Annotated in this window: 59 protein-coding genes and 2 riboswitches (1 of these 61 only partly in view); of the genes, 18 read left to right on the top strand and 41 right to left on the bottom strand. The window is 36.6% G+C overall.

The genetic code is table 11. The features are described 5' to 3' along the window. Positions 1–781: the 3' portion of a glycerol kinase GlpK gene (gene glpK / locus HMPREF3029_RS02155; protein ID WP_144265388.1), read on the top strand. The gene continues 713 nt to the left of window position 1, outside the view; the window shows 781 of its 1,494 coding nt (coding positions 714–1,494); its start codon lies off the left edge, out of view; it ends in the stop codon at positions 779–781. 39 nt (positions 782–820) lie between these two features. Here the strand turns inward: glpK and clpB are convergent, their stop codons facing one another. Then, positions 821–3,412: an ATP-dependent chaperone ClpB gene (gene clpB, locus HMPREF3029_RS02150; protein ID WP_070709476.1), complete on the bottom strand. Its 2,592-nt coding sequence runs from the start codon at positions 3,410–3,412 to the stop codon at positions 821–823. Between the two features lie 172 nt (positions 3,413–3,584). Between clpB and HMPREF3029_RS02145 the strand changes: the two genes are divergently transcribed. Next, positions 3,585–4,418 (top strand): undecaprenyl-diphosphate phosphatase, encoded by an 834-nt coding sequence (locus tag HMPREF3029_RS02145; RefSeq protein ID WP_070709473.1) that lies wholly within the window; start codon positions 3,585–3,587, stop codon positions 4,416–4,418. 493 nt (positions 4,419–4,911) lie between these two features. Here HMPREF3029_RS02145 and thiT read toward each other — a convergent pair whose 3' ends face one another. Then, a complete protein-coding gene (gene thiT, locus HMPREF3029_RS02140; protein ID WP_070457429.1) occupies positions 4,912–5,460 on the bottom strand; it encodes an energy-coupled thiamine transporter ThiT in 549 nt (182 codons plus the stop codon). Between the two features lie 29 nt (positions 5,461–5,489). Next, positions 5,490–5,577: riboswitch (TPP riboswitch) on the bottom strand. Between the two features lie 89 nt (positions 5,578–5,666). Then, on the bottom strand, positions 5,667–5,975 hold the full coding sequence (locus HMPREF3029_RS02135) for a metal-sulfur cluster assembly factor (protein WP_040929346.1): 309 nt from the start codon (positions 5,973–5,975) through the stop codon (positions 5,667–5,669). Positions 5,976–6,077: 102 nt separating this feature from the next. Between HMPREF3029_RS02135 and HMPREF3029_RS02130 the strand changes: the two genes are divergently transcribed. From HMPREF3029_RS02130 to HMPREF3029_RS02120, 3 genes are read left to right on the top strand one after another with little or no spacing between them, the layout of a single operon-like run. Further along, on the top strand, positions 6,078–6,908 hold the full coding sequence (locus HMPREF3029_RS02130) for a Cof-type HAD-IIB family hydrolase (RefSeq protein ID WP_070709472.1): 831 nt from the start codon (positions 6,078–6,080) through the stop codon (positions 6,906–6,908). A 1-nt stretch (position 6,909) separates the two neighbouring features. Further along, complete coding sequence (locus HMPREF3029_RS02125; RefSeq protein WP_070709470.1) at positions 6,910–7,752, top strand: DegV family protein; 843 nt, start codon at positions 6,910–6,912, stop codon at positions 7,750–7,752. A gap of 3 nt (positions 7,753–7,755) precedes the next feature. Further along, on the top strand, positions 7,756–9,081 hold the full coding sequence (locus tag HMPREF3029_RS02120; protein ID WP_070709468.1) for a CoA-disulfide reductase: 1,326 nt from the start codon (positions 7,756–7,758) through the stop codon (positions 9,079–9,081). Positions 9,082–9,097: 16 nt separating this feature from the next. Here HMPREF3029_RS02120 and HMPREF3029_RS02115 read toward each other — a convergent pair whose 3' ends face one another. From HMPREF3029_RS02115 to HMPREF3029_RS02055, 13 genes are all read right to left on the bottom strand, one after another. After that, positions 9,098–10,501 carry an alpha-amylase family glycosyl hydrolase gene (locus HMPREF3029_RS02115; protein ID WP_070709466.1) on the bottom strand — a complete coding sequence of 468 codons (1,404 nt, stop codon included), beginning with the start codon at positions 10,499–10,501 and terminating at the stop codon, positions 9,098–9,100. Positions 10,502–10,624: 123 nt separating this feature from the next. Further along, the gene (locus tag HMPREF3029_RS02110; RefSeq protein ID WP_068127794.1) at positions 10,625–11,005 is read right to left on the bottom strand and encodes a YisL family protein; all 381 of its coding nucleotides are present in this window, start codon (positions 11,003–11,005) and stop codon (positions 10,625–10,627) included. 12 nt (positions 11,006–11,017) lie between these two features. Next, positions 11,018–11,908, bottom strand: coding sequence for a fumarylacetoacetate hydrolase family protein (locus HMPREF3029_RS02105; RefSeq protein ID WP_068127791.1), 891 nt, complete (start codon positions 11,906–11,908; stop codon positions 11,018–11,020). A gap of 65 nt (positions 11,909–11,973) precedes the next feature. Continuing rightward, a complete protein-coding gene (locus HMPREF3029_RS02100; RefSeq protein ID WP_070709464.1) occupies positions 11,974–13,041 on the bottom strand; it encodes a DUF418 domain-containing protein in 1,068 nt (355 codons plus the stop codon). Beyond that, positions 13,016–16,564 (bottom strand): helicase-exonuclease AddAB subunit AddA, encoded by a 3,549-nt coding sequence (gene addA, locus HMPREF3029_RS02095; protein WP_070709462.1) that lies wholly within the window; start codon positions 16,562–16,564, stop codon positions 13,016–13,018. The genes HMPREF3029_RS02100 and addA overlap by 26 nt, the downstream gene beginning before the upstream one ends. Further along, positions 16,557–20,084 carry a PD-(D/E)XK nuclease family protein gene (locus HMPREF3029_RS02090; RefSeq protein ID WP_070709460.1) on the bottom strand — a complete coding sequence of 1,176 codons (3,528 nt, stop codon included), beginning with the start codon at positions 20,082–20,084 and terminating at the stop codon, positions 16,557–16,559. The genes addA and HMPREF3029_RS02090 overlap by 8 nt, the downstream gene beginning before the upstream one ends. Before the next feature lie 14 nt (positions 20,085–20,098). Beyond that, a complete protein-coding gene (gene lepB / locus HMPREF3029_RS02085; protein ID WP_070709458.1) occupies positions 20,099–20,632 on the bottom strand; it encodes a signal peptidase I in 534 nt (177 codons plus the stop codon). A gap of 10 nt (positions 20,633–20,642) precedes the next feature. Beyond that, complete coding sequence (locus HMPREF3029_RS02080) at positions 20,643–21,245, bottom strand: TVP38/TMEM64 family protein (RefSeq protein ID WP_068127778.1); 603 nt, start codon at positions 21,243–21,245, stop codon at positions 20,643–20,645. Positions 21,246–21,363: 118 nt separating this feature from the next. Further along, positions 21,364–22,557, bottom strand: coding sequence for an ornithine--oxo-acid transaminase (locus HMPREF3029_RS02075; RefSeq protein WP_070709456.1), 1,194 nt, complete (start codon positions 22,555–22,557; stop codon positions 21,364–21,366). Positions 22,558–22,589: 32 nt separating this feature from the next. Beyond that, the gene (gene pruA / locus HMPREF3029_RS02070) at positions 22,590–24,143 is read right to left on the bottom strand and encodes an L-glutamate gamma-semialdehyde dehydrogenase (RefSeq protein ID WP_371327357.1); all 1,554 of its coding nucleotides are present in this window, start codon (positions 24,141–24,143) and stop codon (positions 22,590–22,592) included. Between the two features lie 164 nt (positions 24,144–24,307). After that, complete coding sequence (gene ygs, locus HMPREF3029_RS02065; RefSeq protein WP_040929362.1) at positions 24,308–24,691, bottom strand: S1 domain-containing post-transcriptional regulator Ygs; 384 nt, start codon at positions 24,689–24,691, stop codon at positions 24,308–24,310. Between the two features lie 69 nt (positions 24,692–24,760). After that, positions 24,761–24,964 carry a hypothetical protein gene (locus tag HMPREF3029_RS02060; RefSeq protein ID WP_068127769.1) on the bottom strand — a complete coding sequence of 68 codons (204 nt, stop codon included), beginning with the start codon at positions 24,962–24,964 and terminating at the stop codon, positions 24,761–24,763. 88 nt (positions 24,965–25,052) lie between these two features. After that, the gene (locus tag HMPREF3029_RS02055; RefSeq protein ID WP_070623178.1) at positions 25,053–25,640 is read right to left on the bottom strand and encodes a peptidylprolyl isomerase; all 588 of its coding nucleotides are present in this window, start codon (positions 25,638–25,640) and stop codon (positions 25,053–25,055) included. A 155-nt stretch (positions 25,641–25,795) separates the two neighbouring features. Between HMPREF3029_RS02055 and HMPREF3029_RS02050 the strand changes: the two genes are divergently transcribed. Genes HMPREF3029_RS02050 through mnhG form a run of 7 tightly spaced genes read left to right on the top strand, consistent with a single transcriptional unit; the run spans position 25,796 to position 31,634 of the window. Beyond that, the gene (locus tag HMPREF3029_RS02050) at positions 25,796–28,189 is read left to right on the top strand and encodes a Na+/H+ antiporter subunit A (RefSeq protein WP_070623176.1); all 2,394 of its coding nucleotides are present in this window, start codon (positions 25,796–25,798) and stop codon (positions 28,187–28,189) included. After that, the gene (locus HMPREF3029_RS02045; RefSeq protein ID WP_070457402.1) at positions 28,173–28,640 is read left to right on the top strand and encodes a Na(+)/H(+) antiporter subunit B; all 468 of its coding nucleotides are present in this window, start codon (positions 28,173–28,175) and stop codon (positions 28,638–28,640) included. Before HMPREF3029_RS02050 ends, HMPREF3029_RS02045 begins: the two co-directional genes overlap by 17 nt. After that, positions 28,640–28,981, top strand: a complete 342-nt coding sequence (locus HMPREF3029_RS02040; RefSeq protein ID WP_070457400.1) for a Na(+)/H(+) antiporter subunit C — start codon at positions 28,640–28,642, stop codon at positions 28,979–28,981. The genes HMPREF3029_RS02045 and HMPREF3029_RS02040 overlap by 1 nt, the downstream gene beginning before the upstream one ends. After that, entirely contained in the window at positions 28,971–30,464 is a 1,494-nt protein-coding gene (locus tag HMPREF3029_RS02035; protein WP_068127758.1) for a Na+/H+ antiporter subunit D, read from the top strand. Before HMPREF3029_RS02040 ends, HMPREF3029_RS02035 begins: the two co-directional genes overlap by 11 nt. Next, positions 30,465–30,944: a Na+/H+ antiporter subunit E gene (locus HMPREF3029_RS02030; RefSeq protein ID WP_068127756.1), complete on the top strand. Its 480-nt coding sequence runs from the start codon at positions 30,465–30,467 to the stop codon at positions 30,942–30,944. Further along, entirely contained in the window at positions 30,941–31,240 is a 300-nt protein-coding gene (locus HMPREF3029_RS02025; RefSeq protein ID WP_070457398.1) for a Na(+)/H(+) antiporter subunit F1, read from the top strand. Before HMPREF3029_RS02030 ends, HMPREF3029_RS02025 begins: the two co-directional genes overlap by 4 nt. Beyond that, entirely contained in the window at positions 31,233–31,634 is a 402-nt protein-coding gene (gene mnhG, locus HMPREF3029_RS02020; protein WP_246827393.1) for a monovalent cation/H(+) antiporter subunit G, read from the top strand. The genes HMPREF3029_RS02025 and mnhG overlap by 8 nt, the downstream gene beginning before the upstream one ends. An 81-nt stretch (positions 31,635–31,715) precedes the next feature. Here the strand turns inward: mnhG and HMPREF3029_RS02015 are convergent, their stop codons facing one another. The 8 genes from HMPREF3029_RS02015 to HMPREF3029_RS01980 all read right to left on the bottom strand — a co-directional run bounded on the left by HMPREF3029_RS02015 (position 31,716) and on the right by HMPREF3029_RS01980 (position 36,528). Further along, positions 31,716–31,940 (bottom strand): hypothetical protein, encoded by a 225-nt coding sequence (locus tag HMPREF3029_RS02015; RefSeq protein ID WP_070709454.1) that lies wholly within the window; start codon positions 31,938–31,940, stop codon positions 31,716–31,718. Between the two features lie 131 nt (positions 31,941–32,071). Further along, positions 32,072–32,434, bottom strand: a complete 363-nt coding sequence (locus tag HMPREF3029_RS02010) for a hotdog fold thioesterase (RefSeq protein ID WP_070709452.1) — start codon at positions 32,432–32,434, stop codon at positions 32,072–32,074. Beyond that, entirely contained in the window at positions 32,427–33,893 is a 1,467-nt protein-coding gene (locus tag HMPREF3029_RS02005) for a leucyl aminopeptidase family protein (protein WP_070709450.1), read from the bottom strand. The genes HMPREF3029_RS02010 and HMPREF3029_RS02005 overlap by 8 nt, the downstream gene beginning before the upstream one ends. Before the next feature lie 10 nt (positions 33,894–33,903). Further along, positions 33,904–34,221, bottom strand: coding sequence for a YuiB family protein (locus tag HMPREF3029_RS02000; protein WP_052327367.1), 318 nt, complete (start codon positions 34,219–34,221; stop codon positions 33,904–33,906). A gap of 57 nt (positions 34,222–34,278) precedes the next feature. Beyond that, on the bottom strand, positions 34,279–35,490 hold the full coding sequence (locus HMPREF3029_RS01995) for an NAD(P)/FAD-dependent oxidoreductase (protein WP_068127739.1): 1,212 nt from the start codon (positions 35,488–35,490) through the stop codon (positions 34,279–34,281). Positions 35,491–35,586: 96 nt separating this feature from the next. Continuing rightward, a complete protein-coding gene (locus HMPREF3029_RS01990) occupies positions 35,587–35,946 on the bottom strand; it encodes a HesB/IscA family protein (RefSeq protein ID WP_068127736.1) in 360 nt (119 codons plus the stop codon). Positions 35,947–35,977: 31 nt separating this feature from the next. After that, positions 35,978–36,241 carry a DUF1450 domain-containing protein gene (locus HMPREF3029_RS01985; RefSeq protein WP_068127732.1) on the bottom strand — a complete coding sequence of 88 codons (264 nt, stop codon included), beginning with the start codon at positions 36,239–36,241 and terminating at the stop codon, positions 35,978–35,980. 44 nt (positions 36,242–36,285) lie between these two features. Then, on the bottom strand, positions 36,286–36,528 hold the full coding sequence (locus tag HMPREF3029_RS01980; protein ID WP_040929377.1) for a NifU family protein: 243 nt from the start codon (positions 36,526–36,528) through the stop codon (positions 36,286–36,288). Positions 36,529–36,626: 98 nt separating this feature from the next. On the opposite strand from HMPREF3029_RS01980, the gene HMPREF3029_RS01975 reads away from it, so the two are divergent. After that, on the top strand, positions 36,627–36,941 hold the full coding sequence (locus tag HMPREF3029_RS01975; protein ID WP_040929378.1) for a YuzD family protein: 315 nt from the start codon (positions 36,627–36,629) through the stop codon (positions 36,939–36,941). 603 nt (positions 36,942–37,544) lie between these two features. Here HMPREF3029_RS01975 and HMPREF3029_RS01970 read toward each other — a convergent pair. Genes HMPREF3029_RS01970 through HMPREF3029_RS01960 form a run of 3 tightly spaced genes read right to left on the bottom strand, consistent with a single transcriptional unit; the run spans position 37,545 to position 39,281 of the window. Beyond that, complete coding sequence (locus tag HMPREF3029_RS01970) at positions 37,545–38,087, bottom strand: biotin transporter BioY (RefSeq protein ID WP_068130770.1); 543 nt, start codon at positions 38,085–38,087, stop codon at positions 37,545–37,547. A 17-nt stretch (positions 38,088–38,104) separates the two neighbouring features. Continuing rightward, positions 38,105–38,860, bottom strand: a complete 756-nt coding sequence (locus HMPREF3029_RS01965) for a TIGR01457 family HAD-type hydrolase (protein WP_070709446.1) — start codon at positions 38,858–38,860, stop codon at positions 38,105–38,107. After that, positions 38,853–39,281: a type VII toxin-antitoxin system HepT family RNase toxin gene (locus HMPREF3029_RS01960; protein WP_070622467.1), complete on the bottom strand. Its 429-nt coding sequence runs from the start codon at positions 39,279–39,281 to the stop codon at positions 38,853–38,855. The genes HMPREF3029_RS01965 and HMPREF3029_RS01960 overlap by 8 nt, the downstream gene beginning before the upstream one ends. A 72-nt stretch (positions 39,282–39,353) precedes the next feature. Here HMPREF3029_RS01960 and HMPREF3029_RS01955 point away from each other — a divergent pair, with 72 nt between their 5' ends. Further along, positions 39,354–39,641, top strand: coding sequence for a DUF3055 domain-containing protein (locus HMPREF3029_RS01955; RefSeq protein ID WP_068130779.1), 288 nt, complete (start codon positions 39,354–39,356; stop codon positions 39,639–39,641). A gap of 15 nt (positions 39,642–39,656) precedes the next feature. On the opposite strand, the gene HMPREF3029_RS01950 is transcribed toward HMPREF3029_RS01955, so the two are convergent. From HMPREF3029_RS01950 to HMPREF3029_RS01925, 6 genes are all read right to left on the bottom strand, one after another. After that, positions 39,657–39,989, bottom strand: coding sequence for a YutD family protein (locus tag HMPREF3029_RS01950; RefSeq protein WP_371327355.1), 333 nt, complete (start codon positions 39,987–39,989; stop codon positions 39,657–39,659). Then, positions 39,982–40,902 (bottom strand): lipoyl synthase, encoded by a 921-nt coding sequence (gene lipA / locus HMPREF3029_RS01945; protein ID WP_040929387.1) that lies wholly within the window; start codon positions 40,900–40,902, stop codon positions 39,982–39,984. The genes HMPREF3029_RS01950 and lipA overlap by 8 nt, the downstream gene beginning before the upstream one ends. A gap of 91 nt (positions 40,903–40,993) precedes the next feature. Further along, entirely contained in the window at positions 40,994–42,562 is a 1,569-nt protein-coding gene (locus HMPREF3029_RS01940; RefSeq protein ID WP_070709444.1) for a Na+/H+ antiporter NhaC family protein, read from the bottom strand. Positions 42,563–42,620: 58 nt separating this feature from the next. Next, positions 42,621–42,785: riboswitch (Lysine riboswitch) on the bottom strand. Positions 42,786–42,838: 53 nt separating this feature from the next. Next, complete coding sequence (locus HMPREF3029_RS01935) at positions 42,839–44,164, bottom strand: bifunctional metallophosphatase/5'-nucleotidase (protein WP_070622469.1); 1,326 nt, start codon at positions 44,162–44,164, stop codon at positions 42,839–42,841. A gap of 16 nt (positions 44,165–44,180) precedes the next feature. Then, complete coding sequence (locus HMPREF3029_RS01930; RefSeq protein ID WP_068130788.1) at positions 44,181–45,008, bottom strand: sulfite exporter TauE/SafE family protein; 828 nt, start codon at positions 45,006–45,008, stop codon at positions 44,181–44,183. Positions 45,009–45,025: 17 nt separating this feature from the next. Continuing rightward, positions 45,026–45,874: a DUF72 domain-containing protein gene (locus HMPREF3029_RS01925; RefSeq protein WP_070709442.1), complete on the bottom strand. Its 849-nt coding sequence runs from the start codon at positions 45,872–45,874 to the stop codon at positions 45,026–45,028. Between the two features lie 70 nt (positions 45,875–45,944). On the opposite strand from HMPREF3029_RS01925, the gene HMPREF3029_RS01920 reads away from it, so the two are divergent. Then, on the top strand, positions 45,945–46,643 hold the full coding sequence (locus HMPREF3029_RS01920) for an ABC transporter ATP-binding protein (RefSeq protein ID WP_246830691.1): 699 nt from the start codon (positions 45,945–45,947) through the stop codon (positions 46,641–46,643). After that, positions 46,644–47,408 carry an ABC transporter permease gene (gene fetB / locus HMPREF3029_RS01915; protein ID WP_070457377.1) on the top strand — a complete coding sequence of 255 codons (765 nt, stop codon included), beginning with the start codon at positions 46,644–46,646 and terminating at the stop codon, positions 47,406–47,408. Positions 47,409–47,449: 41 nt separating this feature from the next. Here fetB and HMPREF3029_RS01910 read toward each other — a convergent pair whose 3' ends face one another. Beyond that, positions 47,450–48,004 (bottom strand): thioredoxin family protein, encoded by a 555-nt coding sequence (locus HMPREF3029_RS01910; protein ID WP_070709438.1) that lies wholly within the window; start codon positions 48,002–48,004, stop codon positions 47,450–47,452. Positions 48,005–48,162: 158 nt separating this feature from the next. Between HMPREF3029_RS01910 and HMPREF3029_RS01905 the strand changes: the two genes are divergently transcribed. Both HMPREF3029_RS01905 and HMPREF3029_RS01900 read left to right on the top strand, forming a co-directional pair. After that, positions 48,163–49,194 (top strand): acyltransferase family protein, encoded by a 1,032-nt coding sequence (locus HMPREF3029_RS01905; protein WP_070709436.1) that lies wholly within the window; start codon positions 48,163–48,165, stop codon positions 49,192–49,194. Between the two features lie 45 nt (positions 49,195–49,239). Continuing rightward, the gene (locus HMPREF3029_RS01900) at positions 49,240–50,163 is read left to right on the top strand and encodes an EamA family transporter (protein WP_070709561.1); all 924 of its coding nucleotides are present in this window, start codon (positions 49,240–49,242) and stop codon (positions 50,161–50,163) included. 595 nt (positions 50,164–50,758) lie between these two features. On the opposite strand, the gene pcp is transcribed toward HMPREF3029_RS01900, so the two are convergent. The 7 genes from pcp to sufC all read right to left on the bottom strand — a co-directional run bounded on the left by pcp (position 50,759) and on the right by sufC (position 57,250). Beyond that, positions 50,759–51,355, bottom strand: coding sequence for a pyroglutamyl-peptidase I (gene pcp / locus HMPREF3029_RS01895; protein ID WP_070709434.1), 597 nt, complete (start codon positions 51,353–51,355; stop codon positions 50,759–50,761). Between the two features lie 154 nt (positions 51,356–51,509). Further along, a complete protein-coding gene (locus tag HMPREF3029_RS01890) occupies positions 51,510–51,896 on the bottom strand; it encodes a hypothetical protein (protein WP_068130814.1) in 387 nt (128 codons plus the stop codon). A gap of 154 nt (positions 51,897–52,050) precedes the next feature. After that, on the bottom strand, positions 52,051–53,445 hold the full coding sequence (sufB, locus tag HMPREF3029_RS01885) for a Fe-S cluster assembly protein SufB (protein WP_070709558.1): 1,395 nt from the start codon (positions 53,443–53,445) through the stop codon (positions 52,051–52,053). 37 nt (positions 53,446–53,482) lie between these two features. Further along, positions 53,483–53,914, bottom strand: coding sequence for a Fe-S cluster assembly sulfur transfer protein SufU (gene sufU / locus HMPREF3029_RS01880; protein ID WP_070709432.1), 432 nt, complete (start codon positions 53,912–53,914; stop codon positions 53,483–53,485). Further along, positions 53,904–55,124 carry a cysteine desulfurase gene (locus HMPREF3029_RS01875; protein WP_070709430.1) on the bottom strand — a complete coding sequence of 407 codons (1,221 nt, stop codon included), beginning with the start codon at positions 55,122–55,124 and terminating at the stop codon, positions 53,904–53,906. Before HMPREF3029_RS01875 ends, sufU begins: the two co-directional genes overlap by 11 nt. A gap of 21 nt (positions 55,125–55,145) precedes the next feature. Then, positions 55,146–56,450, bottom strand: coding sequence for a Fe-S cluster assembly protein SufD (gene sufD, locus HMPREF3029_RS01870; RefSeq protein ID WP_070709428.1), 1,305 nt, complete (start codon positions 56,448–56,450; stop codon positions 55,146–55,148). 17 nt (positions 56,451–56,467) lie between these two features. Then, complete coding sequence (sufC, locus tag HMPREF3029_RS01865) at positions 56,468–57,250, bottom strand: Fe-S cluster assembly ATPase SufC (protein ID WP_070709426.1); 783 nt, start codon at positions 57,248–57,250, stop codon at positions 56,468–56,470. Between the last annotated feature and the right edge of the window lie 421 nt (positions 57,251–57,671).

Raw genomic sequence — 57,671 nt, 5'->3', positions numbered from 1 at the left:
CGCAGGAATCGCTGGTGACCAGCAAGCGGCACTATTTGGTCAAACGTGTTTTGAAGAAGGAGAAGCAAAAAATACATATGGTACTGGCTGTTTCCTACTATTAAACACAGGTGAGGAAGTACCCGCTTCAAACTATGGATTAATATCTACTATCGCATATCAATTAAAAGATGAACCTGTTAAATACGCACTGGAAGGATCTATATTTGTCGCAGGGAGTGCCGTTCAGTGGCTAAGAGATGAAATGATGTTTTTTGATGATGCGGCAAAAAGCGAACAACTCGCAACTGAAATTGAAGACACAGACGTCTATGTCGTTCCCGCGTTTACAGGACTCGGTGCGCCATATTGGAACATGCATGCACGCGGGGCGATGTTTGGTATTACTCGTGGCACATCAAGAAAAGACATAATTCGCGCAACGTTAGAATCGCTCGCATACCAAACGTATGACGTTCTAAATGCGATGCGTAAAGATAGTAAGACAGAAATCAAACAGTTAAACGTCGACGGCGGTGCTTCTGCAAATGACTTTTTAATACAGTTCCAGTCGGATTTACTAGAATGTACTGTTGAAAGACCAAAATATTTAGAGTCCACAGCACTCGGAGCAGCATTTTTAGCAGGACTCGCGGTTAACTTCTTTGAATCTAAAGAAGCGTTAAAAGATTTAAAGTCAATTGATCAGGCGTTTCATCCTCAAGAAAATAAAGAAAAAATCAACAAGAAGTACGACGGATGGAAACGCGCGGTTAAAGCGACAGAACTATTTTCAAACTAAAAAAACTCTATTGAGATTTTTCTCAATAGAGTTTTATTTTTATTGTAAGTCAAATGTAAATGTGCCGTCTTTTACGTCGATATCGACGTGCAGACCTTCTTCTAAGTTCGATTCAATCATTTTAATTGCGAGTGGTGTTTCAATTTCACGTTGAATGTAACGTTTTAATGGTCGTGCACCAAACTCTGGTTCGTACGCTTCTTTAACGATATATTTTTTAGCGTCTTGTGATACTGAAATACTCATATGTTGGTCACTTAATCGTACATTTAATTCATCGACTAACTTATCGACGATACCTGTCATATTTTCTTCAGTTAATGGACTAAACATAACGATGTCATCCATACGGTTTACGATTTCTGGTTTAAAGTGCGTTAACACTTCACTCATAACGACTTCTCTCGTTTTATCGTTAATTTCTCCACCTTGAATCATCGTATCGAGTAGATAATGTGATCCTAAGTTCGATGTCATGATGAGAATAGTATTTTTAAAATCAACAGTACGACCTTGAGAATCTGTCAGTCTACCGTCATCCATAATTTGAAGTAAGATGTTAAACACATCTGTATGTGCTTTTTCAACTTCATCTAAAAGAATCACCGAATACGGATGTCTTCTCACTTGCTCAGTTAATTGTCCACCTTCTTCGTATCCAACGTATCCTGGAGGCGCTCCGATTAATCTAGACACTGCGTGTTTTTCCATATACTCACTCATGTCGATACGAATCATGTTGTCTTCACTATCAAACATCGTTTCAGCAAGTGCTTTTGCGAGTTCTGTTTTACCGACACCTGTTGGTCCTAAGAATAGGAAGCTACCAATTGGACGGTTTGGATCTTTAATACCTGCTCTTGCACGAATAACTGCGTTAGATACGAGTTCTACCGCTTCATCTTGACCAACGACACGCTGATGAAGTAATTTCGGTAAATTAAGCAGACGATCTTTCTCTGTTTCAACGAGTTTTGTTACTGGAATTCCTGTCCATTGTGATACGATCATACCGATTTCTTCATCTGTAACAACTTCACGGATAATACGGTCTTTACCGTCTGTTTCGTCATGAAGTTCTGCTTCAAGAGCATTTAACTCTGCTTGAAGTTTCGGAATAATACCGTGCTGAAGTTCAGCAGCACGCTCTAATTGATAGTTGCTTTCTGCTTCCTCTAATTCTTGGCGCGCTTTATCGATTTCTTCACGTTTACGAGATACTCCGCTAATTTGCTCACGTTCACGCTCTACTCTTGCAGTTAGAGATTGTTGTGCTTCTCTCGCATCAGCAAGTTCTTTTTGAAGTTCTTCTAAACGTGCTTTAGATACTGAGTCGTCTTCTTTTAATAATGCTTGTTCTTCGATTTCCATCTGCATAACTTTACGATTGATTTGGTCGAGTTCAGTTGGGTTAGATCCCATTTCTGTACGAATTGTTGCACTCGCCTGGTCGACTAAGTCGATTGCTTTATCTGGTAAAAATCTCTCTGTAATATAGCGGTCTGATAATTCTGCAGCAGCAACTAACGCACGGTCTGTGATTCTCACTCCGTGGTGTACTTCATAGCGTTCTTTCAGTCCACGTAAAATTGAAATTGTGTCGTCGACTGTCGGTTCGCTAACGAGTACTCTTTGGAAACGACGCTCTAATGCTGAATCTTTTTCGATATATTCACGGTACTCATTTAACGTTGTCGCGCCGATCATATGGAGTTCACCACGTGATAACATCGGTTTAAGCATGTTACCAGCGTCCATTGCCCCATCTGTTTTACCTGCGCCAACGAGCATGTGTACTTCGTCGATGAATAATAAAATTCTACCGTCTGCTTCTTTGATTTCTTCTAATACTGCTTTTAAGCGCTCTTCAAATTCACCACGGAATTTTGCTCCTGCAACGAGTGCTGCTAAATCTAATTCAAAAATTGTTTTATCCTTTAGTGAATCTGGTACGTCTCCACGAACGATACGCTGTGCGAGCCCTTCAACGATTGCAGTTTTACCGACACCCGGTTCACCGATTAATACTGGGTTGTTTTTACGTTTTCTACTTAATATACGAATCGTGTTACGGATTTCCTCATCTCTACCGATGACTGGATCCATATTACCTTTACGTACTTCTTCGACAAGGTCACGACCGTATTTTTGTAATACTTCATATTGAATTTCTGGATTTTGAGTCGTCACGTGTTTTCCTCCTCTAATCTTTTTAATGATTTCTTTTACGATTGTATCTTTATTTCCAATTTGTGCTTTTAATGTGTCGTCTACATTTAATGCAGCGAGTAAAAGATGTTCTTGAGAGATATATTCATCGTTCATATCTCCCATTACTTTTTCTGCTTCACTAATTAAGCGACTAAATCCTTGAGACATATATTGCCCATACTGAACGTTGTCTCCTTCTACTTTGTTAAAACTTTTGAGTTTTTCATCATATTGTTTAATCAATTCATCTACATTAATATTTGCGCGTTGTAAAATATCTTTTGCCATTGAATCACTGACTGTAAATAATGCTTTTAATAGAGCAGCGAGTTCGATTGTTTGAATTTTATGTTCAACTGAAATTTGCTGTGCACGTTCGATAATCGACTGCACTTTGAAAGTCATTTTATTGATATCCATTTCCTCACCTCAAGTGTTTGACCAATTTTGACTATACTTATATTATACATCGTTATATTTTAATTTCAAGCGTTTCACTCAAGTTTTTGACCTTTTTTGACTATTTATTTTCGCTTTATTTATATATCACTTTGTACTATAGTTGTAATATTGATTAGGAGGACTTTAAATCATGGATATCGATATAATAGAACTGATTAAATATATATTCTTAGGGATATTACAAGGGTTAACCGAACCAATTCCTGTCTCTTCGAGTGGTCATTTAGTAATGGCGCGTGAACTTTTTGGAATTGAAGCGAGTGGTTTATCGTTTGAAATATTTTTAAACACTGCTTCACTCATTGCGGTGTTGTTCATATATTGGAAAGATATTTTTGAGATTGCTAAAAACTTTTTACGATATGTATTTAAAAAAGATAGAGATTTAGAAGCAACGACGGATTTTAAATATGTTATTTACTTAATTATCGCAACAATTCCTGTTGGAGTTTTAGGGTTTTTACTAAAAGATGTTATTGGAGATAACGTATCGATTGGTTTTGTAGGGTTAATGCTTCTCGTTACAGGGACTGCTTTATGGTTTATTAAAAATAAATCAGGTGTTAAACGTGACGGTGAATTAACTGTTAAAGATTCTATCATCGTCGGTCTCTCACAATGTGTGGCGTTAATTCCAGGAATTAGCCGAAGCGGTGCGACACTCGTCGGTTCGATGGCAGTTGGACTTGAGAAGAAAAACGCATTAAGATTTGTATTCTTACTATATATACCAGTGTCACTTGGTACGGCAATATTATCGATTTCAGATATCGCGACTGATCCGATGCTCGACACACTACTCGTTCCTTACCTTGCATCATTCGTCGTTACAATAATCGCGACGTATATCGGGTTTAAATTACTAGAAGGTGCATTAACGAGTGGTCGCCTCATATATTTCAGTTACTACTGCTTCGCAGCAGGTATATTTGCGATTATGTACCAATTTATCGTGTTATCGTAAACGAGTGATTGCTTAATTTAACGCAAAATGCTTTTGTGTAAACGACCACTCGATTAGTTTGACAATTACGCGATTTGTGTTAATGAAACAGAGGCTCGTTTAACGCAAATCGAATTTAAGTTAAAAGATGAAAAACAATTTTACACAACACGTAATTACGTAAACGACCATGCAATTAATTTTACGCAAATCAAAATTCACGAGGTTTTTCATCTGAAGATAGGTCGGAGATGTGCTGAAGACCCCGTTAGCACATTTAATTTAACGCAATTCGTTTTTCTGTTAACGAGAACTCTATTTCGTTCATGCATTTTACCTATTCGTTAACAAGATGAAGCACGCGTTTACGCAAAATGACTTTATGTAAACATCTTAATCATTTCATGAACAAAAAGAATCTAAACGTCAACGAAAAATAAAAGTCGTTCATGTAAATCTAATTTACGTTAAAATAAAAAACCAGCCGAACTTTTTAAGTTCGACTGGTATTTTTTTATCTTTCTTCTGGTACAAATAATCGCTTTGCGACTGAGTATAAAATAATAACAATTGCTATACATACTGTCGTATTAATTAAGAACGTTGTACCATTTGCAATTAAACTATAAAGCCATGCTGGTTGACCTTCTGGTGCGTAAATCCCCCAGAAAATCCACCCTGCAAAAAAGTGCATCGTGTAACGTAACAGAATCGCTAAAAATGAAAATGCAACAATTGATACTAAGTTTCTATACTTAGATGCCACTCCAGCAACTCCGAGAATACCGAATGCGAGTGGATATTCTAAAATGAACTGCACTGGATGTATGTAGTTCCCTGCCGCGTCTCCTGTTACAATTTGTAAAATCGCCCAGATTAAACCTCCGAGCACCCCTGCGCCGACTCCACGTCTAATCGCAAGAATTAAAATTGGTACCATTGAAAAACTAAAACTGTACGGACCAATTTTAAAAGCAGAATCGATCCAGTCGATTCCCATACTTAATGCAGCTAATATCGCAATCTCCATCATCACGACTAGCTTGTCATTAGATCTTGTCATAAATACACTTCCTAAAAGTTTACTTATGAATCAACCGCGTATCATATTCCTTCGCGAGAATTACCTCAACAGGTTCAAGGGTATAATCTCAGCAATTATGCACCCCTTATGATTCATAGCAATTAATAGTATATTGTAAACACACTTTCCTATCAACTCTCTTTTAGAAATTAAAAAACGCTCAACATATGTTGAGCGCTTAAATGTTATGATACGCCTAAAGCAATCTTCGCATAACGTGACATATTATCTTTTGTCCAAGGTGGATTCCAAACAATTTGAACGTTCACGTTTTTAACTTCCGGTAATTCTAATAATGATTCTTCAACCATTTGTACAATTTCTGGGCCCATCGGGCATCCCATCGACGTGAGTGTCATTTCAACACCCGCATTACCGTCTTCATCTAAAAACACACCGTAAACTAAACCTAAGTTTACAATATCTATACCGAGCTCTGGGTCAATAACGTTTTCTAACGCACCGAGCATGCTTTCTTCCATTGCTTTATCCATATTCTGTCACCTCGCATATATTATCGTATATTCAATATAACAAATATTAAACAACTAGTGAATAATAATGCTATTATTAGAGTAGCCGAAAGGATGATTTTCATGAAACCGTATCTTATTTGTTTAGATTTAGACGGCACGTTACTCACTGATGAAAATACAATCGGAAACTATACAAATCGTGTCGTTCAAGAATTAAAAAGACAAGGACACTACGTCATGATTACTACGGGTCGACCGTATCGTGCGTCAGTTCCTTACTATAAGGAGTTACGATTAAACACACCAATCGTTAACTTTAACGGTGCATTCGTACACCACCCATTAGATTTTGAATTTAAAACATTACAAGAAACATTACCTCAAGATGTCATCGAGGATATCGTCGTACATATCGATAAATACGACATTAAAAACATTGTCGCAGAAGTTCGTGATGATTTATACTTCCAATATCACGACAGCGTCTTAATGGATGAGTTTTATATGGGGAATCCTAAAAAAGTCGCCGGTGACTTACGTGATAATATGCCAGAAGAAGCAACGTCACTTCTCATTAAAACAACTGAAGACCGCATCGATTATATTCGTCACGCATTTGATAATGTGTATGCTGAAACACTTGCACATAGGCAGTGGGCACCACAACTTGCGATCATCGAGATTATCAAAAAAGGCGTCTCAAAAGCGACAGGTATCAAATATGTATTAGACGCTTTAAACTTAGATGAGTCTCGTACAATCGCATTTGGAGATGAAGACAACGATCTTCAAATGATCGAGTACGTCAGTCATGGTGTCGCTATGAAAAACGCAATCGATGAATTAAAAGATATCGCGAAAGACGTCACACCGTATGATAACAACAACGACGGTGTCGGTCGATATTTAAACGATTACTTTAACTTAAATATAGAATATAAGGAGTCATAATATGAAATTATTAGTAGATAGCTGTTCAGACATCAGTTTAGATTTTGCTAAAGAACACCAGTTATTTTTTATACCACTTAAAATCAACGTCGATGGTAAAGAATATCTCGACAAATACGAAATTTCAAGTGAAGAAGTATCAAAAGCAGTCGATGATGGCATTCGTCCACTGACGAGTCAAGCAAACCCAGATGAGTTATATAACTATTTTAACGAAGCTTTAAAAGAAGACTCGACGATTATTTATTTATCGTTTTCAAGTCAATTATCTGGAACGTATCAAAGTGCGAACATCGCGCGCGATATGATTTTAGAAGAGCGTGACGACGTTGATATTACTGTCATCGACTCGTTAAGTGCCAGTTACGGTTATGGACTACTCGTTGAACGCGCTACAAAATATGTAAATGACGGTTTATCTAAAGAAGAAGTTATTAAAAATATCGAAAGAGATAAAGCACACATTCGTCATTTATTTACAGTATCTGATTTAGATTATCTCGCAAAAGGTGGTCGTCTCTCTAAAGGGCAAGCATTTTTAGGTAGCCTTTTAAACATTCGCCCTCTTCTCCATGTAGAAGACGGAAAACTCGTACCGATTGAAAAGTATCGCGGAGTGAAACGCGTTTTAAAACGTATGGTTGAACTTATGAAAGAAGAAGGTGCAGCTACTGAAGTACACATTACTCATGCTGACAACTTAAAAGATGCAGAAGCGTTAAGAAATTTAATTTTAAAAGAGACGGATTTAACGAACGTTCAAATTTCTAGTATCGGTCCAACGATTATCTCACATACTGGGAACGGAACAATTGCACTATTTTACTTTACTGAAGGAGTGTAATATATGAAACTTGTCATAATCGGTGGATTATCAGGTGGAATGACGGTGGCAAGTCAATTTAGACGACTCGATACAACGAGCGAAATCGTTGTATATGATAAAAATCCATTTGTAAGTTTCGCAAACTGCGGCTTACCGTATTATTTATCCCGTGAAGTGAGCGAGAGATCTGATTTAATCGCGCGTACTCCTGAACAATTAAAAAATCAAGGCATCGATGTGCATACTGAACATGAAGTCATTTCAGTAAACGATAAGGAAAATTATGTTACAGTTAAAAATTTAAAAACAGGAGAAACATTTGACGATCCATACGACAAATTAATAGTATCTCCTGGCGCACGAGCGAATGAAATAGACGCAGTAAAACACGCGCCCCAATCATTTGTACTCCAGCACTTACATCATTTAGATCTTATCGAACAATATATTACTGAACATGATGTCAAACATGCGGTTGTAATCGGTACAGGATTTGTTGGTCTCGAAGTGTCTGAACAGTTATGTAAACGTGGCCTTGGAGTAACAATCCTCCAACATAACGATAGAGTATACCGCACAATTGAAGAAGAGTTTAGCGAACCGATTAAAGAAGAGATGGATAAAAACGGGATTCGATTAGTGCTAAACAGTGCACCTGTAAAGTTAGATGGAACAAAGTTAACATTAAATAGCGGTGAAGTCATCGATGCAGAACTCATCATTCAGGCAATTGGTATTACACCACGCACAGACTTTTTAAAATCGTCTAACGTCGTCATGAATGACGGCTATATACCAGTCGATGAATATGGATTAACAAACATCGATAATATTTACGCTATTGGTGACGCAATAGAAACGCATTATCAGCACGTACCACATAAAAAAGTATCTGTGGCGCTCGCTTGGCCAGCACATCGACTCGCGTACATTATCGCAAATCACCTTGCTGAAAACGATCAGTACAAACACGACGGATTACTTTCGGTATCTATTTTAAGATATTTCGATGTTGCTGTTGGTAAAATGGGATTATCATTAAAAGACTTAGAAGACGAAGACTACATCATCGTTGAGCAAACACAAAACAATAAAGCAGGATATATGCCAGGTGCAAAACCTTTATCTTTAAAAATTTACGTCGACAAAAACACACGTAAAATTTTAAGAGCATCCGGTATAGGCGAAGAAGGACTAGACAAACGTTTAGATATACTCTCAACACTCACACGTTTCGGTGGGACTGTTGATGATCTAATTAACATTGAGGTTGCATATGCACCTCCATTTAGTAGTCCAAAAGATATCGTCAATATGCTCGGATATAAAGCAATCGGGAAGCTATAATAGCTTCCCGATTATTTTATGCATTCTCTTTTCTTTTACTACGTTTTGCAACGATGAATATAAACATCGCAAATCCACCAAATATTAATAGACTTGAAATTAAGTACCAATGGTTTAGACCAGGTGATTCAATGACTGCAAATAATTCTGTTAACTCTCTGTCAATGACAGGGTATAATGAATTTCCGTGCGGTTGCACACGCTCACCAAGTAGTAACCCACTCAGTTCTTTTCCATCTTTTACATATTCATTAGTAATCTCTAATTTTTGCGTCTCACTCGTGTTGTTAATTTCTAATATAAAATCAACGTCGTCTGTTTTAAATAACACAGTATATAGACCGTGATCATTTACAATCGTTTCAGTATCACGATTAAATAAATTAGGATGTTTAGTAAATACTTCAGCAGTTGTTTTCATAAACTCATGAACTTCTTTATCTGTCCATAAATTCATTTGTGGATGAATCGTTTCAAAATTATCCCCGTTTTGTGCAATTTCAGTTCCGTAAGTTACAAACACTGGTCCATCATGCGCGATTAAATACGGATATAACATTTTTACACGAGTCCCAGGGAAGAGATTGTTTTTAACTGAATATGACGTAAAACGTTCACTAAAGAAGTGATCCGCCATTAAAATTTCTTCGCTATTCGTATACTCAGGAATATCTTTATCGAGTCCACCGAATGCTTCTGCAATACTTTTTCGTTTAGAATCGTAAGCAGTGTAATCAAAGTTAGTAGCATCGACATTTTCACTTAAGACGACCGCATACGTTTTAATATCGTCTGGTAAAACTTCCGTTCTATCGACATTTTGTACGATGTACATACTGACACCATCAATATCAAATTTATTGACGAATTCAGTCATCAATTCTTTGTATTTTTGACGATTTTCTTCATTGTTAAAATCAATAAATTGACGGTCGATTAGATCGATATACTCTTCCATAATCGGTGTCATTTGTGGGTTCTCTAAAGCAGTAAACTCATCCGTCGCTGTCGTTGGAAGATCTACGATCACTTTTAAATTTTTATCATGTGCTTTACTTATAAAGTCTTTAAACTTCTCTTCTCCACCGAAACGTTCAGCTATTTTTGTGTAGTCCGTGACACTATACCCGAGGATGTCAGAATCGTCCATTTCAAATACTGGACTTAATTGAATCGTGTCAAACCCCATCTCTTTTATGTAGTCTAACTGATTCAGAATACCTTCTAAGTCTCCACCGTACGGTAAGTAATAATCACTATTTTGGTTATCAAACGAATCATTATCTTCATTTTTATTTAAAAATCTATCGATTACAATTGTATATACACGTGACGTATCGTCAGACTCTGCATAGACGTCACTTATATGTATAGATGAAAACATTAAGATAAATAACGTGACATATAAAAACTTCTTCAATCTACGTCCACCTTTCAATTATGTACTTTCAATTATACTGGATTTTAATTTTTTATGTATAGAAAAATAGTAAGTTCACTGATTCTACATAAAAAAACTGCAGATTGCTCTGCAGTTTTAATATTATAAAACACCTAGTGGTAAGTAAGAACCAAGTAGAACTGTAACGATAATTACGACAATCGCGATGATTAAAAGCATTTGTACGTTCGTTTCTTTTTTCTCACGAACGAGCGTCATTTCCATTAGAGCAATCGCTCCAAGTCCGAGTAATGCTTTTAGACCATACATCATATGACCGTTGCTTACGTTACCAATGATACTTAAGTTTTGAATGAAAATCATTACACCACTAAATAGTACGATAATGTAAAACAGTCTTAGTGTCATGTGTAAAATAAACGCTCTACGATTTTCAGATGTAGGATTTCCTTTGTATGAAAAATACGTAATTAGAAATAATACAAAAGCGAGCGCAATTGCTGTTAAGTGTAAATGTAACATCATGTGTCTCCTTTATTTAATATAAGTTGTTAATGTACCAATTCCATTAATTGATACGCGAACCGCATCGCCTGACTCTAAGAAATCAGGGTGCTCCATTCCTGCAGCTACACCTTCTGGAGTTCCTGTAGCGATAATATCTCCAGGTAACAGTTTCACGTACTTAGAAACTTCTGCAATAATATCTTCAACAGACAGAATCATATCACGCGTATTACCGTCTTGACGAATCTCATCGTTCACTTTTGTAACGATCGATACGTTATTTAAGTTCGGTAATTCATCTTTAGTCACGATATATGGACCAACTGGTGCTGCTAAACTTTTCCCTAAGAAAAATTGTTTGAATGATTTTTGTAAATCACGTGCTGTGATGTCGTTTACAATCGTATAACCGTACACGTAATCTAGGGCTAAGTGTGGTTGAACGTTATGCGCTTCTTTACCGATTACAATACCAAGTTCACCTTCATAATCTAACTCTTCAGTGACGTCACTAAATGAGTCGATTGTACCTTCATCACCAACTAAGCTTGAATTTGCTTTAGTAAACACAGTCAGTGATACTTCATTATTTAACTCATCTGCATGTTTTTTATAGTTACGACCAAAACAAATCAGGTTGTTTGGAGGTGCAACTGGTGGTAAAAATTCGATTTCGTTAAACGGTGCTTTGTATAAATGGTTATTATCGTCCGCTTCAGCTTTTTCAACTAAAGTACGAACGATTTCTTGGAAATCTAACGTATTATACGTCGTAATTCCTTCTAGTAAAGTTTTTGGATAATCTTTTTCTTCTCCAAATTGTTCAAATAGTTTTGGTAAGTTCCAAGCACTATCTTCTCTTTTCACTTTCACTCCGTAAGTCGGATTGCCTTTATAAGTAAATGATAAAAATTTCATGAGACGACTCCTTTATCCCTTTTAATTAGTATAACAAAACATCGCTTTAATATCTTTAAAATTAACTAACGATTACTTTTAAAAATTTCTAAAAGTGTAATATTGAATTTATTTAATATAAGCAGGATCGCATATAATACGATGAGTATTATAAATATAATTAAAACGAGCGTTGCTACTGTGACTTCTCCGTAATAATTAAATCCTATCCCGTAAAAAATTATACTCATTAAAAAGTTAAATACGATAAATAATAACAACACGTATTTCCCAGGAATTTCAAACAGTAGTGTCGCTAATTTTGGTGCTTGCTCGACCAGTAATATTATCGTTAAGAATAATGCAAATCCGAGCATCATACCCCCGATATTTTCGCCGATTAGTTTTCCACTTCTACTGCCTAAACTTAACACTTCGATCATTTTTATAAGAAGTGCACTCGTTAATACAACAAGTGTTAAAATATACCCTTTTGTTTTAAAGTACGTCTCGATATCGATACGTTCTAATATACTACCGATAAAAGTGAATGGTAGTGAGACGAACATAAACAGACTAAAGAAATCCATTGCACGGATGGAAGATACGTTTAATTCAATCATCGAAATGATATCTTTTTCACGGTATACTCCAAGATAATTATTCAGTTGTTGGATGCTTGAGTATATAATATCGTTCGTTGAAACGGACGTTAACGCTGGTATAATTGTCCAAACGACTAAATATAAAACTAATAATATAACAGCTGTAATTAAGCTTATTATTAATGAATTTTCTCTAAAAAATAAAACGACCATACCACTTAATGGGATGACAAATAATATAATAAAACCATTAAATAATACACTACATCCAAGTAATACTAAAAATACAAGAGATAACCGTTTTAAGACAGTTACCTTATCATATTCTTGCCTTGAAATGATTAACCCCGTCACAAGAGACAGAAGTGGTATCATTACCCCACTAAATATTAAATGGTAGAGCTGAAAAGATCTCAGCTCTCTACCATATAAATACTCGTAAGGATTTACGTAAATAATCGGAAGTAAATAATAAATCCCGACGGCAAACATTGTAAAAATAATTGTAAAACCAATGAGTGCATTATCCTTTTTGACAGTCATAGACATTTAACACTCCATAATTGAAATAATATAAGTACACATCTACTTGTGCGTTTAATGCGTGTTCAATTGAACGTCTATAAATATCCATCTGAATACTGTATCGCTCAATTAAATCTGCTTCTGATTCATTTGTAACTCGATCCGTTTTGTAGTCAATAATAATATAACGATCATCATGTTTCACTAAGCAGTCTACAATACCTTGTACCATCTTACCATTTACATCACTAATATCGATCGTTTTTTGACTCATTATAAATGGTAATTCTGTATAGTTTTGTAGAGACTCTTTAAATATAGTTTGTATCGTTTTATCTTCAACAAATCGTAATCCATACTCCGTCATGCGTGCTCTATTCTCTTCAGTTACATATTCTAAATCTTTTGTGTAGTTATGAACGATTGCACGCACTAAACTTTCTTTATTGTCACTTTGAATAATCGAGTCTATTCGATGAACGATTTGTACCATCACTTCATGCATAATCGTCCCAAAAATCGGTGCGTCTTTTGTGTCATCTAAAAATGCAGGCTTTCTAAGTCGAACTTCTTTTTTGTAAATGTCCGTTCTTAACTCTGCGGTTTCATCGATCGTTTCGTTTCTGCGTTTAATTTCAGTGACAGAGTCTTTGACACTCTCTAAATAGTCGTCTCCACCTTTATATTGATAATTGAGTCGTTCAATAATTTCTGGTGAAGGATACACACTATCCGTTAAATCAAATAAGTCATCAAGCGATAGACGTTCTGTCACTTCAGCAGTCTCTTCTCCATTATCGTAATACATAGATGTCTTAAAGTATGGATTATCTTTATTTGCAAATAAAATTGGAGTGAGTAATGTTCTGTAATCACTAGCGTTTAACCTGAATTCTTTTGGTAGTGGTACGTTCGGTTCTATTGAATCGACGTCAATGTCTTTAATTTCAAACACGTCTAAAAACAATGCGTTTTCTTCTTGATACGATTCGAACTTATCTAACGGTTCGTCTTTTAATAACGGGATGTATAAACATTCTTCTGCTCGTGTTAATGCAACATATAATAAGCGAAGTCTTTCTGAAATATCTTCTTTATGAAGCATATCTTTCATATATTCATAATGTAAGTTAGACTGTATAAGTTTATGTGTCGCGTCATAAGTTTTCATCGACACACCATACATTGGGTGAACGAGTATCGAATCATTTAAATCACGACTTCTTAAACTGCGCTGATTATTCACTAAAAAGACGTGTTTAAATTCTAATCCTTTAGATGAGTGAATCGTCATCACTCGAACGACATCTTCTTCCTCACTCACGACTTGCTCCTCTCCAAAATCAACATTACGATCAGATAAGTACTGAATATAGTTTATAAACTCATACAGTGAATGGTGGTTTCTTTTCATAAATTCCATACTGTAAATCATTAATCCGTTTAAATTTGCCTTACGTGTATCGCCGCTCGGAAGTCCCGCAAAGAATTCTATAATATCGTACCTGTCGTACATATATTTTAATAGTGATGTGACTGAACGATATTTCGCTTCTTCTTGTAACAACTGTAATTCTGATAAAAGAAACTCAATTTTTTCTTTTGTTTCATCGTCTACATCATAATTTTTTAAAGACTCATAGAAATATCCACCTTTATTTTCATCGTTAACTCGTATTTTAGCGATATCTGTATTTGTAAAGTTAAAGAAAGGCATACGACACAGACCAACTAAATGATCGTCTTGAAGCGGGTTATCAATCACTGAAATAAAGTTCACCATCGTGCGTATTTCAAGCGTGTCAAAATACCCCGTATTATTTCCGTATACTAACGGTATGTTATATTCTTTAAATTTACTATGATACGTATCGATGGCTTGTCGTGCTGGCGTTAAAATTACGATATCTTTATAGTCGACGTTTTGTTCGCGTAACTCCAAAATTTTCTTGATGACGTAATTGATTTCTGCTTCTTCTTTAGACAGTGCACCTTTTAAATATACGATGCCTTCAATTTCCGTTTGTACTGGCGTTTTATTTTTCTCAAGACCAACGTGTAACGCTTCGTTATCCGTATAGTCGATTTCACCGACCTCTCGGTCCATGAGATGCTTAAAGATAAAGTTCGTCGTTTCTAACACGCCGATATTCGAACGGAAGTTTTTATTTAGCGTAATTAACGTACCAGAATCTTCTTGTTGGAACGCATCCATCTTTTCTAAAAAGAGTTTAGGTTCTGCTTGACGGAATCTGTAAATCGATTGTTTAACGTCTCCAACCATAAATAAGTTTCCGTCATGCGCATCACCAGATTTTAAACGCATAATAATCGATTCTTGTACTCTGTTTGTATCTTGGTACTCATCAATCATCACTTCTTTAAACTTATTCTGATACAGTTTACTAATCTCTCCATCGTTACAAGATAGAATATTAATCGCATAGTGTTCGTAATCGTTAAAGTCCATCGTGTTCGATTCACGTTTACGTTTACCATACGCTTCAATTAATTCCACTCCGAGCTGTATAAAAGTATTCCGTACACCGTTCATATTTGCCATTTCTTCTAAAAATGACTCTAACGTCATAACGCTTAACCCTATGACAGCTTTTCGCTTTTCACTCGTTTGATCAATCAGTTGACTAATATAGTTTTTATCCGCTTCATCTTCAATACTCTTATATACTTTAGTATTCCTAGTGATCATTTTAGTATCAATTTCTGTTGAAGATGCGGTGTTATTTCTAACTTTTAAATGGATTGCTTTAAACTCATCAGCGAGGTCTTGTAATTTTTTAATTTGTTTATCGTTATAATCTAAGTCCACATGTACTGAAAACAAACCTTCTAGCAGCTGGTCTACCGCTTCAAGTGCTTCGTCTATTATCTTTAAGTTTTTCTCTTTATAGCGGTCGTAAATTTCCGTTAACTTTTCGACATCTAACCACTCGTCCATTAACCCTTCTAAAAACGAGAGTGGATGTTCTGTCGCAATCGCCTCGCTATACAACTTTAATACTGCTCTTTTTAAATAATCATTTTGTTTATCTGTAGATAAAAACTCCTCAAGCATTACGAAATTTTCATTGTTTTCTTGATAATGTGATTCAAGAATTTGATCTAATACATCATTTTTTAACGTCGTTGTTTCTTCGTTAGATAACGTGCGCATGTCTGGAGAAATACCGATCGTATTGTAATGATTTTGAATTAAAAACTGACAAAAACTATGGAGCGTACTAATATGTGCATCATTGACTTTTAATATTTGACTTTCTAAACGTTTCTTTTCGCTATCGTTTGTCGAGTTTTTTAAGCGATCAATTAATGCTTCTTCGAGCTTTGATTTCATATCTTTCGCACTCGCGTTTGTAAAAGTAGATACGAAGATTTCATCGATAGAATAAGTATCGTTTAGTATATTCGTAATAATACGCTCGACGAGGACAGCTGTTTTACCACTTCCTGCAGCTGCTGAAACTAATACGTCGCTGCCTCTTGTATCAATCGCACGTTGCTGATCTTTTGTAAATTGTTTACTCAACTGCCTCGCCTCCTCGCTTAATTTTCTCTACTACTTCAGTTACTTCTTGCGCATCTTTATCTATAAAATCACGTTGGTTCATCATATAGTCGATGTTACATGCAGATTTAAATTTACAGTAACGACACGGAGAGAGCACGCCATTTTCTAAAATCGGATTGATTTTAACATTCCCGTCGTATATGTCATCAACCGCATGTTTCACTTTCTCAACTGCATAGTCCTTAAAACGTTCATACATATCAATGGATAAGAATCGTGATTCTGATTGGCCACTTACCTTACCTTTTGATTTAAACCCTTTATAATAACCTCTAGGATCAGCTTCCGCTTTTAAAAGTGGTGATAGACTATCAAGAGTCGATGCTTCTAAATAATCCACGTCGTTTTCATTAACAACTATTAACCCTTTTGGTTTTAACTGATCTTCTTTTAGTTCTTTTAACATCTCTTCATACTTTTCAGGTGTTTTCGCAGTCAATAATTTATTTTGCGTTTGATTGTTAGCACTCGTTTTTGTAGTTACGACTGGATAGAACATCATCGTTAACGGCAGTACATTTTCTCCGAATTTATCAGCATTTGACTCAATAATATTCATATAAATAAATTGTTGAAGTTCTGTTCCGAGATATACGTCTTTTAAATCGAGATCTTTAGTTTTACTTGATTTATAATCGATTAAAGAGATATAAGTACCATCTTCACGTACATTTGTATCAATTCGGTCGATAACTCCTCGTAGATTTACTATGTTTTTCTTTTCAGTCTCGAGTTGATACGCACCAAACAAATCGCTTTCGTGACCGAATTTTTCTTCTAAATATTGAATGTTAAAATTCGATGCCTCTAAATAACGTTGTAAGTTAATCACGACATCTGTGATTGTCTCAATACTTTTTAGTTTTAATATTCTATAGTATCCCGTATGTTCAAATATACCGTGAGAAATATTTTTAACTGCAGTATTCACAGACTCTGTTACTGCTTTGTTAATATCAGATGGTGTTTTTTCACGAAGTTCATAGTTAAAATGATTTTTCAACACATCTTCTATAACTGAGTGGTATAAGTTACCGAGGTCTACCGCTTCAAGTTTAAATTCTTCACGCTTATCGATTTTTAAACCATAGTCCATAAAGTGTTGGAACTGACAGTTATAAAAGCTTTGAAACCTCGATACAGACCCACTTAAAACATCACCGTATAATTCTGTCGCGACTGATGTATTGATTTTTTCACTTTCGTTTTTATACGATAACTGTCTCACTAACTGATTAAATATGTCTTTATGATTAACGTCATTTTTAAGCGCTTGAAGTGCTTCTAAAAACACTTTATCCTTAACACCTTTTGTCAATGTATCTTTATATTGTTTCGGTGTATTTAATATATTTCTTAAATGCTCAAGGAGTAAATCACGCATACTATTGATGCTGGAGATATTATATTCCACATCTCGAGTACCATATAAAGACGGATTGATAACCGGCATGTTTGAAGCGTTTTTTAACTCCTCAACAAACGGGCTAATTTTTGTCGGTTCATTTTTTAAATTACTCACCGCATAGCTAATGAATAGTCCATCCGTTGGACGCGTCACACCATGATAAAATACAAAGCGCTCATCTTGACGAAGTACTTCATCTCTAGGAGAGATTTGAATGTCGTTCGATTCAAACGCTTCTTTTTCTTCGTCTGTGATAATATCGTTTTGACTCATATCCATCGGCATAACGTTATTGTTCATACCAATCATAAATATATATTTTTTATTTTCAACTTTCGCAAGGTCCAGTAATCCAACAGTGACTTCATCGAGCGTTGCTGGTAATAAGTTAAATTCCGCTTCAAGTAGACCTTCCATTAAGTTATCGACAAAGATGTTAAACTCAACCGTTTCTTCTCCATATACGATATTCGCGTCATCTAGAAGACCGATAAAGTGATTGTATGCATCTTCAGTTTCGTTTTGACGATTTTTGTTATCAATATCATCGATATGTCGTTCAAGTCGCTCTAATACACCATTTTCTTCTAAAAAGCGATATATAGTACGGATGTAATCAATCGCTTTTGCACCGTCGTTCAATTTAGTGTAAAAATTTTCTAATGCGCCGAGCACTCTGTTTTTATAGTCGAGCATCGCTTTGATTTTTAGTTCATCATCTTCAGTGAGTTTTAATTCTTTACCGTCGTCTCGTGTTTCTAGAAAGCGTCTAAATAAATCATCATTAAATAATCCGGATTTATAATCGATTCCAGATTCTAATATGACGTTTTCAAAAAAGTATAATGCATCGTCGTCATTTTTATAATTTAAATAACCACTTTTCATAATGTTAATGATCGATTCACGCTTAAAATTTTGACGATAGGCGTTAAATACACTCATCATAAATTGTATAAATGGATGCTGCACCATTTTATACTTTTGATCGACTGAATATGCGATATCGAATTTCTCAAAGTAATATCGTAGTACTTCAATATAACTACTATCTCGATATAAAATACCGATATCTTTATATCGAACATTTTTTGTACGGACGAGCGTTTCGATTTGTCGCATCACTTCTTCGACTTCGACTCTCATATTTGGTGCTTTTATAAGTTTAACGCCGTCATTACTATTTATCGGTGTACCTTTACGTAGAAAACGTTCAACTTCATATAACCCCTCACTGTTTGCACGATAGTTTTCATGAGAAAATTCGATGACTTTAACTCCATCGCCACCAAACAATTCCTCTCTTTTTAAACTATCGATGACGTTTTCTGTCTTTCTAAAGAGCTCTAAATTATCCCCGCTATGCATCAGTAAAAGTGTAATGTCATCAGTAAATCGAGTGAGCGTCTTAATAAGTTGAAGTTCTAGTTCTGTAAAGTTATGGAATCCATCGATATAAATCGTCGCATGATTTAAACTTTCAACTTCATTCACATCAATTGTCTGTAGTACTTCTAAAAAATGTGGCATTAAGTTAATGTTTTCAATTGAATAGTCTTCAATCGTATCGATCCATGTACGATACACTTTTACGAGGTCTTCATACTTCTCTTTCGTTCTGTTGTCTTTAAATGTTAAGCTCTCAATATCATCAGCACTAATATCATAGTTTATAAACTCTTGTATCGTCTTTAAAAGCTTTTGCGAGAATTTTATATATTGCCTTGAATCTTTATAGTACTTTAACGTGTCGGGTTCAAACTGCTCAAGGATTTTATGTATAAGCATAATATGTCCGACTTCACTAATACGATTTTTTTCTCGATGTCCAATTTCATTAAAAACATGCCAAATAAAACGAGAGAAGCTTAAGACTGTCGTTCTTAAACTTCCTTTGTACGTTTTATCTTCATCTGTCGTTAATATTTCTTCATACGTTAAAGTGTTTTGCGTTGGTGTTATGATATAAATTCGATGTCCAAGTGGATCATTATCCGTTTTCTCATTAATTTGTCTAAACATCTCTTTAGATTTACCGGCACCACTTATACCTGTCCATACTTTAATCATCGTATACCTCCTAATTAATCAGAGAAATCATTCGATATTTCAGAAAATGGCCAAAATCTTAAGAATACTTTTCCGATAATTTGATCATCCTCTATGAGACCAAATTGCCTTGAATCTTTACTTACTGGACGGTTATCTCCTAACACTAAATATTGTCCCTCAGGAATTTCACCATTGACACCGAGGTCTGATAACTCAAAGTTATCTAGATAAGAATTTCCTTTGTACGACACGTATCTTTCATCGATGCGTTCACCGTTGACATACACTTCTTTGTCGACCATTTTAACGTCGTCTCCTGGTACACCGATGACGCGTTTAATGTACGCTTCGCCTTCCTTATTATCAAATACGACAATGTCTCCATGTTCAACGTCATGCATCTTGTAAGATACTTTACTTACAAATACTCTATCTCCATCTATAAATGTCGGCGCCATGCTTGCACCATCAACGACAAATTGTGTGAGTAAAAATTGTCTCACTAAAAATACGACGACGAGGGCGACGACAATCGTCACAACCCATTCTCTAATTTCCTTTAACATACTGCCACTCCTAATTACTGTTCATTTTTCTATTTAAATAACGTTCATATAATTTTGATATCACATATAATACGACTAAAAATACAACTGATAATATAAGTCTCGTTGGTGATGTAAAAAATGTCGTTACATCGTGACCGACAATTGAAATCGATAGTATCATTATAAATTTTGCACCGATTAATATATACAAATAGACGCGTTTTTTTACGTTAGATACTCCAGCTATCACGTTGACAACAGATGAGGGAGTAAATGGTAATGACATTAATATAAATAAAAACGTAAACCCTCTTTTGTCAATGAATTCTCGCATCTTAATTAATGTTTTATGTTTATTAATATAGCGCGTTGCGGGTGCTTTTAAGAAGTTTCTAACGACTAGAAATACTGAATAACTCCCGAGTACACTTCCTAAATAACTCATCAAAAATCCAATAAAAAAGCCATACGCGTTCGTATTTAATATGACGATAACGATCAGTGGTAAAAACGGTAAAAACGATTCTATAAAGACGAGTAATAAGCCGACGAAGATACCTAAGCCATCGAACGCTTCAAATATCTGCTCCAGCCCTTCTTTAGTTGTAAACAATTCGATATATTTCTGCATCGTTTCACCTACCGATTATCGTTTGTTATATTATAACACCTTTTAAATGATGAAGCCTTAGAGAGGCAACAAAAAAACTCTCATACACATATATGTATGAGAGTTTCGGCTTCTAATATTATTTAGAAAGTACTTCTTTAATTTGGCCAATTGCCCAGTCTAAATCTTCTTTTTCGATAATTAGAGGTGGTGCAAAACGAATGACTGTGTCATGTGTTTCTTTACATAATAGTCCACGCTCTTTTAACGCTTCACAGTATGGTCTCGCATCTTCTGTTAGTTCCATACCGATGAATAATCCGCGTCCACGTACCTCTTTTATGATTGGGTTATCGATTGTTTTAAGTTCTGATTTCATGTACTCACCGAGTTCGTTTGAGCGCTCTGCAAGTTTTTCATCGAGTAAAACGTCGATTGCTGCAATAGATACTGCTGCTGCAAGTGGGTTACCACCGAATGTTGAACCGTGTGATCCAGGAGTCATTAACTCAAGTACTTCTTTGTCTCCAAGCACAACTGATACTGGTAATACTCCACCACCGAGTGCTTTTCCTAAGATGTACATGTCTGGTTTAACGTCTTCCCAGTCACATGCGAATAATTTACCACTACGGCCAAGTCCACATTGGATTTCGTCAGCGATCATGAGAACGTTGCTCTCATCACATAACTCACGAACTTCTTTTAAGAAGCCGTCACGTGGGATGTTAATACCTGATTCACCTTGAATCGGCTCTAAGATTACAGCAACTGTATTTTCATTAATTGCCGCTTTTAATGCGTCAATATCACCATAAGGTACAAGTGGGAAACCTGGTACTAATGGGTGGAAGCCATCTTTATATGCTTCTTCACTTGAAAGTGAAATCGCACCTAACGTACGGCCATGGAAGTTACCATTCATACCGATGATTTCTTGTTTACCATCTTCGATACCTTTCACTTCTTTACCCCAACGACGTGCTGCTTTAATTGCAGATTCAACTGCCTCAGCACCAGTGTTCATAGGAATACCCATTTCTTTTCCAGAAATTTCGTTAAGTTTATCTAACCATTCACCTAAGTTGCTTGAATAGAACGCACGAGATCCAAGTGTTACTTTATCTGCTTGTTCTTTAAGTGCTTCGATAATTTTAGGGTGACGGTGACCTTGGTTTACTGCTGAATATGCTGAAAGCATATCTAAATACTTGTTACCTTCTGGGTCTTTTACCCATACACCTTCTGCCACGTCAACGACGATTGGCAGAGGTTTATATGTTGGTGCTGCTACTTTATCAGCAAGTTGAATGATATCTTTTGATTGTGTCATACTGACACCTCCTATTATAGAAATGAATTATATTAGAACATTTCTGAAGTTGTTTTACCTTGCATGTGGAGTAATAAGTAGTCTGGTCCACCTGCTTTAGAGTCTGTACCTGACATCTTGAATCCACCAAATGGCTGGTATCCAACGATTGCTGCCGTACAACCACGGTTGAAGTATAAGTTACCAACGTGGAAGTCACGACGTGCTTCTTCTAAATGTTCACGGTTGTTAGTGAATACTGCACCTGTTAAACCGTAGTCTGTGTTGTTTGCAAATTTGATTGCTTCAGTGAAGTCTTTAGCTGTTGCGAATCCGACAACTGGTCCAAAGATTTCTTCTCTCATCACTTGGTCATCGTGTTTAAGTCCAGAGAATACTGTTGGATAAACGAAGTGACCTGTTTCATTTTCGATTTTACCACCGATTTCAAGTTTACCTTCTTGTTTACCGATTTCGATGTACTTCTCGATTTTATCTAATGACGCTTGGTCAATAACTGGTCCCATGAAGATATCTTCAGATGGGTCACCAACTGTTAATTCTTTTGTTTTTTCTACTACTTTTGCAAGTAATTCATCATGTACGTCTTCAAGTGCAATTACACGTGAACATGCTGAACATTTTTGTCCAGAGAATCCGAATGCAGAGTTTACAATTGCATCTGCTGCTTCGTCTAGATCTACACCGCTGTCAACAACGATTGTGTCTTTACCACCCATCTCAGCGATTACACGTTTTAAGTTTACTTGTCCTTCGTGAACAACTGCTGCACGTTCATAAATACGTACACCAACGTCACGTGAACCAGTGAATGATACGAATGCAGTATCTTTATGGTCAACTAAGTAGTCACCAATTTCTCTTGATGAACCTGGGATGAAGTTGATTGCACCTTTTGGTAATCCAGCTTCTTCAAGAACTTCAACAAATTTGTACGCAACAACTGGCGTGTTTGAAGAAGGTTTTAATAATACTGTGTTACCTGAAACAAGTGCTGCAGCTGCAGTACCTGCCATGATTGCAAATGAGAAGTTCCAAGGTGAGATAACATATCCAACACCTAAAGGAATGTAGTCGAAACGGTTGTATTCATTTGCACGTGATTGTACTGTTTTACCGTTCGCTAATTCTAAGTTTTGACGACCGTAGTAGTTTAAGAAGTCAATTGCTTCTGCAACTTCTCCGTCCGCTTCTTTCCATGGTTTACCCGCTTCTTTCACTAAGTGACCAGTAAATTCTGCTTTTCTGTCGCGTACGATTTGTGCTGCTTTGAAAAGAATATCTGAACGCATTGAGAATGAAGTTTTTCTCCATGATTCAAATGTTTCTTTTGCAACTTCCATCGCTTGGTCTGCTTCTTTACGTGTCGCTTGTGAAACGTATCCGATGATTTCTGATTTGTTTGCTGGGTTGTATACCTCACTTTTATCTTCAGTGAAAATTCTTTCACCGTTAATAACTAATGGGAATTCTTGACCGAAGATCTTTTGAGCTTCTTTAATTCCCTCTTTAACCCATGCTTTGTTTTCTTCTTTCGTATAGTCCACGAATGGTTCGTGTCTATAGTGATTCATAGAGTAATCCATAAAAAAGTATCCTCCTAAAAATAGTTTATCTTCTATTATAATCTCACATTACTATATGAGTATTCAAGCTATTAGATAGTTTTGTATAAACTTACAAATCTATGTATTATTAGTTCGTTTTTTGTAAACTAAAAAAATAAAAGACTTAGCGCTTGCTAAGTCTTTTACCGGTCATACATTTGTTCTTTTGCCTCTTTAATCCAAATAGGCATACGTTGTCGTAGGGAGTCAAAACCGTATTTTTCGGTTTGTTCAATCGTATCTAATATCGATTTTTCTGCCTTTTTCTTACACTTTTGCTTGAAGTATTCATTCTCTTTTAAGGTCAGATTTAATTTCCCATCCCTATCGTTCACTGCTAAAATTTTGCACTTTACAATCTGCCCTTTTGAAAGATAATGATGGATATTTTGTACGAAGTTATCCATCACTTCTGAAATATGGATAAGTCCTTCTACACCATCCATCGTTTTGACAAAAGCACCGTATGGCCGAACGTTTGTTACTTTTACTTTAACAAATTGACCTGCTCGGTAGTGTTTTGTCACGAAAAAACCCCACTTCTATAACACTATTGTATAATAGCATATTTTAAGTGAGGCTTCCATTTATTCTATCTATTTATGATGATCGTCATGCACGTCTGAATTTATTTTATTTAAAACTTCTTGTTCGAACTCTTGTGCACGTTGTTCTTGTTTTTTTGAATATTTTCGAATTAATACGAACGCTACATACGCTAATACGATACAAACAACGAGCGTAATAATTCCAGGAATATATTCAGTTTTATCTTCAGGGAAATAAAGAAATTCCATCATAAGTCATTCACACACCTTTACCTTATTAGTATAACAAATTATGCGGATTTTCCTACGATGAAATTCTGACAATTATTTGTCGACTGAATTATAAAACTTCAATCGTTTCGATAACGATGTCCTCTACTGGTTTATCTATTGGACCAGTTGTTACACTTGCGATATCATCGACAACGTCCATTCCTTCGATCACTTGACCGAAAACAGTGTGGCGGTTATCTAACCATGGTGTTCCACCGAGGTCAGCATACGTTTTAATTACCTCTTCAGGATATCCAGCACCTTCTAGTTGACCGAGCATGTTCATCGGAACACGAATCGCTTCTACGATGAAAAACTGTGAGCCGTTCGTGTTTGGTCCACGGTTTGCCATTGATAACGCACCACGGAAGTTAAATAACTCTTCGTGGAACTCATCTTCGAAGTCCTCATCCCAAATACTTACTCCACCCATACCAGTACCTGTAGGGTCTCCACCTTGAATCATGAAATCTTTAATAATTCTGTGGAAAATTTGACCATCGTAATAGCCGTTTTTAGCATGTGTGACGAAGTTTTCTACAGTTTTCGGTGCTTTATCTGCAAATAGTCGTACTGTAATGTCACCTTTATTTGTTTTAATAACGACACTTTGTTCGTTTTCTAATACTGTTTTGTCCATTTGTGAAAATGCCATTGATCTTTCCTCCAATATTTCAACATTACTTAAATTGTTGTATGATTAAACTTCATTTTGTTCCAACAGTCATTATAGAACATATCGTGTTCATTTAAAACCGATATTAATTCATGTATAATAAAGTCATATAATTGTGAGAAGGAGGTTATGGTGTGACGTTATTACATTTTTTAATATTACTACCATTAATAGCAGCTGTTATTATACCGGTAGTGTATAAATATCAAAAAGACATCCATCTCGGATGGTTTGTACTACCAGTACCATTCGTTATCGTGTCTTATTTATTTACGTTAATACCAACTGTAAAAAGTGGGTCAAAAATCTACTACACGTTAAACTTTATGCCAAAAATCGGCATGAACTTCGATGTATACATAGATGGCCTTGGATTACTTTTTGCCATTTTGATATCTGGAATTGGAACGTTAGTCGTTCTATATTCGATTGGATATCTTTCAAAAGATGAAAAACTCGGTAACTTTTACGTCTACCTCTTAATGTTCATGGCAGCGATGCTCGGTGTTGTGACAATTGATAACGTTTTAATGTTATATATGTTTTGGGAGTTGACGTCGATCTCGAGTTTCTTACTCATCGCGTTTTGGACGACAAAAGAACGTTCAACTTACGGCGCTCAAAAATCGATGTTAATTACGATGTTCGGTGGTTTTATGATGCTCGGTGGTTTCATTTTACTTAGCATTATTACGGAAACATTTAGCATTCGAGAAATGATTGCTTCATCAGATGTGATCGCATCAAATGGTGTTGGAGTCATTGCACTCGTGTTAATTTTACTCGGTGCATTTACAAAATCAGCTCAGTTTCCGTTTTATATTTGGTTACCTGATGCAATGGAAGCACCAACTCCAGTCAGTGCTTATTTACACTCTGCAACGATGGTTAAAGCAGGGCTATATTTAGTTGCGCGCTTTACACCAGTGTTTATGTGGAGCTTAACGTGGGTCAATACGATTTTAATTATCGGACTCATTACACTCGCATGGGCATCATTTAACGCAGTCGTTAAAGATGATATGAAAGCAGTACTCGCATTTTCTACCGTGTCTCAACTCGGTTTAATTATGTCATTACTTGGGCTTGGAGCTTTAGCTGTCACTGCTGGTTTTAATGAAGAAATATTTACAGTCGCAGTCATTGCTGCAGTATTTCATATTATTAACCACGCGACGTTTAAAGGTGCGCTATTCATGGTGACAGGGATTGTCGATCACCAAACAGGTACGCGTAGCATTAAACGACTCGGTGCGTTAATGACGATTATGCCAATCAGTTTTACAATTACGTTAATTACTGCATTTTCTATGGCAGGACTTCCGCCATTTAATGGATTTTTATCTAAAGAAATGTTCTTAGAAGCGATGTTTGAAATTTCTCAGTCGAACATCACTATATTAAGTACGATTAGTGTTTTATTCCCATTACTTGCGATTCTCGGAAGTATATTTACTTTCGTCTATTCGATGAAATTAATATTTGGGGTATTTACTGGAGAATCATTTGATACTCCAAAAGAACCTTCTGAAGCACCGATGCTGATGTTAATTTCACCAGTTATTTTAGCTTCACTCGTCGTCATTATCGGCTTATTCCCGAACATTTTATCGAATACGATTATTAGTCCAGCGGCCAGTGCAATTTTAGATCGTCAAAACTTTGTCGACGTATCGATTAGTTTTTGGCACGGTGTAACACCTGCTTTACTCTCTACGATTTTAATCGTCTTAGTCGGAGCACTACTCTACTACTTTAGAGAAAGCTGGATGTTTATTTACGATTATATTAAGGAGCGTTTTACGTTAAATAACTTCTATGACCAGTCACTCGTAAACAGTACAAAATACTCTAACAAAGTAACGAATACATTATCTACAGGATTTTTAAGAACATACCTACTGTATATATTCGGCTTCTTAACAATTTTTAGTATCGTTACGATGTTTAGAACTGGTTTAAATTTAAGTCTTACAGATCTTGCACCTATAGGAATTCAAGAAGTGATTCTAATTGTTGTTATATTAGTTTCACTCGGAATTATTATGATTACAAAATCTCGTATGGTCAGTATTATTATGCTCGGTGCAGTTGGATTTAGTATGGCGTTATTCTTCGTATTCTTTAGAGCGCCGGACTTAGCATTAACTCAACTCGCGATTGAAACTGTAACGACGACTCTATTCTTAGTATGTTTCTATCACTTACCTAAAGTGAGTAAGTTACCAGAAACACGTCAGTTTAAATTAACGAACTTCATCGTTGCAGTAATGGTCGGAGCAGTTTCGATTTTAATTGGATTATCTGCATACAGTCATCGTATATTCGAATCGATTTCTGAATATCATATCGAACACGTATATGACTTAGCTGCAGGTAAAAATATGGTAAACGTTATTCTCGTTGACTTCCGTGGTTACGATACTGTGTTTGAAACAGTGGTATTCGCAATCGCCGGAATCGGTATTTACATTTTAATGAGAATGACAAGCCTAAGAAAGGATGATGAAAATGAAGAGCACACTTAAAAGAGCCGGCTATAAGGCACTCCATCGACAAATGAACGATGTGCATTTACAGTACATCTCTAAAGTTGCGTTTTTCATCATCACGATGTTTAGTTTGAACTTATTCTTTGCAGGGCACTATACGCCAGGTGGAGGATTCGTCGGTGGATTACTCATGAGTTCAGCAGTGCTACTCTTACTGATTGCTTATGATGTAAAGACGTTAAAGAAGATGCTACCGATTCCGTTAAAATTATTAATATCACTCGGGTTACTGTTCGCTATTGGAGTCCCGTTCTTATTAATGATGTTCGGTAATCCGTTCTTTACACATGCTTTAACAGATGTTTACATTCCATTATTAGGTGACGTGCATATCCACTCTGCAGTGTTCTTTGACCTCGGTGTCTTTTTAGTCGTATTCGGGGCAACGATACTCATTTTAATCGCAGTTGGAGGGGTGAAGGATTAATGGAATTTTTAATGATTATTCTTTCAGGTGTACTCATCGGATGTGCGACGTACTTAATCCTCTCTAAAGGTGTGTTAAGAATTATTATCGGTATTTCGGTATTATCCCACGGTGTTCACCTTATGTTACTCACGATGGGACAGTTAAAGCGCGGAAACGTTCCTATTCTAGATGAACGTGTCGAAGTGTATACCGATCCGTTACCACAAGCGATGATTCTTACAGCAATCGTTATATCGTTTGCACTGACTGCTTATAGTCTAGTGCTTGCGTTAAACAACTATAAAGTACTCGGTACAGATGATACTGAAGACATGAAAGGAAGAGACGATGGTTATTAACTTATTACTTATATTGCCATTAGTCATTCCAGGTCTTGCTGCGGTGATTATGTTACTCGTCGGTAGAAACCCTGTGTTACACCGAGCAATCACAACACTCGCAAGTATCTTAATGGTAATTTTTTCAATAGTAATTGTACAGCGTATATATACAGATGGTGTGTTAGTTACAAATATTGGTAACTGGCCTGCACCATTTGGAATTACAGTCGTTTACGATATGTTAAGTGCTTTACTCGTATTAACGACATCGATCATACTGTTTTTCGTTACAGTCTATTCGTTCCAATCGATTGGCGTTAATAACGAACGTTATTTCTATTATCCAATGATGTTATTTATGATCATGGGTGTAAACGGCGCGTTTACTACTGGAGATATTTTCAACATGTTTGTATTCTTCGAAGTGTTTTTAATCGCGTCATATGTATTACTTACAATTGGTAGTAGTACGATTCAGTTACGAGAAGGCTTTAAATATTTAGTCGTTAATATTATTTCATCGAACTTTTTAGTACTTGGAATTGGATTTTTATATTCTGTTGTTGGTAGTTTAAACATGGCAGATATCCACGTGAAGCTATCTAATTATGACGGTAATTTAACGGTCATTACGTTAATCGGTGTCGTTATTATGTTTGTATTCTTAACTAAAGCAGCGGTATTCCCGCTCTACTTCTGGTTACCAGATTCATATAACGCACCACCAATCCCAATACTTGCAGCGTTCGGTGCATTACTGACAAAAGTCGGTGTGTACGCACTCATGCGTACGTACAGTCTATTTTTCAATTTAGACTATAGCTATATTAGTACTGTTTTACTCGTCTTATCGATCTTAACGATTATTATCGGATGTATTGGTGCGATTTCAACGTACGACATGAAGATGGTCATCATCTATAACATTATGATTGCGATTGGGTTTATTATCTCAGCTGTCGCAATGCTCGATTTAGATGGTATGATCGGTAGTATTTACTACCTCATTCATGACATGATTATTAAAACAGCGTTATTCTTACTCGTTGGTTTTATCATTTATAGAACTGGTAAACATAACGCAAAAGATATACACGGCTTAATGTCAGTTCACCCAGTCGTTGGTTGGACATTCTTCTTAGCAGGATTATCACTTGCAGGAGTTCCACCATTCCCTGGTTTTTTCGGTAAAGTGTATATCGTGAAATCATTATTTATAAATGAACACTATATTTCAGGCGTCATTATTTTATTCTCTAGTTTAGTGATTCTATACAGTATTATGAGAGTATTTATACACGTGTTCTTCGGTGAACACGCTGTAGAAGAAGAGTTAAAACCAATGAAGACTGATAAACTGCTCTTTAGTGCGGTTGGACTCGTTATCGTATCCATCGTATTCGGTTTAAGTGCAGATTTCTTATATCCATACTTTGAAATGGCTGCACAAGCACTCGCAGATCCGTTTGTTTACTCAGAATATATTATGGGGGTGGAGTAAATGGCAATACAAGTATTACTCAATTTCTTACTCGCATTCCTTTGGGCGTTTATGAACAACAGTTTTACAGTGAGCACTCTCGTGATGGGGTATTTAATGGGGCTAATTGCCGTATCCATATTACGTAACTTCTTACCAGGTACGTTTTACCTCATCCGCGTATGGAGAATTGTTAAGTTATTCTTCGTATTCGTTTATGAGTTACTCGTTGCAAACATCGAAGTTGTAAAAATCGTCCTTCAACCAAAAATGAACGTATACCCTGGATTCTATGCGTATCCGTGTGATTTACAAAAGGATTGGGAAGTCGTACTTCTATCTTCTCTTATCACGTTAACACCAGGTACAGTCGTCGTTGCAATTAGTGATGACTTTAAGACGCTATATATCCACGGGGTAAACTTAGTCGATGCCGATAAAGAAATCGAGGCTATTAAAAACTCATTTGAACGTCTCATTAAAGAGGTGGGTCGTCCATGATTTCATTTTTACAAGTCATATTCATTATCGCAATTATTGGAATGGCAGTCGCGCTCGTTATCGCATCGTATAGAATTATTAAAGGACCGACGTTACACGATAAAATCGTAGCGTTAGATGCGTTTGGAGTTATGTTAATGGGAACAATCGGGATTTTCTCAGTCCTACTTGACACTCCGTACTTAATCGTTGTAATTATGATTATCGGTATGCTCGGTGCTGTCGGTACAATCGCAATGGCGAAGTTTTTAGAGAAAGGATGGGTGATCGATCATGATAGAGATCCTGATGACTAGTATCGTAACGATACTCGTATTAAGTGGGGTATTCTTTTCAATCGTTGCAGGAATCGGTATCGTGAGACTTCCGGACATGTACTCACGACTCCACGCAGCAAGTAAAAGTTCAACACTCGGTGTATCACTCGTTCTACTCGCTGTTTTCTTATACTTTTGGTATTTTGAAGAGCGATTTGAAATCACATTGCTACTCGCACTCGTATTCATTTACATCATTGCACCAACAGGTGCACATATGCTTGCAAGAAGTGCCTTCCACTCAGATGTAGAGCCGTATAAACTAACAATCTTAAACGAATTACGACGTGACGAACTTGGATACGAAGAACTCACAGAAGAAGATAAATTAAAAATTGAACAACGTAAAAAAGAGCAAGAACTTGATGAATAACAAAACGCCCATTCTAGAAGGCTAGAATGGGCGTATTTTTGTGGATTGAATTTTGGGTTTATATCATTTCTGTTAAATATCTCATCGTTCTACCAATTCTTTAAAAATTTCATCATCTTCAGTTAAAATTTCATTTATCAAGTTTAAATCTAAATTGTTTTTCTTAACTTCTAATGATATTTTATCGTTATCTTCAATGAATTGAATTGTATCATTTACATTAACATCTAAGGCTTTTAAAACATTCTCTGGGATTTCTACATTAATAACTTTATTATTAATTTTGAGTTCGCTTAAAATTTTCATACAAATCACCTCATGTTCTATTTATATAAAAATGTTGTTTTAATATTATACCATGAAGATAATTATTATTAATTAATTTCTCCTTACAAAATACCTCCCTAAACCTATTTTTGATTTAGAGAGGTATAAGTTTACTTCATATTCGTCAAAGTCATTCGTCCAACTGCTGTGATTTTTCCTTCATCGTTTGTAATTTCTGCTGTCCAAACTTGTGTTGTTCTACCGATATGAACTGGTACTGCTGTTGTTGTCAGTTTACCTGATGATACAGGTCGAATATGGTTGACGTTGATTTCAACGCCAGCTGCATATCCTTCTTCAACGTTTTCAGTACCACCAAGTGACGCTGCTGTTTCGATTAAGACAGCATTCATACCACCGTGTACGATACCAAATGGTTGGTGCATTTCTTCAGTAATATCGACTTCAATGACCGCACGTTTCTTATTTAACTCAATGATTTCGATGTTAAATGCTTCTAGTAAATTAGTCATACATAGAACCGTCTAAAATGTAGTCAACGACTGTACGGATCATCACACCACTCGCAGCTTTTGGACCATATGCATTTTGTTTTGCAAACTGCGATGTACCAGCGATATCAAAGTGTAACCACGGATAATCTTCAGTAAACTGATTAATAAATGCCGCTGCAAACGAAGCTCCACCATATGGACGTAAGTTACTGTTTAAAATATCTGCAACTTGTGTATCTTTTACTGCCGCTTCATCGGATTCATCCATCGGTAAGTGCCATAACTTTTCGCCGACTTTTTCTGATGATTTTAAGACGTCAGTTAAGTAATCTCTACTTTGGTTTGTAAATAAACCTGTACGTGACTCTCCGAGTGCTCCGATTACTGCTCCAGTTAGTGTCGCAAAGTCCATAATTACAACTGGTTTATGTGTAATTGCTTCTGTAACCGCATCTCCAAGGACGAGACGTCCTTCTGCATCTGTATTAGTTATTTCAACACTTAAACCATTTTTAGCGATGACAACGTCATCTGGACGGTTTGCATTGCCTTTTACCATATTTTCAGCGAGCGCAAGTACCGCTACAACATTCACTTCACGTTTTTGATCGACGAGTGTCTTCATCATACCAAGTACGTTTGCTGCTCCACTCATATCGTATTTCATCGACACCATGCCTGTACGTGGTTTTAATGAATAACCACCTGAATCGTAAGTGATTCCTTTACCAACAAGTGCTATAGGTGCTTTATCGCTATTTTTGTACTCGATCGTAACGAGTCTTGGTTTTCTCTCAGAACCGTCACCGACTGAATGAAGGAGACCATAGCCTTCTTCTTTAAGTGTTTTGTCGTCTTTTACTGAAATTGTAACGTTGTCTTTTCCAGAAAATTCTTTTTCAATTAACTCGACTAGAGATTCCGGATATAGTACGTTTGGAGGCATTTCGCTTAAGTTACGACTAAAGTTCATCGCCTCTCCAGCTTGTTGACCTTCTTTCAGTTTGTCTTCGTTTACCTCTTTATTAAAAGATAACGTTAACTCATAAGGTTTAAAATCTTTTTTATAGTTGAACGGCTCGTATACACTAATTTCACCCATTAAGCCGACGTCGTATAAAAAATCGTCGTCTGAACTAAATGAGTCAACGTATAGATACGCATCTGTTACTTTATCTTTTTTAAGTGCTTGTAATACTGTACCGAACGCTTCTTGAAGCTTTAATTGTGTTAAGTCTTCAGATTTACCGAGACCAACTGTATATACTTTTCTTACGTTTGTTTGTAACACTGCACTCGATGATTCGATTTTTTTGAATTTTGACTGGATGACTCCAGCATCAATATATGATTTAAAGTTCCCATTAAATAATGCATCGAGTTCTTCGAAGTTTGAGTCGTTTTCAAAGTCTTCTTTTACACCGATGACGATTGCTTTGTTGTTGTCGTTTAAATTACTTTCAAAATTGTACTTCATATACTCACTCCTAGAACATTTGATAGCCAAGCTTACGTAAGTAGCGTATTGTTAATCCGGCTAATATAATACCGATAAAACCACTTAATAATATAATTACGTCAAAAATTTGGACGTTAATAATATTACTCCACGCTTCTTTAAATGCAGTGTTTGGCGATTTTATGTACTCTACAGTATCAATTCTGTCGATGATTAAAACAACGATTACAGGATAAACAACTGCCATAATCCACGTCATTTTTAAAATCATATTTAATATAAAACTAATACCGTAAAAGAGTACAAAATATAAAATGATAGATATAAATACTTGAACGATATTCACCGTGACACCTCTATTAAAAAAGCATGAGTATGACGAATACTCATGCTTAAAATTTTCTTACAAGAATTTACCTTTTGTGAATCCTAGTACTGGTCCACCAATTTTAGCGACTGCACGTGTATCGATTACTTTCTTCATAAATGCAGCTGATTTACCTTTAATTTCTTTACCATAAACGACACCGATACCGTTTTTAGCACCTAATGAACAAACTGTTCCTTTATCGTCATATACGAATGGTTCAACTTTTTTACCACGTAATTTTGCAGCGATAATTTTTGCAGTGTGTTCACCAAGTTGCATCGCAATTTGTGCTGTCGTTGGATATGGACGTGCGTTTTCGCCTGTTCCGTTCATAACCGCTGAAACGTCACCGATTGCGTATACGTTGTCGTATCCTTCGATTGTTAAGTCATCTTTAACGATGATTCTACCGCGCATAACGCCGTCGAAGTTTTCTTCCATTAACTTGTTACCACGAACCCCTGCAGTCCAGATTCTGTTGTTTGCTTTAACTGTTTCTTCTTTATCGTTAATTTTAACGACGAATCCTTCTTCGTTTGCAGCAACGATTGGTGTTCCGAGTAAGAACTTAACGCCTTTACTTTCTAAGTACTTTTTAGCGTAACCGCTGAGATCTTCACTGAACATCGGTAACATTGAAGGCATTGCTTCTACACACGTAATGCTTACGTCGTCGTAGTTAATACCTAAGTTGTCACATAAGATTGGAAGTGAATCTACTAATTCACCGAGGTACTCAATACCTGTGAATCCTGCACCACCAACTACGATTGCTAAGTCATTTTTATCTTTAGACTCTAAGTAGTTGTTGAAGTTCTTTTCAACTAATGCACGTGCTTTAAGTGCAGTTTGTGGGCTCGTAATTGATTCGGCATGTTCAGCCATTCCTTCAATTCCGAATGTTTCTGATTCGAAACCTAATGCAACGATTAAAATGTCATACTCGACATTTCCTTTTGTCGTTTCAACTACTTGGCTGTCTTTATCGATTTTTGTTACTTCAGCAACAACGAAGTTTGTTTTCATGTTGTCTACAACTTTATTAATTGGGTAAACGCCGTCTTCCCAGTTAATCGTACCTGCAGCTGTTTCATGTAACCATGTTGCTTCGTAGTGGTACTCATTTTTATTGATTAAAGTAATATCTGCTTCAGATAAACCTAATTCTTTTTGAAGACCAACTAATGCGCTAAGACCCGCGTATCCTCCACCGAGGATTACAATTTTCTTTCTTTCGAAACTCATCACTACATCTCCTAAATTTTTATAATATAAAAACGCTAATATATATAACATAATATTAGCGTTTCCAAGCATATATTTCAAGCATTCCCTAACAATTTAACATTGTTCTGGAGTGCCTTTATTTGTTTTTGTTCTAAATGATGCTCCGCATCCACATGCAACGCTCGCTAGAGGGTTATCAATCGTGAATCCACCACCGAGTAACGACTCTTTAAAATCGATTGTCGTACCATCGACGACACCGATATCAAACTTATCCACTAACACGCTCACTCCGTGATGTGTAAATACTAAATCACGCTCAGTAGGTTCTTCTTCAGCAGCCATACCATACGTTAGACCCGTACAACCGCCACCCTCAACTTTAAAACGTAAATAGCCGTCTTGCATGTTATTATCTTCTAACATCGTTCTTACTTTATCTGCAGCAGCTTTTGTTAATGTCACTCGACTCATTTTTGTCACCTCTCTGATTCACTTATCTTTATTATAATGAATCTTTGATATAATCAAAAATATCTGGCTCGTCATCTTTTTTTAATTGTTCTAATACACGAACGAGTAGTTGTTCATCTGTCTTTGCCGCAACGCGTTTTCCTTCTACGATACAAAACGCAGTCCGACTACATACACCACAATCATTCGTGCATTCGTAATCCATAACGTCCACATCGTCTTTATCCATTAAGTGTTCGTAGGTGTGTTTAGACGTTTTTTCAATGTTTGATCGGCAAAATTCTACGAGTTTCATATGATCACCATAAAAATAAAAACTAGAGAATTGACTCTCTAGTTTTAGAATACTTGTTCAATTTCAACGAAACCAGGTACTTCTTCTAGTAATGCGCGTTCGATACCCGCTTTAAGTGTAATCGTTGAACTTGGGCATGTACCACATGCACCGAGTAAACGTAACATAACGACGCCATCTTCAACGTCAACGAGTTCAACGTCTCCGCCATCTCTTAATAAGAACGGACGTAATTTATCTAAAACCGCATCAACTTGTTCATACATAGTGTCTTTTGTTGTTGCCATATATATCACTCCAAAAACGTTTATAGAGAAATCACTCTGTAAATATATTATAATAGATTAAAAGATAAAAATCTATCGGTATATAGGAGGATTCGTATATGAGCTATTCAGTAAATGTCTACGGAAGAGACGTCATTTGCGCGAGCTGTGTAAACGCACCGAGTTCAAAAGATACGTATCAGTGGTTAGAAGCACTATTCAGTAAAAAATATCCAGACGCGGACATTCGTGTAAACTACATCGACATCGACCGCGACGAAAACTTTTCAGACTACGACGAAGAGTTAATAGAACAAATCAACAACGATGAGTTATTTTATCCACTCGTCACAATCAACGACGAAGTCATTCAAGACGGTTACGTCCAATTAAAACCAATCACAAAATGGTTTGAAAAAAATGGTGTTGAATAAGACTTTGTGGTGTTGGACGACGCGCTCACTTCGGTGAGCGTTTTTTTGTGGCGTGGTTTGTGTTTTTTTATCCTAAAACAGTAATTGAATCTCTTCTCAAAATTATATTTAACAATAATTTCGTGATTTTGTTAGATATCCGGATTTATTTAACAAATATCGAGTCATCGACCCGTTTTTTGTTAATTATATTTTTTTATCTAACAAAAACGACCCTGAATTCTGATTTTTTGTTAATTATCCGCATATATTTAACACTTTCACCATTTTTTTGTTAATTAAGATGAAAAACCTAGTTTAGATCGGATTTCCGGCAGGCATTTTGGGTCTTTTTATCCCAAATCAGTAATAAAACCACTTCTCAAAATTATATTTAACAATAATTTCGTGATTTTGTTAGATATCCGGATTTATTTAACAAATATCGAGTCATCGACCCGTTTTTTGTTAATTATATTTTTTTATCTAACAAAAACAGTGCGAGATCCTGAGTTTTTGTTAATTATCCGCATATATTTAACACTTTCACCATTTTTTGTTAATTAATGATAAAAAACCTATAAAAATACACTTCCTAACATCAGCTAGGAAGTGTTTCATCTTTTAAGCGTGCGCTGTAATACCACGTCTGACGAGTGTTTGTGCAAATAACACTGTCACAACTGTTACGATTAAGTCTTTCACTATGAAAGGCGCAACTGTTAGCATGATTGATTCTGCGAGTCCTTTTGGTGATTCTAATACGTTGTTCATGATGAAGTAGAAGTATAAGAATCCGAATGTGAATAAGATCACCATGCCAACTGCTGTTGTAAGTATTGCTTTTAGTACAGACTGTCCTTCACGGTTACCGAGTCCTGCAAAGTATGCGAGTGGTATAAATCCGATGACGAAACCAAAACTTGGTGATAGTAATGATCCGAATCCACCAGAGCCACCAGCAAATACTGGAATCCCGATAAGTCCAGCGATTAAGTATACGACCATCGTCATTACCCCAAGACGACTACCGAGTAGTGCGCCTGTTAAAATGACCATAGGCGTTTGAAGTGTTATCGGAACGGGTCCGATTGGAATTGTAATCATCGCACTGATTGCTACGAGTGCGACGAATACTGCACAAAGTACAAGATCTTTCGTTTTCATAGAAATCTCCTTTAATTTTAAAGTGCCCAATCTAGTAAGTTTTCTACTGCATGAGTTGGAGGCACTTCTTTTTTCATGACATCTTCAGTACGATGAACTCCTGTATTGACGTGAATCGTGTCAATACTACCTTGGATGCCTGTCATGATATCTGTGTCGTAATTATCACCAATCATTGCGACGTCTTTTTGATCGACACCGATTTTTTCAAGTGCTTTTTGTAAAATATATGCGTTTGGTTTCCCGACAACGATAGGCTCTACTCCTGTCGCGCTTACTACGACGGAAGCGAGGGATCCGTTGCCCGGTATAAACTTATCTTTATGACGAATCACTTTATCTGGATTCGTTAAAATTAACTCTGCACCTTCTAACACGTTTTGTACAGCGTTCACGTACTTTTCATAATTGATATGAGTGTCATATGAGAATAATACAGCATCTGCATGATAATCAACAAGTGTTAACTCATTGTTCATTAAAGTTTCTTTAAATGAATCTGATCCAACGGCGTAAATATTTGTTTTATCATTTTCTTTAACGTAGTCGACAGCAGCGAGTGCTGACGTGTAAATATGTTCAATGGACGTCTCGATGCCATGTGACTTAAACTTTTTAAGCGTCTCTTCCGGTGTTCGTGCACCACTATTCGTCACAAACATATACGGAATTTTAGCATCATTTAAGCGATGAATAAAATCTGCCGCCCCTTCGATACGCTCGTCTCCATTAAACATCGTACCGTCTAAGTCGATTAAATACCCTTTATACATGTTGATCCCCCATAAAAGCGGTCACTGCTTGAGGATCTGTTTCAAAGAAATGTAAGACGTTTTCTTTAAAGTTGGCATATGCAGATAAATTATCCCTAAATACTTTTCTCATTGCCTCATGGTCCACGTCTTCATATTCACGTACGAGAATATTTCTAAATTTAAACGTTTCTTCAAATTTTGTAAAATCGTCTTCTGGAATTACACCTTCTGTTTTCATAATATCCATTACGTCTAAATAGTTTCCTGGATCGCGTAACACAAATCCATCGATAATCATGTTTCCAACGTCGACAGACGCTTCAATTAACATCTCACACACGCGCTCTAATGCGAGTGAATTATCCGTGTCAATCTCTTCTGTTAACCCTTTAATGTAGTCTAAACGTTTTAATATTAAATTCTTGTCTACAAATAACATAGTAAACTCCTTTAATTTAATTACTAATACATCTATAATATCATAAATAGAAAGTCCTTTATGGAGGGAACTATGTTAAAACATTACTTATACGATGATAATGAAACACCGAACGCACGATACGTCGGCTTTGCCGGTGACTTTGGGCGTTATGACCTTGCGATTATACAAACGTCTAAATTCTTCGGGAAAAGTTTAGTGTTAAATATGCAAAATAATACGTTCAGTATCGTTGGTACTGATGACTTAAACGAACCGGGGTATATTGCACACGCTCTTCAGTTTTCTGATGACCAAGCCGATGAAGTCATCGAATTTTTAAAAGATATTATATCACCCGGCTGGTTCATGGATTATTAAAAGCCTTCAGAAATGTTATTCTGAAGGCTTTTCTTCTGGTTTTAAACCGAGTTCTTTTTGTTCTTCTTTAGTAATTTTGCGTAAGATAAAATACGCACATCCAAAATTACAATACTCGAGTAAATAATCTTGAATTAAACTATAGCGCTTATCGAATTCTACTTTTTTCTTATCGTCTCTATAAAATCCGACGAGACGTAGTTTTTCATAACCGATATCTCCGACGATATAATCGTATTTATTTAAAACGTCGCTATATTTTTCTTTAAACTGCTCTTCGTCAAATGCATCTCGGTACTCTTTGATCAGTTCAAAATGCATGTGACCGACTGTCGTTATTTTATTCACCTTGACGAATTCTGTCTCCTTCTTCTTGACGGCGACGTGCTGCTGCATTTACTTGCTCATCAGCATGGTAGCTTGAACGTACCATCGGTCCAGCTTGGCAATGTTTAAAACCTTTTTCCATTGCGATTTTACGTAGCTTACCGAACTCGAGCGGCGTATAATACTTTTTCACTGTTAAGTGTTTACGTGTCGGTTGTAGATATTGACCGATTGTTAAAATATCAACACCGTGCTCTAGAAGGTCATCCATCGTTTGTAAAATTTCTTCATGCGTCTCACCGAGACCAATCATGATCGATGATTTCGTCGGGATATCCGGTTGAAGCTCTTTACAATATCTGAGCATTTCTAATGAACGACGGTATGTTGCTTTTGCACGTACACGCTTTGTTAAACGTTCGACCGTCTCAATATTATGGTTTAAAATGTCTGGTTTTGCATCCATTAAAATTTTAATGTTTTCTTTGTTACCGTTAAAATCAAAAGGTAGTACTTCTACTGTCGTATATGGGTTCACTTCACGTACTTTACGGATTGTTTCAGCGTAAACTTTCGCACCACCGTCACGTAAATCATCACGTGCAACTGTAGTTATTACACAGTGCTTTAAATCCATTTTTTGAACTGATTCTGCAATACGTCTTGGCTCGTCCCAGTCTACTTCACTTGGAAGCCCAGTTTTAATTGCACAGAAACGACACGCTCTCGTACATACAGATCCTAAAATCATAAATGTTGCTGTACGACGTTCCGCCCAACATTCGTGGATGTTTGGACAACGCGCCTCTTCGCACACTGTATGTAAATTTTCTGCACGCATCATTTTTTTGAGACCGATATAGTTCTCATTTGTATTTAATTTAATTTTAAGCCATTCAGGTTTTCTTAAAATCTCCTCGTTCTTTGTTGCCACTCGAATCCCTACCTTTGTGGTGTATTTGATTTTATAATAACACAACTTTGAATAGCGAGTATACTTATATCGTAAGTGAATAATTTCACTATTATCTTTTAGCTTGAATCGGTGTATACACGAGTTTAATAACGAGTGTTAATGCGATGAATAACCCGATCATCACGAGTAATCCTAATCCAGTTGAAGTTGTAAACCCAACGACTACAAATGATACTAATGAAACAACGGCTGCAATTACTGCATATGGTATTTGCGTCATGACGTGGACGATATGGTCAGATCCAGATCCTGTACTTGAAAGTATCGTCGAATCTGAAATCGGTGAACAGTGGTCCCCGAACACACCACCCGCTAGTACTGCTGCGATTGATGCGAGTAATAGTTCAGGTACTTCTAACGTAATGATAATATTTCCTGCAATCGGAACGAGTATACCAAATGATCCCCAAGATGTACCTGTTGTTAATGCCATGATACATGCAACTACAAACACGATTGCCGGTAGGAATGCTGCTGAAATATTCGAATCTTTCACCATTTGACCGAGTAATTCACCAGTTCCTAGTTCACTTATTAGTTCACCTGTCATCCATGCAAGTATTAACACGATAATCGGGCCAATCATCGCTTGAAGCCCTGTTTTAAATCCAATCCACGTGTCGCGACTTGAGAAGTTTTCATCTTGCCTAGTGAATTTATAATAGTAAATTAACGATAAAACAACTCCGATGATACCACCAAAAATTAATGAATGCGTAATCGAGTTATTTTCGAGAATGACGATTGGATTTAATGATCCACTTTCTTTTATCCCTGTGTAAATCATTCCAATAAGTACACCCGCTACTAGACCAACAAGTGGAACAATTAACGCGCTTTTAGATGAGTGATACGCGACTTGTAATTCATCGTCTTCAACCTTTTTATCGTATAATATTCCGTCGTTTATAGCACGTGACTCTTCACGTTTCATACCGAATATATCAAAATTCGTAAGGATGACGATAAACATTAAAATAATTGCACTTAAACTATAAAAGTTTAGTGGAATCATATATATAAACGCTTCGAACGGTGTGATGTGATTGAGTCCTGCTGCGATAAGTAGTGGCGCAGTCAGCCCCATAATCGTTGCACCCCAGCTAGATACCGGCATAATCACTGCGATTGGTGACGCTGTCGTATCGACTACGTACGCAAGTTTCGCGCGTGATACTTTATATTTGTCCGTTAACGGCTTAGATACTTGAGGTGTAATAATCGCACTAAAATAGTCATCAATAAAAATAATAATGCCGAGTATACCGCTTAATAAAAGTGCTCCAGTACGCGTTTTAACTTTTGTCATCGCGTAGCTCGTAAATGCTCTCGCTCCGCCTGACATACTCATAAATGCACTCATAATTCCAAGCAATGCTAAGAAGATTAAAATATACGCACTCCACGTATTTAACCAGCCGTCTTCGATAATTAAATCGATAAACGTTTGCCAAATCTTAGCAACCATTTCTCCGACGTTACCTTGTGTTATGACAATTGCTGAAGTAATGATCCCAACACCTAAACTTAAATCTACACGTCGCGTAAATAGGACGAGTATTAACGTAATGAGTGGTGGGATAAGTGAAATATACGCCCAGTTTAAAATTAAATCCATTCAAATCTACTCCTAATCTTATATAACAAAAAAACACAAGTGCTTTCCACTTGTGTTTAACAAATGTAGCGCACCATGATAATCATGACAGTACTTCATCTATTAAACGAAGTCCCAACAGCAAAGTGTCCAGCTTTACCATTTCGGCACAATCCCTCTTCAAAGTCTTCACAGTATGGCTACTCCAACTTTTACCAGTGTCATGTGCACCTCTACTTGTATTTAATTGCTTTATTTTCGAATTGCATTTCATTATAGACTTTATGTTTTAAAAAGTCAAAATTCTTTTGAAATTATTAAATCATCTTTATAAATGTCGACGATATCTCTTAAAAATTCTGGAATGTAATACGTCTTATTTAACGAATTAAAGTGTGGGAAGAATCGACCAAATGAATACATGTCGAGCGTCCCAACTTCATATATGTTTTCATCTTCTACTAGTTCACCGTTCACGTAAAATTCACGTCTGCTTTCAACGACTGATAATCCATCAATTAAAAACACACCCATCACGTCGCCTCTAAAACCGAGTCCTTTTATAATTTCATCTTTATATTCTTGAGCGCTTGCCGTATAGTACATATCTTTTAAGTCGCGCCCTGTCATCTCTACTTTAATTAGATTAATAGCATGGGGTAATACTTTATGAACGTGGTATTTCGTCATTTCCCCGCCTCTAAATTCTGCAGCGATTAACCCTGCGTGAATGATAGAAATGTCAGTCTGTGTATACTTTTGAATCATCTGTAATAACGTGTACGTAAACCAGTTCATCGTATATAGTGTCCGTTCAATTGCTAGTACATCGTGCTTTACAGTTGTATTTAGCATCTCTTTTCCGACTTCATAAAATTCGTCGTAGCGGTTTGATAATAGATCCGTTTCAATTAAACGCGTTGAAACGTCTGTTAAATTATAATCCGTAAATTCTAAATCGACATAACCGAAATACTCTCCGAATCGTCCGGCTGCAGTTAACGTCGTCTTGTTTACTTTATAATTTTCTGGGAGTGTGTGATGCGTATGTCCACCGATAATTACATCAATTTCTGGACATTCTTCTGCAAGTCTCTCGTCGTCATATTTACCTAAGTGTGACAACATCACAACGGCGTCACAGTGACGTTTCATTTCTTTTAAGTATTCTTTAATGTAATAAAACGCGCCTTCAACATCTAACGCGAGTGCTTTATAAAACGGTGTAAACTCAACAGTTGCGGCAATAAAGCCAATACGGATATCGCCGATTCTTTTAATCGTGTACGGTGGGAATAATAACCCATGTTCATCGCGAAGATTCGCACAAATCACTTCGAAATCCGCTTCATTATATAAATTTTTTAATTCACTTTTAGTTAACGTTATACCTTCGTTGTTACCGATCGTTGCGACGTCACAGAGTGCGTCATTTAGACGTTCGACGTTACCTCTACCAATCGTTGCGTCTGTATACGGATGACTTCTATCGACGTGATCTCCGATATCAACGTAAAGTGTATTTTCATCTTTACGCGGTTTTATGTACTCGACAATCGCATGATAATTATCAAAATGACTATGGATATCATTCGTATGGTAAATGCGAATTTGCTTTTTCATAACAACACACTTTCCTTTAAAGTATCGCTTCTAAAATTAAATATAAACCGATTAACAGTAGCACTGTGCGAAGTATTTTGACTAAACCATCGCTCGTAAATCGACTGGCTAACTTTACACCAATTCTCGCTCCAAAATACGAACTCACCGCTAAAAATATAAGCGAGAAATATTGAACGTGAGATTGTAATGCGTGTCCGATTGCACTTGAAAAACTCGAAAAGAATATTAACATCATCGACGTTCCGATCGCAATCGTCGGTGGAATTCTAAAGACGATAATCATTAACGGCGTCATCAGTACGCCCCCACCGATTCCAAATAACCCTGTGGTAAATCCAACTAAGAAAGTGATCGCTACCGCAATCCATACCGGGAATCCATACTGATGAACAACCCCATCAGCATCGATATGCGGTCTTAAGTATTTAGGGTTTTGAAACACTTTTAAAGGCGGTATTTTATCTCGCACCATCAGTATAATACTAATGATGATTAAAAATGATCCGAAGTATAAATTAAATGAATCTAGAGTTAAAGACGCGCTCGCATATGATCCGACGAACGCACCAGGTACGAGACCGATTAAAAAAATAGAGCCGCTATATCTGTCAACTTGGTTACTTTTGTTATACTGAACCATCGCAGAGAATCCTGTAATGACTAAAATCATACTCGACGTTCCGATCGCAAGTTGCGGTGTCATACCTTCGATCATACCGAGTTTAATACCGAAAAATACGAGTGCTGGAACGATGATGACCCCACCACCCATTCCGACGAGTGCACCTAAAATTGAGGAGAATAATCCGATACATATTAATATAATTATTGTTAAGATCATGATTATCCTCCTTTACTTTAAAATAGTTTGAGTTGTTTTGGAGCGAGAGTTTTATATTTAATACCGAGCATATCGATTAAGGTTTCTGCGTTCCCGGCAGCATGTCCACCAGAGTTATTGTTGAAAATAACGTAAATATCTTTTGTTTTAAACGATAAAATTTCTATATGTTTTTTCAGTGCTTCAAGTTCTTCTCGGTTATAATTATATAAGTAACGCATATTTCGCCACTCTTCTCTCGTTCGGTTCATCTGCATCCATCCGTGTGCATTTCTACCGTGAAGACGAATAAACCCGATATCATCAGTCACACGACTGACAAATGGAACCGTCCCCTCACCAATTTGAGGGGCATCGACAATCGTATGGATGAGATGATTGTCGTGGAGAAATTGTAGCGTTTGTTCTTTTTTGTCATCAGTAAACCAAGACGCATGACGAAATTCAACCGCAACTTTTAACGGGTGAAGCATCTTTTTAGCGAGTCGAACGTAGTTAATGTTTTTCTCATTGCATTCATACCAAGGTGGAAACTGCATTAATATATAAGCAAGTTTGCCATGATTCACCATAGGTTGTAACATTTCTTTATAGTCTTTATATAATTCATTTATGTTTGAATAAGATGTTCTAAAGTCACCATGACCTGTCATAAACTGGTGTGTTTTGACGATAAACTTAAAATCTTCTGGTGTTTCACGGCACCACTTTTCAATCGTCGATTGTTGTAATATTGCATAATATGTCGAATCGACTTCAACGACTGGAAATGTACCGGCGTATGTCTCAAGTTTTTGATTCACTTTTGTGACATCAGTATAAATTGAATCGTGATCGCCCCATCCAGTTAATCCGATATAAATCATAGTATCACCTAGATTTATTTTACCACAGAAACTATTTTTATTTGAAAATAGAAACTAAAGGAGAATGATGATGGCTATTTCGTTTAAAGACGTATCTCATAAACATATTTTAAAAAACATTTCCGGAACGTTTAAAAAGAATCGTATTACAGCATTAATCGGACCAAGTGGCGCTGGGAAATCAACGACATTAAAACATATTAACGGTCTTTTATCTCCAACTAATGGCGACATATATATTGGAGAAGAAAACATTAAAGCAATGGATATTATTAAGTTACGACGTAATGTTGGATTTGCATTTCAGTCGTCACCCATGCTTGAAGGCACTGTATATGACAACTTAAAATTTCCAAAAGATTTATTTAACGAGACATTTTCTAAAGATGAAGCAATTGAATTTCTAGAAAAAGTCGATTTAACAAAAGACTTCATCGACCGACCGGTTCGTAAATTATCTGGTGGTGAAAAGAGTCGTGTCGCACTAGCACGTACGCTCGTAAATAATCCTGATATCTTACTTCTCGATGAAATCACGGCGAGTGTCGATGTGACTGTCGCTCGAGAAATCGAACGACTAATCGTAAAAAATCAAAAAGAGTTTGATTTAACAATTATTTGGGTGACGCATGATCTCTCACAAGCAAAGCGTATGTCCGATGACTTTTGGTATTTAAGAAAGGGCGAGTTAATTGAGTTTGGACCAATTGAACAGTTCGCTCATCCTAAAACTGATGCTTTAAAACAATTTTTAGAGGGGGAATTTTAAATGTCGTTTACAAGTTTAGCGCTCGCATTAGTGTTTGTAATCATCCCTATTATACTCGCTGTCGTTTTAAAGCTCGGTCTAGAAAAGGATATTATTATTGCTTCAATACGAGCGACAATCCAGCTAATTATTATCGGGTATATTTTACAATTCGTGTTCGATAGTAAGAGTACGATTTTTATGTTGTTAATGATTGTTTTAATTATCGCAGCAGCGAGTCAAAATATCGTTAAAAAAGGTAAAGGTATTCCGCATATAAAGATCATTATTATCGTGACACTTGTGTTTGTCGAACTATTTTCAATGGGGACATTACTATTATTTAAAATCATCCCGTTCGAAGCACAATACGTCATCCCAATTTCCGGAATGATTATCGGAAACTGTATGGTTTTATCTTTATTATTTTTAGACCGATTTAAATCTGAACTCAGTCATAACGAAGAAACAATCGAGTTAATTTTATCTTTTGGCGGGACACCGAAAGAAGCGGTTCACCACACGTTAAAATCCGCAATTAAAACGAGTATGATTCCGACGATTGAATCTCAAAAAACTGTTGGTCTTGTGCAACTCCCAGGTATGATGAGTGGGTTAATTATCGGTGGTGGAGATCCGATGGAAGCAGTGATGTATCAATTACTCATTCTGTTTCTTATATTAAACGCAGCTGCACTATCTTCAATTTTAGTTGGATTTTTATCTTATCCATTTTTATTTAACGAAAAACTTCAATTTTTAGGCATACAAGACGATACGAAATGAAAAAAGTCAGATTCTTGAATAAGAATCTGACTTCGTTTATTTTAAGCGTCTAATAATGTTTTTTGAATATCTTTATATGCCGCTTCCCATAGCGCCTCATCAGATTTAAACTGTTCTCTAAGTTCACCGATGACCTTTTTAAACTTCTCATCGTAAGTTGGGTCATCTTTACTTGGGATATGCTTTTTCGCTTCGTCTGAAGTTTTCTTCACTTCTGGTGCAAATGGTCCCCATTTTCCAATCTCATTATTATTTTCATCTAAAACAACGTAAATTGGAATGATGTTTTTACCGTTTGTTTGATATTGCTCCATGAGATCGAGGTTTTCATCTCTTAATACAAACTTCGCTTCAAAGTCATACGCTTCAGCGAGTCGAAGTAAAATTGGTGTATTTAACATACAATGCGCACACCACGGCTCGATAATACCGAGCACTTTAAAGTTCTTTTCTTGTAACTCGTCTTTATGCTCATCTTCTTTTACGCTAAAATAATCGTAAATATTATCGAATCCTTCTTTTAAATCCGTAAACTGTTGACGCATCTCTTCAGCTGATAACGCTTTGTCGTACCACTCTGTTAAATTGTTTGCCATAATATCCCCTCTTTACTGTTTTTTATACTATTCCTTTTTTGGAGATTTTTAAACATCACATATTACGATACGTTTACAATTATTAAATATTTTCTGAAACGTTTATCGTGTCGATTATACGGCTAATGGAAATACAACCTTAAAAATAGGATGATTGTATGAATAAAAAACGCATTACTGAAATTGACGCACTACGAGGAATCGCTGCTCTTCTCGTCGTGTTATATCATTATACATTTCACTATGACAGACGATTTGGACACGTAGCAAGTGATTATAATACTGAATTATTTAGTTTCGGGCACTACGGTGTACAGCTATTTTTCATCATCAGTGGCTTTGTGATTTTTATGTCAGTTAGTCGCGGACGATCTGCAAGTGATTTTTTAATTAAACGAGCGTTCCGTTTGTATCCGGCATACATTGCAGCTGTAGTCATTACTTTTATCGTATTAAGCGCATCGTCAATTGACATTCAACGAACGATTCAAGAAATGTTTGTAAATATGACGATGGTTCAAGAATTTATAGGTATTCGTAATATTGACGGATCGTACTGGTCGCTTCGCGTCGAATTTACGTTTTATATGATGATGGCGCTCATCATACTTATTGATAAAGAAAAAGTCATGCCCGTAGTTGTGACGATGCTCAGCGTAGGTATGGCGATACAACTTTACAGCCTAATTATGAGTACTGATTCTGCACAATTTGTTGAGAGATTTTCTACAGCAAACTATATTCAGTTGTTCGTCATTGGGATTATGCTGCACGAAATTTGGATAAAAGGCATGAAGTTGAAATACGGGGCTGTCATTATCGTAGCCGTTATGTATGACTTTATCTTCGAAGGTGTCGTGAATGGATTATTTACAGTGAGTTTTATATCGATTTTCGCCTTAGTTTTAAACGATAAATTGAAGATTTTAAATAATAAATTGCTGCTTTATTTAGGAAGTATTTCGTACCCGTTATATTTAATTCACCAAAATATCGGATATGCGCTCATTCACGTCATGGAAGATTACGGTTTAACGCATGAAATATGGATCATAATTCCGGTCATCATTTCAGTGTTACTCGCGCATGGTATTTTATATGTAGTAGAAAAACCATCTCAAAACTTTTTATTTAAATACTATAAGTCGTTAAGAGAATGGAACAAGAAAAATGTATCTAGTATTCCATAATTATATTGAGTACAATAGTATATCAATATGAAAGATGGTGATACGATGGCTTCAGATAAAAGAGTGTTTGGGCTGATTTCAGTTATACTCGGCGCAAGCCTTTGGGGAATCGGTGGTACCGCGACCGACTGGTTATTTAGAAACACACCTGTGAATGTCGATTGGTACGTGACAGCAAGGCTTTTAATCAGTGGTATTATACTCGTTTTATTCTTTTTAATTGTTTTTAAAAAGAAGAGTACGACGGTATGGGACAAATATTTAGTCACTCGCTTCGTTATATATAGTATTTTCGGTATGACGCTCGTTCAATATTCATTTACAGCAACGATTGGATACGGGAATGCTGCGATTGCGACAGTGCTACAATGTACCGGACCGATTTATATTATTTTATATTACGTCTTTAAGAAATATATAAATTTCACTTACAAAGAAGTACTCGTCATTCTCTTTATGATCGTCGGAGTCGTTTTAATCGCAACAAATGGTAATCTCACTCAACTAATCGTATCACCACTCGCGTTATTTTGGGGTATTTTATCTGGTGTCGCGCTCGCGTACTACACAGTACACGCGGGGTACTTACTACTTAGAATGCACCCGTTAGAACTCGTCGGCGGATCGATGCTCGTCGGTGGAATACTATTAAACTTTAAAACACCGATCTGGTCATTAGATTTTGGTTACGACTGGTCGGCATTTGAGATTAGTATATTATTATTCTCGATATTAATTGGAACGACACTCGCATTCTTACTCTATATTGGAAGTTTAAAATATATCACTTCACAAGAAGCGGGAATTCTAGGACTACTCGAACCCGTGATGGCCGTGTTAACAACAGTAATCGTACTCGGCGACGTATTAGAACTATTCCAAGTCGTCGGGATTGCACTCATACTTGGAATCACAGTGTTCAATACAATCGCATCATCAAAACAATCAAAAAAAGAAGCGAACGCCTGATTTATTGATCGGGGCGTTCGCTTTTTTGGTGTTAAAGATGAAAAACCTGATGGTGAGTTTGATTGTGCGGGTTTGAGAGTGTCTTTTTATCCTAAAACAGCTTAAACACCATTTCTCAAAATTATATTTAACAAAAATTTCGGGATTCTGTTAGATATCCGGATATATTTAACAAATTTCGGGTCGTCGAGCCGGTTTTTGTTAATTATATCTTTTTATCTAACAAAAAAGGTGCGAGATTCTGCGTTTTTGTTAATTATCCTAATATATTTAACACTTTCAACGTTTTTTTGTTAATAAAAGAAGAAAAACCTGGTTTTGAGTTTGTTTTCGCAGGCTGATTGTGTCTTTTTATCCTGAAACAGCTTAAACACCACTTCTCAAAATTATATTTAACAAAAATTTCAGGATTTTGTTAGATATCTCGATATATTTAACAAATTTCGGGTCGTCGAGCCGGTTTTTGTTAATTATATCTTTTTATCTAACAAAAAAGGTGCGAGATTCTGCGTTTTTGTTAATTATCCTAATATATTTAACACTTTCAACGTTTTTTTGTTAATAAAGATGAAAAACCGGCACGAATCCCCACCGCTTACAACGCCTCTATACAAATTCTAACCGCGCGTTTAAGGTCGTCTAGCGACATGCTTGGTAATGCGGGATTCTCGATTGCAAGTTCGTGCGATGCTGGTAGATGTATGAATCCGGCTTTAAATGAGTCATTCGCACGACTTGCTTCGTGTAGTGCGACGTACATCATGTTATTACATAAATATGTGCCTGCCGTATTAGAGATTTTTGCAGGTAAATACGATTCATTTAACGTATCTACCATTTTGCGGATCGGAAGTGTTGAAAACAATCCATCCGGACCGTCTTCGACAATCGGTTGGTCAACTGGTGCAAAACCTGAGTTGTCTTTTGCGCCGTCTTTTACGTTAATCGCAATTCGCTCTGGAGTAATTTTACTACGTCCAGCTGCGAGACCGAGCATAATTACCGCGTCAGGCTTTCGTTCATCGATTTCTTTTAGCAGTTCTTGTTCGGATGCCTTAAAGTCAACAGGCAACACTCTCGTTTCAATCGTGTACCCATTAATCGTTTCACTGTCCAATGCTTTCACAATTTCTTCTGTCGGGTTAATTTTATGATTTAAAAATGGAACAAACCCTGTTAATAATAATTTCATATCCTTCACCTCTACAATATGATTATCTCACATTGTAATAGAAATTTTTGGAAATTTGAAATCATTGCAACAGGGTTTGTGTTTAATTTTTATAGTTCTTTTTTACAATAAAAACGCTATCATAATATAACAAAAATAAATTTGTACGGTTATCTTAGTGTTTCAGATCACTCGTATTTTCATTTAAGTTAAGGAAAAGATTCACTCCGAAAAGAATAATTGCAAGTAAGAACATCGGTCCACCGATAAATGTGAAGATGTGTGCTGTTTTTGCATCAATTTGTACATAAAACGTACTAAATAAGAACAGTGGAACTCCGATATGGTATAACCAGAACGTTGCTTTACCAAGTCCGTTTTTTGCTAAGTGTGGGTAAATACATAATACTGCCCCAATACCTAGTGTTGTTAACCATCCAACGACGTTAACGTGTGCGTGTCCTGCAGCCCAGTTTAATTGAATCGTGTAAGACATAAATAGTCCGACAGAAATTCCGAAAACTAAGTATAGTACTGCAAGTTTAAGCCATGTTTGACCCATTTAAATCCCCCCTATTTCTTTTATAATTTGAGATTATCATTAATTTTGTATACACGTCAATTTAATGTGAAAAAATCATCCTTTAGTATTAGAACACAAAATATAATAAGATAAAAAAACCGCCGCACTTTCATGCGACGGTTTAAGTTAGAAATTATCCGATTGAACCTTCCATCTCGTAACTGATGAGGCGGTTCATTTCTACTGCGTATTCCATTGGTAATTCTTTTGTGAATGGTTCGATGAAGCCCATTACGATCATTTCTGTCGCTTCAATTTCACCTATCCCTCTACTCATAAGGTAGAATAATTGTTCTTCTGATACTTTAGATACACGCGCTTCGTGCTCTAAAGAAATGTTATTGTTGTAAACTTCGTTGTATGGAATTGTATCTGAAGTCGATTGCTTATCCATAATTAACGTGTCACACTCGATTGTAGATTTTGCGTTGTCCGCTCTACGCCCGAAGTGTACAAGTCCACGGTACGTTACTTTACCACCGTGTTGTGCGATCGATTTCGATACGATAGACGATGAAGTATTCGGTGCTAAGTGTAACATCTTAGAGCCTGCATCTTGTAGTTGTCCTTTACCTGCAAGTGCGATAGACATCGTCATACCTCTTGCGCCTTCACCTTTAAGGTAAATCGCAGGGTATTTCATCGTAATCTTAGACCCGATGTTACCGTCTACCCATTCCATCGTTGCATTTTCTTCAGCAAATGTACGTTTTGTAACTAAGTTGTACACGTTGTTTGCCCAGTTTTGAATCGTCGTGTAACGGCAGTATGCGTTAGGCTTAACGATAATCTCAACAACTGCTGCGTGAAGTGAGTTTGTTGTGTAAACTGGTGCAGTACAACCTTCAACGTAGTGTAACCATGAACCTTCGTCACAAATAATTAGCGTACGCTCAAACTGTCCCATATTTTCTGAGTTAATACGGAAGTATGCTTGTAACGGACTATCTAATTTTACGTGAGGTGGTACATAGATGAATGATCCACCAGACCAAACCGCTGAGTTTAATGCAGCGAACTTGTTGTCTGAAGGTGGCACAACTGTCGCGAAGTATTCTTTAAATAGTTCTTCGTTTTCTCTAAGTGCCGCGTCAGTATCTTTAAATACGACACCTTTTTCTTCAAGTTCTTTTTCCATGTTGTGATAAACAACTTCTGATTCATACTGTGCAGAAACACCTGCTAAGTATTTTTGCTCTGCTTCAGGAATACCTAAACGGTCAAACGTACGTTTGATTTCTTCAGGAACCTCGTCCCAAGAACGTTCTGAACGCTCTGAAGGTTTTACGTAATAACGAATTTCGTCGAAGTTAAGTTCTGATAAGTCTCCACCCCATGTTGGCATCGGCTTACTATAGAACTGCTCAAGTGATTTTAGACGGAAGTCTAACATCCACTCTGGCTCTTCTTTCATCTTCGAAATTTCTCTAACAATTTCTTCAGTTAATCCGCGTTCAGAACGGAAGATTGAAACGTCGTCATCGCGGAAACCATATTTATATTCACCAATATCTGGCGCTTTTCTCATTGCCATAACTATTCACTCCTAATCATATTCCGTGCGGTTATTCTTCTTCTACACCTTTTTCAAGTGCTTTCCAAGATAGAGTCGCACATTTAATTCTTGCAGGGAATTGGCTGACGCCGGATAATGCTTCAATGTCGCCCATGTCTTCTGTGATTGTATAATCTTCTCCGAGCATCATCTTACTGAACTCATCTGCCATTTCTAACGCACGCTCTACATTTTTTCCTTTAACAGCTTCTGTCATCATCGATGCGCTTGCCATCGAAATCGAACAGCCATGTCCTTCGAAACGAACGTCGTCGATTATATTATCTTTTACTTCTAACATGAGTCGAATTTCATCTCCACATGTTGGGTTGTTCATATCAATGGTAATCGTTCCACTATCTAATTCGCCTTTGTTACGCGGATGTTTATAATGGTCCATAATGACCGAACGATATAGCTGTTCTAAATTACTAAAATTCATATGAGAAAAACTCCTTCGTACGCTCTAAGCCTCGAATGAATGTGTCTACTTCATCTTTAGTATTATATATATAGAAACTTGCACGTGCTGTTGAATTTGTGTCTAGCCATTTCATTAATGGTTGTGCACAGTGATGCCCTGCACGGACAGCGATACCGTCTTGATCAAGCGCTGTTGCTAAATCGTGTGGGTGCACTCCGTCAAGATTAAATGTAATTAACCCTGCGCGTTCTTTTGGTCCATAAATGGTAATACCGTCAATTTTCTGCATTTCTTCGTAAGCATAATTTACAAGTTCTTGCTCGTAGTCGTGGATGTTATCCATACCGACTTCGAGTAAATAGTCGATTGCTGCACCGAGTCCAATTGCTTCAGCAATCATCGGTGTCCCCGCTTCAAACTTCACTGGTAAATCCGTCCATGTTGCGTCTTCTTTATACACGTAATCGATCATATCTCCACCGTATTCTACCGGCTCTAATTGATCTAGGATTTCTGCTTTACCATAAAGTACACCAACACCTGTTGGACCAAGCATTTTATGTGCACTAAACGCATAGAAATCAACGTCTAAGTCTTGGACGTCTACCGTCATATGAGGTACAGCTTGCGCACCATCTACAACGATATATGCATTGTAGTCGTGTGCGATTTTTGCGATAGATTTAATATCGTTTACTGTACCAAGTACGTTTGAAACGTGTGTAATCGCAACGATTTTTGTTTTATCTGACATGACACTTTTAACGCTTTCTAGCGTAATCGTCCCGTCAGACTCTAACGGAATAAACACCAGTTTTGCACCTTTACGTTTTGCAAGTTGTTGCCAAGGTACGATATTTGCGTGGTGTTCCATTTCTGTTACGACAATTTCGTCTCCCGCTTCAACAGCAAAATCACCAAGTGAACGTGCGACTAAGTTGAGTGCTGCTGTTGTCCCACGTGTATAAATGATTTCTTCAAATCGTTTTGCATTTATGAATTTACGTACTTTCATACGCGCAGATTCATATGCATCAGTCGCAAGCGAACCGAGAGTATGGACCCCTCGGTGTACGTTTGCGTTATATTTAAAGTAATAGTCATTCGTCTTATCCACGACGCTTTTTGGCGTTAAGCTTGTAGCTGACGTGTCTAAGTACGTAAGTGCATTCCCATTAACTGTTTCGTCAAGGACCTTAAAGTCTTGTCTTATTTTGTTAATGTCCAATGTGGAAGCCTCCTAGTATTATTAGTGTAAAATTTTATCTTCAATCACTTCTACGAGTAAGTTTTTAACACTTTCAATCGGTAAGCTAACAACAACTGGTGCTAAGAATCCGTGGATAACTAAGCGTTCTGCTTCTTCACGCTTAAGCCCTCTACTCATTAAGTAGAAGAGTTGTAGTTCATCCACACGACCAGCTGATGCTGCGTGTCCTGCTTCCACTTCATCTTCGTCGATTAATAGAATTGGGTTCGCGTCACCACGCGCTTTACCGTCAAGCATTAATACGCGAGATTCTTGTTGAGCGTTGGAGTTCGTCGCACCTTTTTTGATGTGACCAATCCCGTTAAATACGCTGTTTGCGTTCTCTTTCATTACACCGTGTTTTAAGATGTTTCCGTACGTATTTTTACCGTAGTGAATAACTTCTGTCGTGAAGTTTAAGATTTGTTGTCCACGACCAATTGTAACGATTTTAACTTCTGATTCTGAGTTATCACCGTTTAAGTACGTCGTGTTATCGTAAATGACGTTTGAGTCACTCATTAGACCGAGTGCCCAGTCGATTTCAGCATCACGACTTGTTACACCGCGACGTACGACATATCCTGTAAGATCTTTTGCTAAGAAGTCTACTGCACCGTAGTTAATTTTTGCGTTATCTTTTGCAAGCACTTCACTTACAACGTTTAACTGTCCATTCGCTGATTCTAAGTTCGTGACATAGTTTTCTACATAAGTTACTTCAGAACCTTCATCTCCAACGAGTAAGACGTGGTTATATAACGATGCATTTTCATCATCGTGGTAAAATACGACTTGAATTGGCGCTTCAACTTTTACGTTTTTCGGTACGTAGATGAAGACCCCACCGTTTAACATCGCTTGGTGGTAAGCTGTCAGTTTGTTTTCATCGACAGCTACACCTTCAGTCATAAAGTACTTTTCAACTAAGTCTTTATGATTTTCTGATGCTGTAAATATATCTTCAACAATAACACCTTGAGACTTTAATGACTCAGATAATTCTACAAATGCTTTCGTGTTATTGTGTTGCACGTATAAGTTTTCTACATTCTCTACTTCTACAACTTCTTTTACCTTTTCAGGTAAATCAGAAATTGAATCAAACGTTGAACTTTCCGTAAATGGTTGCTCAACTGTAAAAAAGTCCCAGTTATAAATACGTGTTTTGTCTGGTTTTATCAAGTCTAAACGATCGATTAAATCTAGTGCTTCTTTTCTTTTATTTGTAAAGAACTCTGTCACACCATTTTGTTCTGCGTCGTTTAAGACTTTTTCTTTATCTAAAACGAATTCGTTAGCCATTACAGTTCCTCCTGATATTATTCTACTGCGTCTACTGTTTCGTCTTCAATTCCGAGTTCTTGTTTAATCCACTCGTAACCTTCGTTCTCAAGACGTTCTGCAAGTTCTTTTCCGCCTGATTTTACTACTCTACCTTGCATCATTACGTGTACGAAGTCAGGTTCGATGTAGTTTAATAAGCGTTGATAGTGCGTGATAATTAATGAACCGAAGCTAGGTCCACGCAGTTCGTTAATACCTTTAGAAACAACTTGTAACGCGTCGATATCTAGACCAGAGTCAATCTCGTCTAAGATTGCGAATTTAGGTTCTAACATCATGAGTTGTAAAATTTCGTTACGTTTTTTCTCCCCACCAGAGAACCCTTCGTTTAAGTAACGCGTTGCCATATCTGGATCCATTTCTAAGAAATCCATGTTTTTATCTAGTTTTTTAATAAATTGCATTAAGTTAATCTCGTCGCTCTCTTCACGGCTTGAGTTAATAGCTGAACGTAAGAAATCTGAGTTTGTTACACCCGAAATTTCTGACGGATACTGCATCGCTAGGAATAAACCAGCGTGCGCACGCTCGTCAACTTCCATTTCCAGTACGCTCTCACCATCAAGTAAAACTTCACCTTGCGTTACATCGTATGCAGGGTGTCCCATAATCGCTTGAGCGAGTGTAGATTTACCCGTCCCGTTAGGTCCCATTACAGCGTGAATCTCACCTTGTTTAAGTGTAAGATTTAAACCTTTAAGTATTTTCTTGCCATCAATTTCGACATGTAAGTCTTTAATTTCTAAAACAGAAGTCATCCGATAATCCTCCAATTAGATAGAATTTATTTTCCATATAATAGTTTATAATAGTTCTAAACTATAGTCAAAGTTTCCCATGACCATAATGACTTTAGTATAACGTAAAATAACGGACATTTGTAGTATTATACATTGTGATAATCGAATTTTAGAATTGAGAATAAAAATCAGGTAAATGATGAAGAACTGGTAGGTAACTTGGTGATTTTCGTTGGAGTTTTGATGTGTTTTTATTTCTGAAGAGTCTTAGTTTTTTCTCGGAATTATAATAATCAAATTTCAGGTCGCTGAGACGTTTTTTGTTAATTAAGATGAAAAACCTCGGTGATTTGAATTTCGGAAGGTTTAAAGTGTCGTTTTATCCCAAAGGAGTAATAAAGCTGCTTCCCGAAATTTTATTTAACAAAAATTTCGCGAT

The sequence above is a fragment of the Nosocomiicoccus sp. HMSC059G07 genome (genome assembly GCF_001815515.1).
GTDB classification, from domain to species: Bacteria; Bacillota; Bacilli; order Staphylococcales; family Salinicoccaceae; genus Nosocomiicoccus; species Nosocomiicoccus ampullae_A.
This window is presented reverse-complemented; position numbering and strand designations above follow the sequence as displayed.

Coding starts and splice junctions, on each gene's coding strand:
- HMPREF3029_RS02145 (WP_070709473.1), top strand. CDS start 3,585: ATGGATATCGATATAATAGAACTGATTAAATATATATTCTTAGGGATA.
- lepB (WP_070709458.1), bottom strand. CDS start 20,632: ATGTTAAAGGAAATTAGAGAATGGGTTGTGACGATTGTCGTCGCCCTC.
- HMPREF3029_RS02130 (WP_070709472.1), top strand. CDS start 6,078: ATGAAACCGTATCTTATTTGTTTAGATTTAGACGGCACGTTACTCACT.
- HMPREF3029_RS02125 (WP_070709470.1), top strand. CDS start 6,910: ATGAAATTATTAGTAGATAGCTGTTCAGACATCAGTTTAGATTTTGCT.
- HMPREF3029_RS02090 (WP_070709460.1), bottom strand. CDS start 20,084: ATGATTAAAGTATGGACAGGTATAAGTGGTGCCGGTAAATCTAAAGAG.
- HMPREF3029_RS02045 (WP_070457402.1), top strand. CDS start 28,173: ATGAAGAGCACACTTAAAAGAGCCGGCTATAAGGCACTCCATCGACAA.
- HMPREF3029_RS02060 (WP_068127769.1), bottom strand. CDS start 24,964: ATGATGGAATTTCTTTATTTCCCTGAAGATAAAACTGAATATATTCCT.
- pruA (WP_371327357.1), bottom strand. CDS start 24,143: ATGGATTACTCTATGAATCACTATAGACACGAACCATTCGTGGACTAT.
- sufD (WP_070709428.1), bottom strand. CDS start 56,450: ATGGCTAACGAATTCGTTTTAGATAAAGAAAAAGTCTTAAACGACGCA.
- HMPREF3029_RS02055 (WP_070623178.1), bottom strand. CDS start 25,640: ATGGCATTTTCACAAATGGACAAAACAGTATTAGAAAACGAACAAAGT.
- HMPREF3029_RS01910 (WP_070709438.1), bottom strand. CDS start 48,004: ATGGCAAACAATTTAACAGAGTGGTACGACAAAGCGTTATCAGCTGAA.
- HMPREF3029_RS02080 (WP_068127778.1), bottom strand. CDS start 21,245: ATGCAGAAATATATCGAATTGTTTACAACTAAAGAAGGGCTGGAGCAG.
- HMPREF3029_RS01890 (WP_068130814.1), bottom strand. CDS start 51,896: ATGGGTCAAACATGGCTTAAACTTGCAGTACTATACTTAGTTTTCGGA.
- HMPREF3029_RS01920 (WP_246830691.1), top strand. CDS start 45,945: ATGGCTATTTCGTTTAAAGACGTATCTCATAAACATATTTTAAAAAAC.
- HMPREF3029_RS02025 (WP_070457398.1), top strand. CDS start 30,941: ATGATTTCATTTTTACAAGTCATATTCATTATCGCAATTATTGGAATG.
- HMPREF3029_RS01970 (WP_068130770.1), bottom strand. CDS start 38,087: ATGAAAACGAAAGATCTTGTACTTTGTGCAGTATTCGTCGCACTCGTA.
- pcp (WP_070709434.1), bottom strand. CDS start 51,355: ATGAAATTATTATTAACAGGGTTTGTTCCATTTTTAAATCATAAAATT.
- HMPREF3029_RS01995 (WP_068127739.1), bottom strand. CDS start 35,490: ATGAGTTTCGAAAGAAAGAAAATTGTAATCCTCGGTGGAGGATACGCG.
- HMPREF3029_RS01965 (WP_070709446.1), bottom strand. CDS start 38,860: ATGTATAAAGGGTATTTAATCGACTTAGACGGTACGATGTTTAATGGA.
- HMPREF3029_RS02100 (WP_070709464.1), bottom strand. CDS start 13,041: ATGTCTATGACTGTCAAAAAGGATAATGCACTCATTGGTTTTACAATT.
- HMPREF3029_RS02120 (WP_070709468.1), top strand. CDS start 7,756: ATGAAACTTGTCATAATCGGTGGATTATCAGGTGGAATGACGGTGGCA.
- sufB (WP_070709558.1), bottom strand. CDS start 53,445: ATGAGAAAAGCGCCAGATATTGGTGAATATAAATATGGTTTCCGCGAT.
- fetB (WP_070457377.1), top strand. CDS start 46,644: ATGTCGTTTACAAGTTTAGCGCTCGCATTAGTGTTTGTAATCATCCCT.
- HMPREF3029_RS02010 (WP_070709452.1), bottom strand. CDS start 32,434: ATGACTAATTTACTAGAAGCATTTAACATCGAAATCATTGAGTTAAAT.
- HMPREF3029_RS02015 (WP_070709454.1), bottom strand. CDS start 31,940: ATGAAAATTTTAAGCGAACTCAAAATTAATAATAAAGTTATTAATGTA.
- HMPREF3029_RS01900 (WP_070709561.1), top strand. CDS start 49,240: ATGGCTTCAGATAAAAGAGTGTTTGGGCTGATTTCAGTTATACTCGGC.
- HMPREF3029_RS01930 (WP_068130788.1), bottom strand. CDS start 45,008: ATGATCTTAACAATAATTATATTAATATGTATCGGATTATTCTCCTCA.
- HMPREF3029_RS01940 (WP_070709444.1), bottom strand. CDS start 42,562: ATGGATTTAATTTTAAACTGGGCGTATATTTCACTTATCCCACCACTC.
- HMPREF3029_RS02035 (WP_068127758.1), top strand. CDS start 28,971: ATGGTTATTAACTTATTACTTATATTGCCATTAGTCATTCCAGGTCTT.
- clpB (WP_070709476.1), bottom strand. CDS start 3,412: ATGGATATCAATAAAATGACTTTCAAAGTGCAGTCGATTATCGAACGT.
- HMPREF3029_RS02110 (WP_068127794.1), bottom strand. CDS start 11,005: ATGTTACATTTACACTTAACAGCAATTGCGCTCGCTTTTGTATTATTT.
- sufU (WP_070709432.1), bottom strand. CDS start 53,914: ATGAATTTTAGTAATTTAGAACAGCTATATCGTTCGGTCATTATGGAC.
- HMPREF3029_RS02105 (WP_068127791.1), bottom strand. CDS start 11,908: ATGAAATTTTTATCATTTACTTATAAAGGCAATCCGACTTACGGAGTG.
- HMPREF3029_RS02040 (WP_070457400.1), top strand. CDS start 28,640: ATGGAATTTTTAATGATTATTCTTTCAGGTGTACTCATCGGATGTGCG.
- HMPREF3029_RS01975 (WP_040929378.1), top strand. CDS start 36,627: ATGAGCTATTCAGTAAATGTCTACGGAAGAGACGTCATTTGCGCGAGC.
- HMPREF3029_RS02030 (WP_068127756.1), top strand. CDS start 30,465: ATGGCAATACAAGTATTACTCAATTTCTTACTCGCATTCCTTTGGGCG.
- HMPREF3029_RS01980 (WP_040929377.1), bottom strand. CDS start 36,528: ATGGCAACAACAAAAGACACTATGTATGAACAAGTTGATGCGGTTTTA.
- HMPREF3029_RS01990 (WP_068127736.1), bottom strand. CDS start 35,946: ATGAGTCGAGTGACATTAACAAAAGCTGCTGCAGATAAAGTAAGAACG.
- HMPREF3029_RS01955 (WP_068130779.1), top strand. CDS start 39,354: ATGTTAAAACATTACTTATACGATGATAATGAAACACCGAACGCACGA.
- HMPREF3029_RS02005 (WP_070709450.1), bottom strand. CDS start 33,893: ATGAAGTACAATTTTGAAAGTAATTTAAACGACAACAACAAAGCAATC.
- HMPREF3029_RS01935 (WP_070622469.1), bottom strand. CDS start 44,164: ATGAAAAAGCAAATTCGCATTTACCATACGAATGATATCCATAGTCAT.
- thiT (WP_070457429.1), bottom strand. CDS start 5,460: ATGACAAGATCTAATGACAAGCTAGTCGTGATGATGGAGATTGCGATA.
- HMPREF3029_RS01905 (WP_070709436.1), top strand. CDS start 48,163: ATGAATAAAAAACGCATTACTGAAATTGACGCACTACGAGGAATCGCT.
- HMPREF3029_RS02135 (WP_040929346.1), bottom strand. CDS start 5,975: ATGGATAAAGCAATGGAAGAAAGCATGCTCGGTGCGTTAGAAAACGTT.
- HMPREF3029_RS01960 (WP_070622467.1), bottom strand. CDS start 39,281: ATGTTATTTGTAGACAAGAATTTAATATTAAAACGTTTAGACTACATT.
- sufC (WP_070709426.1), bottom strand. CDS start 57,250: ATGACTTCTGTTTTAGAAATTAAAGACTTACATGTCGAAATTGATGGC.
- HMPREF3029_RS01925 (WP_070709442.1), bottom strand. CDS start 45,874: ATGATTTATATCGGATTAACTGGATGGGGCGATCACGATTCAATTTAT.
- HMPREF3029_RS02075 (WP_070709456.1), bottom strand. CDS start 22,557: ATGACACAATCAAAAGATATCATTCAACTTGCTGATAAAGTAGCAGCA.
- mnhG (WP_246827393.1), top strand. CDS start 31,233: ATGACTAGTATCGTAACGATACTCGTATTAAGTGGGGTATTCTTTTCA.
- HMPREF3029_RS01985 (WP_068127732.1), bottom strand. CDS start 36,241: ATGAAACTCGTAGAATTTTGCCGATCAAACATTGAAAAAACGTCTAAA.